34 protein-coding genes, 3 tRNA genes and 1 pseudogene (2 of these 38 cut by a window edge) are annotated in these 57671 nt (G+C 57.0%); 25 read left to right on the top strand and 13 right to left on the bottom strand.

Annotated elements, in window-relative coordinates:
• The 3 genes from J0G10_RS17390 to J0G10_RS17380 form a co-directional block, all read left to right on the top strand.
• A protein-coding gene (locus J0G10_RS17390; RefSeq protein ID WP_095047811.1) for an IclR family transcriptional regulator crosses the window boundary here: on the top strand, positions 1 to 681 show its 3' portion. It extends 84 nt beyond the left edge of the window; only the last 681 of its 765 coding nucleotides appear in the window; its start codon lies off the left edge, out of view; it ends in the stop codon at positions 679 to 681.
• A 39-nt stretch (positions 682 to 720) separates the two neighbouring features.
• Positions 721 to 1935 (top strand): amino acid deaminase, encoded by a 1215-nt coding sequence (locus J0G10_RS17385; protein ID WP_095126362.1) that lies wholly within the window; start codon positions 721 to 723, stop codon positions 1933 to 1935.
• 157 nt (positions 1936 to 2092) lie between these two features.
• A complete protein-coding gene (locus J0G10_RS17380) occupies positions 2093 to 3028 on the top strand; it encodes a sugar kinase (RefSeq protein ID WP_220556346.1) in 936 nt (311 codons plus the stop codon).
• 130 nt (positions 3029 to 3158) lie between these two features.
• On the opposite strand, the gene J0G10_RS17375 is transcribed toward J0G10_RS17380, so the two are convergent.
• The gene (locus J0G10_RS17375; RefSeq protein WP_007912322.1) at positions 3159 to 3434 is read right to left on the bottom strand and encodes a peptidylprolyl isomerase; all 276 of its coding nucleotides are present in this window, start codon (positions 3432 to 3434) and stop codon (positions 3159 to 3161) included.
• A gap of 51 nt (positions 3435 to 3485) precedes the next feature.
• Positions 3486 to 6023, bottom strand: a complete 2538-nt coding sequence (locus tag J0G10_RS17370; protein ID WP_220556345.1) for a PAS domain-containing hybrid sensor histidine kinase/response regulator — start codon at positions 6021 to 6023, stop codon at positions 3486 to 3488.
• A 113-nt stretch (positions 6024 to 6136) separates the two neighbouring features.
• On the opposite strand from J0G10_RS17370, the gene J0G10_RS17365 reads away from it, so the two are divergent.
• Together J0G10_RS17365 and J0G10_RS17360 are read left to right on the top strand one after the other, a co-directional pair.
• The gene (locus J0G10_RS17365) at positions 6137 to 7246 is read left to right on the top strand and encodes a PilT/PilU family type 4a pilus ATPase (protein ID WP_095047807.1); all 1110 of its coding nucleotides are present in this window, start codon (positions 6137 to 6139) and stop codon (positions 7244 to 7246) included.
• 127 nt (positions 7247 to 7373) lie between these two features.
• On the top strand, positions 7374 to 11141 hold the full coding sequence (locus J0G10_RS17360) for a hypothetical protein (protein ID WP_220556344.1): 3768 nt from the start codon (positions 7374 to 7376) through the stop codon (positions 11139 to 11141).
• A gap of 48 nt (positions 11142 to 11189) precedes the next feature.
• On the opposite strand, the gene J0G10_RS17355 is transcribed toward J0G10_RS17360, so the two are convergent.
• The 10 genes from J0G10_RS17355 to J0G10_RS17310 form a co-directional block, all read right to left on the bottom strand.
• Entirely contained in the window at positions 11190 to 13145 is a 1956-nt protein-coding gene (locus J0G10_RS17355; protein ID WP_220556343.1) for an acetoacetate--CoA ligase, read from the bottom strand.
• 151 nt (positions 13146 to 13296) lie between these two features.
• On the bottom strand, positions 13297 to 14070 hold the full coding sequence (gene hbdH / locus J0G10_RS17350; RefSeq protein WP_220556342.1) for a 3-hydroxybutyrate dehydrogenase: 774 nt from the start codon (positions 14068 to 14070) through the stop codon (positions 13297 to 13299).
• A 7-nt stretch (positions 14071 to 14077) separates the two neighbouring features.
• Positions 14078 to 15469 (bottom strand): GntP family permease, encoded by a 1392-nt coding sequence (locus tag J0G10_RS17345; RefSeq protein WP_007912313.1) that lies wholly within the window; start codon positions 15467 to 15469, stop codon positions 14078 to 14080.
• Between the two features lie 296 nt (positions 15470 to 15765).
• On the bottom strand, positions 15766 to 17172 hold the full coding sequence (locus J0G10_RS17340) for a sigma-54 interaction domain-containing protein (protein ID WP_220556341.1): 1407 nt from the start codon (positions 17170 to 17172) through the stop codon (positions 15766 to 15768).
• Positions 17173 to 17338: 166 nt separating this feature from the next.
• Complete coding sequence (locus J0G10_RS17335) at positions 17339 to 18913, bottom strand: ABC transporter ATP-binding protein (protein ID WP_095126358.1); 1575 nt, start codon at positions 18911 to 18913, stop codon at positions 17339 to 17341.
• Between the two features lie 9 nt (positions 18914 to 18922).
• Entirely contained in the window at positions 18923 to 19945 is a 1023-nt protein-coding gene (locus tag J0G10_RS17330) for an ABC transporter permease (RefSeq protein ID WP_095047801.1), read from the bottom strand.
• Complete coding sequence (locus J0G10_RS17325; RefSeq protein WP_034154280.1) at positions 19945 to 21006, bottom strand: microcin C ABC transporter permease YejB; 1062 nt, start codon at positions 21004 to 21006, stop codon at positions 19945 to 19947. Before J0G10_RS17325 ends, J0G10_RS17330 begins: the two co-directional genes overlap by 1 nt.
• A complete protein-coding gene (locus J0G10_RS17320) occupies positions 21006 to 22874 on the bottom strand; it encodes an extracellular solute-binding protein (RefSeq protein ID WP_093430974.1) in 1869 nt (622 codons plus the stop codon). The genes J0G10_RS17325 and J0G10_RS17320 overlap by 1 nt, the downstream gene beginning before the upstream one ends.
• Before the next feature lie 133 nt (positions 22875 to 23007).
• Positions 23008 to 23289, bottom strand: coding sequence for a peptidylprolyl isomerase (locus J0G10_RS17315; protein ID WP_007912303.1), 282 nt, complete (start codon positions 23287 to 23289; stop codon positions 23008 to 23010).
• Between the two features lie 98 nt (positions 23290 to 23387).
• Positions 23388 to 24257, bottom strand: coding sequence for a lipase family alpha/beta hydrolase (locus J0G10_RS17310; RefSeq protein ID WP_095048096.1), 870 nt, complete (start codon positions 24255 to 24257; stop codon positions 23388 to 23390).
• A 335-nt stretch (positions 24258 to 24592) separates the two neighbouring features.
• Here J0G10_RS17310 and J0G10_RS17305 point away from each other — a divergent pair, with 335 nt between their 5' ends.
• Entirely contained in the window at positions 24593 to 25672 is a 1080-nt protein-coding gene (locus J0G10_RS17305) for a hypothetical protein (RefSeq protein ID WP_095047800.1), read from the top strand.
• 54 nt (positions 25673 to 25726) lie between these two features.
• Here J0G10_RS17305 and J0G10_RS17300 read toward each other — a convergent pair whose 3' ends face one another.
• Positions 25727 to 26803: a 3-deoxy-7-phosphoheptulonate synthase gene (locus J0G10_RS17300; RefSeq protein WP_095047799.1), complete on the bottom strand. Its 1077-nt coding sequence runs from the start codon at positions 26801 to 26803 to the stop codon at positions 25727 to 25729.
• Between the two features lie 614 nt (positions 26804 to 27417).
• Here J0G10_RS17300 and J0G10_RS30020 point away from each other — a divergent pair.
• From J0G10_RS30020 to J0G10_RS17205, 19 genes and pseudogenes are all read left to right on the top strand, one after another.
• Positions 27418 to 27585 carry a hypothetical protein gene (locus tag J0G10_RS30020; protein ID WP_245397985.1) on the top strand — a complete coding sequence of 56 codons (168 nt, stop codon included), beginning with the start codon at positions 27418 to 27420 and terminating at the stop codon, positions 27583 to 27585.
• Positions 27585 to 28028, top strand: a complete 444-nt coding sequence (locus tag J0G10_RS17290; RefSeq protein ID WP_220556340.1) for a GNAT family N-acetyltransferase — start codon at positions 27585 to 27587, stop codon at positions 28026 to 28028. Before J0G10_RS30020 ends, J0G10_RS17290 begins: the two co-directional genes overlap by 1 nt.
• Positions 28029 to 28155: 127 nt before the next feature.
• The gene (gene gacA / locus J0G10_RS17285; protein WP_016984198.1) at positions 28156 to 28797 is read left to right on the top strand and encodes a response regulator transcription factor GacA; all 642 of its coding nucleotides are present in this window, start codon (positions 28156 to 28158) and stop codon (positions 28795 to 28797) included.
• A gap of 2 nt (positions 28798 to 28799) precedes the next feature.
• Positions 28800 to 30623, top strand: a complete 1824-nt coding sequence (gene uvrC / locus J0G10_RS17280; RefSeq protein WP_093430986.1) for an excinuclease ABC subunit UvrC — start codon at positions 28800 to 28802, stop codon at positions 30621 to 30623.
• Between the two features lie 32 nt (positions 30624 to 30655).
• Positions 30656 to 31216: a CDP-diacylglycerol--glycerol-3-phosphate 3-phosphatidyltransferase gene (gene pgsA, locus J0G10_RS17275; protein WP_007950102.1), complete on the top strand. Its 561-nt coding sequence runs from the start codon at positions 30656 to 30658 to the stop codon at positions 31214 to 31216.
• Positions 31217 to 31276: 60 nt separating this feature from the next.
• Positions 31277 to 31352: transfer RNA gene (locus J0G10_RS17270), tRNA-Gly, on the top strand.
• A gap of 47 nt (positions 31353 to 31399) precedes the next feature.
• Positions 31400 to 31473, top strand: a tRNA-Cys gene (locus J0G10_RS17265).
• 197 nt (positions 31474 to 31670) lie between these two features.
• Positions 31671 to 31757, top strand: a tRNA-Leu gene (locus J0G10_RS17260).
• A 172-nt stretch (positions 31758 to 31929) separates the two neighbouring features.
• A pseudogene (locus J0G10_RS17255) lies at positions 31930 to 33253 on the top strand (tyrosine-type recombinase/integrase).
• 1046 nt (positions 33254 to 34299) lie between these two features.
• Entirely contained in the window at positions 34300 to 35088 is a 789-nt protein-coding gene (locus tag J0G10_RS17250; RefSeq protein ID WP_220556339.1) for a hypothetical protein, read from the top strand.
• A gap of 43 nt (positions 35089 to 35131) precedes the next feature.
• Positions 35132 to 35842, top strand: a complete 711-nt coding sequence (locus J0G10_RS17245; protein ID WP_220556338.1) for a hypothetical protein — start codon at positions 35132 to 35134, stop codon at positions 35840 to 35842.
• A 114-nt stretch (positions 35843 to 35956) separates the two neighbouring features.
• A complete protein-coding gene (locus J0G10_RS17240; protein WP_220556337.1) occupies positions 35957 to 43078 on the top strand; it encodes a hypothetical protein in 7122 nt (2373 codons plus the stop codon).
• Positions 43079 to 43120: 42 nt separating this feature from the next.
• Positions 43121 to 49147, top strand: coding sequence for a hypothetical protein (locus tag J0G10_RS17235; protein ID WP_220556336.1), 6027 nt, complete (start codon positions 43121 to 43123; stop codon positions 49145 to 49147).
• Positions 49148 to 49642: 495 nt separating this feature from the next.
• The gene (locus J0G10_RS17230; RefSeq protein ID WP_220556335.1) at positions 49643 to 50743 is read left to right on the top strand and encodes a hypothetical protein; all 1101 of its coding nucleotides are present in this window, start codon (positions 49643 to 49645) and stop codon (positions 50741 to 50743) included.
• Entirely contained in the window at positions 50740 to 51282 is a 543-nt protein-coding gene (locus J0G10_RS17225; protein ID WP_220556334.1) for a hypothetical protein, read from the top strand. Before J0G10_RS17230 ends, J0G10_RS17225 begins: the two co-directional genes overlap by 4 nt.
• Positions 51283 to 51292: 10 nt before the next feature.
• Positions 51293 to 51733, top strand: a complete 441-nt coding sequence (locus tag J0G10_RS17220) for a hypothetical protein (RefSeq protein WP_220556333.1) — start codon at positions 51293 to 51295, stop codon at positions 51731 to 51733.
• A 12-nt stretch (positions 51734 to 51745) separates the two neighbouring features.
• On the top strand, positions 51746 to 55192 hold the full coding sequence (locus J0G10_RS17215; protein ID WP_220556332.1) for a DEAD/DEAH box helicase: 3447 nt from the start codon (positions 51746 to 51748) through the stop codon (positions 55190 to 55192).
• 88 nt (positions 55193 to 55280) lie between these two features.
• Complete coding sequence (locus tag J0G10_RS17210; protein ID WP_220556331.1) at positions 55281 to 56753, top strand: DUF262 domain-containing protein; 1473 nt, start codon at positions 55281 to 55283, stop codon at positions 56751 to 56753.
• On the top strand, positions 56753 to 57671 hold the 5' portion of the coding sequence (locus J0G10_RS17205; RefSeq protein ID WP_220556330.1) for a DUF262 domain-containing protein. It continues 1049 nt past the right edge of the window; the window shows 919 of its 1968 coding nt (coding positions 1–919); its start codon is at positions 56753 to 56755; its stop codon lies off the right edge, out of view. Before J0G10_RS17210 ends, J0G10_RS17205 begins: the two co-directional genes overlap by 1 nt.

Genomic DNA, 57671 nt, shown 5'->3' with positions numbered 1-57671 from the left:
CCGCTGCGCCCCAACGACATCGCCAACGGCATCGGCAGCCCGAAATCCACGGTTTACGAACTGGTCGCTTCATTACTCGAACGACGGATTCTGGAGCCGGTGGGCAAGGACGGTCATGTCTACCTGGGCCGGCAGTTATACTTCCTCGGTCAGGCACATTTGCGTCATTTCGACCTCAGCCGCGAGGCCGATCATGCCTTGCAGGAGATCGTCAGCCAGACCCGTGAAACCGCGCAGATGTGTCTGCTCAACGGGCGTAAATACACCGTGGCACTGATGAAGGAGGGCGAGCGGCATTTCCGCATTTCCTCCGACATCGGTGAAAACGCCCCCATCCCGTGGACCGCTTCCGGGCGCCTGCTGCTTGCGCATTTAAGCGATCAACAAATCATCGACCTGATCGACGAAAACGACTTCATCCTGCCCGACGGCGAGCGCCTGCCGCTGGAGCGTTTTCTGGCGGAAATCCGTCAGGCCGGCATCGATGGTTTCTTCTCCTTCGACAGTGTTGCCGACACCTTTACCCATTGCTTCGCCGCGCCGGTCAAAGACCCGCAAGGCGTGGCCATTTGCACCTTGTGCATCGTCGCGCCACGGGCCGATGCGAAAAACAATTACAACGACTATCGCCGGGTGCTGATCGAGAGCGCCAACAGCCTCGCCCGGCGCATCAACGAATAACGGCGGCTGGCTGCAGCCGCGAATGTGAGGAGTTCGACCATGACCACTGCCATCAATACTGCTGGAGAAAAGGGCGACGCTGCCATCGGCGCGCACCTGGTACGTGACGTCAGCCTGCCGGCGCTGGTGCTGCATCGTGCAGCGCTGGAGCACAACATCCACTGGATGCAGAAATTTGTCAGCGACAGCGGCGCGGAACTGGCGCCCCACGGCAAAACCAGCATGACCCCGGCACTGTTCAAGCGTCAGCTCGACGCCGGCGCGTGGGGCATCACCCTCGCCAGCGCGACCCAGACCCGGGCGGCTTATGCCCATGGCGTGCGTCGGGTGCTGATGGCCAACCAATTGGTCGGCACGCCGAACATGGCGTTGATTGCCGACCTGCTCGCCGATCCGTCATTCGATTTCTATTGCATGGTCGATCACCCGGACAACGTCGCTGATCTCGGCGCGTACTTCGCCTCGCGCGGGGTGAAGCTCAACGTGATGATCGAGTACGGCGTGGTCGGCGGGCGTTGCGGTTGCCGCAGCGAGCAGGAAGTCATTGAGCTGGCCAAGGCAATCAGCGCGCAACCGGCGCTGGCCCTGACCGGCATCGAAGGTTACGAAGGGGTGATCCACGGCGATCACGCCGTCAGCGGCATTCGTGAATTTGCCGCGTCGCTGGTGCGCCTGGCGGTGCAGTTGCAGGACAGCGGCGCATTCGCCATCGGCAAGCCGATCATCACCGCCTCGGGTTCGGCCTGGTATGACCTGATTGCCGAGTCGTTTGAAGCGCAAAACGCCGCTGGGCGTTTCCTCAGCGTGTTGCGCCCGGGCAGCTACGTGGCCCACGACCATGGCATCTACAAAGAGGCGCAGTGCTGCGTACTCGACCGTCGCAGCGATCTGCACGAAGGTTTGCGTCCGGCGCTGGAAGTCTGGGCGCACGTGCAGTCGCTGCCCGAGCCGGGTTTTGCGGTGATCGCGCTGGGCAAGCGTGATGTTGCGTTCGATGCCGGTTTGCCGGTGCCGTTGCTGCGCTACAAGGCGGGCGTAGTGCCGGCGCTGGGCGAGGATGTCGGTGCGTGCAAGGTCACGGCGGTGATGGATCAGCACGCGTTCATGACGGTGGCGCCGGGCGTTGAGTTGCGCGTGGGCGACATCATTTCCTTTGGTACGTCGCACCCGTGCCTGACGTTCGACAAGTGGCGTGTGGGGTTGTTGGTGGATGAGCAGTTGTCGGTGATCGAGAGCATGGAGACTTGTTTCTAAGGCTTCAGACCGAGTTGCGGCCAATCGCTGGCAAGCCAGCTCCCACAGGGTTCAGTGTTGATTACAAAATCTGTGAGCGACATGAATCCTTGTGGGAGCTGGCTTGCCAGCGATGAGGCCCGCCCAGACACCCGCGAATCAACAGAGACACCACAAGATGAACACCCTCAGCCCCCTGGGCCCGAACATTCCACGCATCGCCCTGATCGGCGAATGCATGATCGAACTGCAGCAACGCGCCGACGGTAGCCTGCAACAAAGCTTCGGCGGCGACACCCTGAACACGGCGGTGTATCTGTCCCGCGCCATGGGCGAGAAGGCGCAGGTCGATTACGTCACCGCACTGGGCGATGACAGTTTCAGCGACGCCATGTGCCAGATCTGGACCAGCGAAGGCATCGGCCTGGATCTGGTGCAACGTCTGCCGGGTCGCCTGCCGGGCCTGTATTGCATCCAGACCGATGCCAGCGGCGAGCGGCGTTTTCTCTACTGGCGCAACGAAGCGGCAGTTCGCGACTGTTTCACCACCCCGGCCGCCGAGCCGATTCTGGCGGCGTTGCCGGATTACGATGTGCTGTATTTCAGCGGCATTACCCTGGCTGTGCTCGGTGCGTTGGGCCGGGAAAAACTTATCCAGACTTTGATCGAAGCGCGGCAGCGGGATGCGCGCATCGTCTTCGATAACAACTACCGGCCACGCCTTTGGGCCTCGGTAGAAGACGCGCGGGCGGCTTATCGCAACGTATTGCCGTACGTTGATCTGGCGTTGTTGACGGTGGATGACGAACAGGCACTGTTCGGTTTTGCCGATTGCGCGGCAGTGTTTGCCGCTTATGCGCAGTTCGGCACGCCGGAAGTGGTGCTCAAGCGTGGCGCCGAAGCTTGTTTGATTCAGTGTGATGGTGAAGCGTTCGAAGTGCCGGCGCAGAAGGTCGAGAAGGTGGTGGACACCACGGCGGCGGGGGATTCGTTCAGTGCGGCGTATCTGGCCAGTCGATTGCTGGGCGGCAGTCCGGTGGAGGCTGCCGAGGCCGGGCATCTGCTGGCCAGCAAGGTGATTCAGGTGCCGGGGGCATTGATTCCCAGAACCTGAAATGCAACACCTGTAGGAGCTGCCGAAGGCTCGGGCCGCGATCGGACGATCTTTTGATCTTGATGTTAAAAAACAAGATCAAAAGATCGTAGCCTCGTTTCACTCGACAGCTCCTACAGGGCTGCAGTGTTTAATCGCGGTAAAACACCTGCACTAGGTGATAACCAAACTTGCTCTTGATCGGCCCATGCACGGTTCGCAGCGGCTTTTTGAAAATCACCGCATCAATCGCCCCGACCATCTGCCCCGGCCGCACTTCACCCAGATCGCCACCACGTTTGCCGGACGGGCAGGTCGAGAATTTCTTCGCCAGCACATCGAACGCTTCACCCTTGGCGATGCGTTGTTTGAGCTGTTCGGCCTCTTCGGCGGTTTTCACCAGAATGTGGCGGGCTTGGGCTTTCATCGTGCGATACCTGATAACGGGGTGACGGCGGGTCGCGGATTATGCCTCAAGTCACGGGGTTTGGCTGATCATCGTGTGGATCTTGCTGGCCAGCAGCTCAATGGCAAACGGTTTGGCAACCATGTCCATGCCGTCCTCAAGAAATCCCTGACGCTCGGCGGCTTTCTGCGCATAACCGGTCATGAACAACACCTTGAGGTCCGGCCGATGCTGGCGGGCGATCTCCGCCAGTTGCCGGCCGTTCATGCCTGGCAGGCCGACGTCGGTGACCAGCAGATCCACGCGTAGATCGGACTCCAGCAGGGGCAGGGCGGTCTTGGCATCTTCGGCTTCGTGGGCCTGATAACCCAACTCCCGGAGCAGATCGAGCACCAGCATGCGCACCGCTGGGTCATCCTCAACCACCATCACGGTTTCACCGGTCGCCGTCGCCGACGGTTGTTCAACGGCGACGATGGCCGGCCGTTCCGGTTCGACGCCATACAAGCGCGGCAGGTACAAGCGCACGCAAGTGCCCTGGCCCGGCAGGCTGTCGAGGCTGACATGACCACCCGACTGCTGGGCAAACCCATAAATCATCGACAGCCCCAGCCCGGTGCCCTGGCCGATGGGCTTGGTGGTGAAGAATGGATCGAAGGCCTTGGAACGCACCGAGGGCGTCATGCCGGTGCCGTTGTCGCTGACCGCCAGCATCAGGTAATCGCCGGCCTTGACCGGTTCGAGCGTGGTGATGTCGCTGCCGTCGAGGTAGACGTTGGCCGTTTCGATCACCAGTTCACCGCCATCGGGCATCGCATCACGTGCATTGATGACCAGGTTGAGCAAGGCGTTTTCTAGCTGACTGACGTCGGTACTGACCGGCCAAACGTTCTCGGCCAGACGCAGGGTCAGTTCGATCGGATCGCCCTTGGTACGGCGGATCAGATCTTCCAGCGAATGCACCAGTTCATTGGCGTCGAGGGTTTTGCGATCCAGCGACTGGCGCCGCGAGAACGCCAGCAATCGATGGGTCAGCGCTGCCGCACGGTTGGCCGATGACACGGCGGCTTCGGTAAAACGGCCAATTTCGTCAGCCCGGCCGTTGGCGATGTAGCGCTGCATCAAATCGAGGCTGCCGATAATGCCGGTGAGCATGTTGTTGAAGTCGTGGGCGATACCGCCGGTGAGCTGGCCGACAGCCTCCATCTTCTGCGCGTGGCGCAAGGCATCTTCGGCGCGCTCGCGTTCGAACATCTCGTTCTGCAAACGCTGGTTGGCCTGGGCCAACTGTTCGGTGCGGGCGCTGACCCGTTCTTCCAGGGTTTCGTTGAGATTGCGCAAGGCTTCTTCGGTTTTCTTGCGCTCGGTCTCATCGATCACAAAGATATAGAAACCACTGATCGCGCCGTCGGCGGCGTAACGCGGCAGGTAATTCATCAGCGCGTGGCGATTGCTGCCATCGCGGTGCGGGGTATACAGGCTGAATGAGCACGGTCTGCCGGCCAGCGCCTCGGCAATGTAGGGCAGGCGCAGGAAATACGCTTCTTCACCGATGACTTCGCGAATCGTGCGCCCGTAGAGTTCCTGTGGCGTGAGGCCGTACCAATCCAGATAGGCCGCGTTGTTGAGGCGAAAGCGCTCTTCACAGTCGACATAACTGATCAGGATCGGCATGGCGTTGATGATCAGTTGCAGTTCGGTCTGGCTCTGGCGCAACGCCTGTTCGGTGTGTTTGCGCTCGGTCAGGTCCAGCGCCGCGCCGAGAAAACGCATGGGCCGGCCATGATGATCCTTGTAGCAGCGCCCGCGGGCGAATACCCAGCGCACCTCGCCATCGCCTTGCTGCAAGCGATATTCCTCAGCGTATTCGGTGCCGTGGGTGATGCAGTGCTTGATGCTGCGCGCAATCATGGCGCGGTCTTCCGGGTGCACGCCTTGCAAGTAATCGCTGATCGGCAACCGACCGGCGAGGCTGGGGTCGACGCCATGCAATTGGGCGAAATGCGCATCGGCGATAAAGCGGTCTTCGCCGATGTCCCAATCCCAGGTGCCGACAGCATCGGTCGCAGCCAGGGCCAGTTGCAGGCGCTCCTCGGTTTCCCGTTGGGCTTTGAGGCTTTCTTCCGAGCGTCGCTGCAGTTCCAGAGCGATGCGGCGGCGTTCGTTGGTTTCGATCGCGGTGACGAGGATTCCGGCGACTTGCGCGGTCTCATCACGAATCGGGCTATAGGTCAGATCCAGCCAGAAGTCGGATTCTCTGCCGTCTCGTTGCAGGGTGAAGCGTCTTTCGCTGTAGGTGCGAACCTGGCCCTGTAGGACGGCGCTGTAAATAGGGTCGGTAAAGTCGCGAAGTTCCGGCCAGATCTGGTGCGCAGGCTGTCCGAAAGCGTGCGGATGCTTGTGGCCGGCAAGCAGGGCGAAACCGTTGTTGTAGATCTGCGTGAGCTGCGGCCCCCACAACAACAGCATCGGCATCGGCGAGTGAATCACGATGTCCACCGCGGTGCGCAGGCTCTGCGGCCAGTTGCCGGCAGCGCCCAGGGGGCTGCGGCTCCAGTCGGTACGGGCGATCAGTGCCTGTGCGTCGTCGGTGTTCGGTACAGCATTCATTACATCAATCCTGAGCGTGGTTCGTTGAGGCGACGTCTATCATTGTTGCAGTTGATCTGCGCCAGGCGCAGGCCGTTGTCTGTTCATTGAATGCTTCGCGGGTGCTTTTTGCCATGGAAATCGATGCGCTGTTGTCAATTTTGTCCAATAAAAACGGTTCGGACCTGTTCCTCTCCACGGGAGCACCGCCCAGTGCGCGCATTGACGGCGTGCTCACAGTGTTGAGCGAACGCCCGTTCAAAAACGGTGAAACCGCGGCCATCGGCGCCTCCCTGATGGACGCCGAGCAACGACGGGAGTTCGACCGGGATCTGGAAATGAACCTGGCGATTTCGCGAGCGGGCATCGGGCGTTTTCGCGTCAATATCTTTAAGCAGCGCAATGATGTATCGATCGTCATTCGCAATGTCAAACTCGACATCCCGCGTTTTGCCGATCTGAAATTGCCGGCAGTACTGCTTGACACCGTCATGCTCAAGCAGGGGTTGATCCTCTTTGTCGGGGCCACCGATTCGGGCAAGTCGACCTCGCTGGCCGCGCTGATCGACCACCGCAACCGCCATAGCAGCGGGCACATCATCACCATCGAGGACCCGATCGAGTACATCCATCGCCACCAGCGCTCGATCATCAATCAACGGGAAGTCGGGGTCGATACACGCAGCTTCCACGCGGCCCTGAAAAACACCCTGCGCCAGGCACCGGACGTGGTGCTGATCGGCGAAATCCGTGACCGCGAAACCATGGAACATGCCCTGGCGTTCGCCGATACCGGGCATCTGGTGCTCTCGACGTTGCACGCGCACAACGCCAATCAGGCACTGGACCGAATTATCAATATGTTCCCGGAAGAACGGCGACCGCAGTTGTTGCATACGCTGGGAAACAACCTGAAAGCATTTATCTCGCAACGCTTAGTCCGCACCGTCGATGGGCAACGCAGGGCAGCTGTCGAGGTGCTGTTGGGCACGCCAACCATCGCAGATCTGGTTCGGCGCGGACAGTTCGAGGAGCTGAAACCGATAATGGAAAAATCCACCGAACTGGGTATGCAGACATTTGATGCGGCGCTGTACGCATTAGTCGCTGAAGGTGCAATCAGTGCGCAGGAAGCTTTAAAGAATGCTGATTCGGTGAATAATTTGAAGTTGCGGATGAAACTTTCTGAAGAGGCAAATGCTGGTAACGATACAACGTCCGAAGAATGGGGGTTGATCGATTAATGTTTTCTTGATTGTTTGTGGGGGGCGGAAACAGTTATTCATGTTTTTTAGATGGATTGGTCGTATCAAAGAAAGTAGAACGTCATCGCGCTGAAGTTGTCAGCTAATTACTTGGTGAGGTTCTAGTGTGAATGATAAGGCCCGGAATAAAACGTTCTGGTCTTCGGCTGTTGCTCTTTCCGAATGGAAGAGCAGGGATGAAGCCGATGCCGTTGAGCGTCAATTGGTTTTGACTCAACTAGAGGCGGCGTTAAGCCAATACACGGATGATCAAAAGATCAATTGGTATGGGCATGAAGTAGAGTTGCAAGCCGGATCGTCGTTGTTCGAGATCTACAATCCCGGCAGCCTTTTGCTTAATGAGTTACTTGCTACCGGCCCGGTATTCGGTGCGATTGCCAGAGAAGGCGCAAGCGATCATGACGGACTTCTGCGCGTTACGCCCGACGGCAAGATGGAAGTCCGTGCGGTCAGGGGGTGGGTGGATCTGGTCGCGGCGCGGCACTTTGAATACAGTGTTCCGACACAATCTGCACTGACGTTGATTTCGGATATAGCAACAGTGGCCGGTGGTTATATATGGCCTGATAACGATATAACTCTCGATCAATGGTTTCGCTTTCATGACATAAACTTGCCGGACAACAAGGCGAAGGTCAGGAATTTGATCGATTTTTTCAAGTTTGATCCGCCAGTGCCAGAGCCGGGCAACTACTGGGAGTATTTTCAAACCGAAGATCCGGCATTTGTCGTATTAAGTGAGGAGCAGTTTTCAGCTATTCGTAATGCGACTGCCAAGTTGATGCCCAACAGAAAACTTCTCACGGCCCTCTACAATGTTACCGGTCGCGCCGCCGTCACACATGAGAGTGCGGCTCAACGGGTCATTGAACTCGTCAATCATCCGATTGCTCTTAATCTCGCCGGTGACTACCTGAAAGAACTGGGCTGGTTCGGTGTGAACGAGGGACAGCAGGCTTCCGATGACATTCTTCGGCAATTGCTGATGACGGCGATATTGCTCGACCTTGATCCATCGATTGGTCACGGCATACAACGTAATCGTGTGGTCGGACTTGATCTGTATGCGCCGAAAAATGTTGATCGTCACCCCTCGGTCATACTTGAGGCGCTGACGGCTGTGCTGCGAACCCGACAATGGCTTGAGGCTGGTCTGGAGCCGTTGGTTGCCCACTTGCTGTTGGCACGCAACGCACCCGAGTTTCTGGTCAGGGAGATTCCTTCGTCGGTTACCTTGGGTTCGATTGGATGGATCAATTTCTGTCGCGCCGTCATGCTGGTCGAGACACTGAAAACCGGTGCGACGCGTGGCATGACCTATGCGCAGGTCATGGCGTATGGCGAACTTGAACCGGTCAGTGAGTCGCAGAAACACAAGCGTGACCTGGCCATGATTGACCCAATCGTTGATTGGGCATTGATCAACCAGATTGTGACCGCCGCTGAACTTGAGCAGGCCGAGCAAACCACTACCCGACGTGCAATTGATGCATTCGAGCGCCACTCGGAAACGTTCGCTCAAATCGCCAAGGCATTTTCGACGCCGTTACCCGACAGAGCGAAGATTGCCCGATCCGCTTTGCAAGTCGCCGCGCCTGGTTGCGACAGCCTGGACGAAAAAGCACTGTCCGAGAAAGGCGGACAGCAAGTCATGTCGATGGTCGACTTGCATCAATCAGGTGATCTGGTCACTGGCCAGTGGGATAGACGTACCGTGCGCCTGGTCACTAACGGTGTCCTCAGGCCGGCCATCAACTACAACCCGTCCGGTGTCAGCCTTTACGCGCGTTACCCGAACTTGTTGAAGCTAGGATCCTGTGACGAGGAGATGGATCGTCAGTTGGCTGTGCATTTCAATGATTTGAACAGCGCCATGTTGTCTAGCGTGAAACTGGCTTTGGCGCAGATGCCAGAGGCGGATTTGCAAGTCTTCATGAATGCCGATATTCACTTCCTGACCGTACGCGAGTCCGCCATTTATTTTAAATCGCGCGGCCTGGGCGGGCCCCTGAAAATTGATCTTGACCAGGAAACAATGCAAAGCAGAGATGCCGCCACGGGACGTTTTGGCATTGTGATGTATGCGTCTCACGAGAATGCGGACATCTGCTACGAACTGTTCACATCGCGCGCAGAGACTCGAAAAAATGACGCCTTGGCGGCTTTCATCAAGCGAGAGCGAAAACTGCGACAACGTTCAAGAATGAGTGCCAGCGCGGATCTAACGTTTCCACTGAGCATCACCGCGACGCAACTCCTGCCGCTCGATGTAAAACGCTATACCCATGCGGCTGCCGAGGACTCTTCGCTCACCAGCAGCATGGCCATCATCGATAATTTTGGCATGCTCAACGCGCCGCAAGCATCGTCGACGCCAAAGTCAGGGTTCTATCAAAAATTCAACGACGCGAATATCGAACGTATCGCCACGTTTCTGGTTAAAAATCGACCTTATCTGAACAAGAGCGAACTGAGAGAACTGGTGCGCGTACCGACTCCGCTTGAACTTTCCAGGGAGGAGGGCGAGCGATTGCTGACTTATTTCATCGACCTGGTGGTGCCTTTCAAAAAATGCATCGAGGATATTGCCTCGGGTGAACATGACAAAGTCGTCGACGGAGTTTACGGATGTCTGATGGATGGCATCGGCCTGGTGGGCACGGTGGCAGGAGCCACCTCCAAAGTCTTGAGCATTTCGGCGAAGGCTATTTCAACCACATCCAGGGCGGCGCGTTTTACCCGATTGGCATTCACCTCGGCCGTTTCCCTTCTCAACCCGCTGGATGGGGTGCCCTCTGGCATTCAGGCGGGCGGAAAATTGGTGAATAAGGGCTTGTTGCGTTTTAGCAAAAACAGCCATGAACTGGTTGCCAGGGCCAACAGCCAATTGCACAAACTCAGTGGCCGTCGGCAGTCCTATGATTTGCTCGGTGCGTCGCAAAGTACCCATTTGGGGTTGGGTCACTGGCAACCTCGCGGCACGCCTGGCAACGTTGTTGCTGTTCTGGCGGCCCGCAGCGGCAACCAATGGTACGCCTTGAACCGGCGTGGCAAGTTGTGGGGTCAACCGCTGAGCGGCTTCGCCTATCAAACACCCTTGCAGTTGCCGTATTCAACCAAGACACTTCCCGCGAGCTACACGTGCAACTTCATCGAAACAAGTCTACCTCGCGCTCGGGCGAAGATTGACAACGCTATTGCTGTGATCAGCCGACATGAGTTCAAGCGAGACGGCGATCTGCTGATGAAGGCACTGTTCGGTAACACGTCGCAGGTAGCGACTGATCGACTGGTGAATTATCTGCGCTTGATTCGCTTTGATTTCGCTGGCTTCTCAGTGAGCAACACGCTTCTCGATGCAGTGAAGCATAACGAGACACTCGCTTCTTTTGATGTGAACAACTACAAGCGTTGGAAAAGTGCCAGCTCCAACGACGCATCGGGTATTGCGTTTATCGAGATTTATACTCAAAACCTGAACAAACACTTCGTCAATCTGGGCTTCAACCATGACGTGGTGGCCGATGACCTGATCCACGAACTGTTTCATGGCAGTGCGCAGACCGTGGATGTCGGCTACGCCACGGACACAGAGCATGCAAGCCACAGCGGGCAGCGACTGGATGTAGCGCAGCTGCTGAATCTTGCGTCCGGCAACCTCCCTGTCGCGGACTCGATCGCTGGCAATCATGCGGTATCCAAGGCCTTTGAGAATGCCGACTCGCTGGCAATTGCCACTTCGTTACTGAGTCAAATGGCTACGGACAAAACGACATTCGACCGCAACATGACGATCATTCGCAGGGCACTCGATGCCAGTGGCGGTAGAGCGATTGGTCAGCCGGTTGTGATTACGCTGAACAAACCCCTCTGACGCCATGCACCGTCGTCAACGCTTGCCGTAAGCGTATCAGCGCCGGGTTCAAACGCTCAGTTCCAGCCGATCCCGAAACTGCTCCAGCGCTTCGGGATTGGCCAACGCATCGGTGTTTTTCACCGGCCTGCCGTGCACCACCTCGCGCACTGCAAGTTCGACAATCTTGCCGCTGATGGTGCGCGGAATGTCCGTCACCGCAACGATCTTCGCCGGTACATGCCTTGGGGTGGTATTGGCGCGGATCTCCTGACGGATGCGTTGCTCCAATGCGTCATCCAGTGCCAGCCCTTCGCGCAACTTCACAAACAGCACAACCCGCACGTCATCCTGCCACTGCTGACCGATAGCGACGCTGTCCAGTACTTCGCTGACTTTCTCGACCTGCCGATAGATCTCCGCTGTGCCAATGCGCACGCCACCCGGGTTGAGCACTGCATCAGAGCGGCCATGGATCAGCATCCCGCCGTGAGGCCGTTGCTCGGCGTAATCGCCCTGTGCCCAGACCCCGGGAAACAGGCTGAAATACGATTGCCGCAATTTTGCGCCGTCCGGGTCATTCCACAGGCCAATCGGCATGGCCGGGAAATGCCGGGTGCAGACCAGTTCACCTTTTTCACCGAGCACCGGTTGGCCGGCGTCATTCCAGACTTCGACCGCCATGCCCAGGCTCTTGCCCATGATCTCGCCGCGCCGCACCGAGGACAGCGGATTGGCGTTGACGAAGCACGAAACGATATCAGTGCCGCCCGACATCGACGCCAGGCATACATCCGCTTTCAAGTCGCGATAGACGAAGTCATAGCTTTGCGGGGATAACGCTGAGCCCGTGCACAGCAGCGTCTTCAGGCTGCCCAGATCATGACTTTCCCGGGGCTTGGCGCCGCTGCTTTCCAGGGTGGCGAGAAACTTGGGGCTGGTGCCGAACACACTGATGCGCTCGTCGTCGATCAAGTCGAGCAAACGCTGGTTGTCCGGGTGAAACGGCGAGCCGTCGTACAGCACCACCGCGCTGCCGACCGCGAGCGCCGAGACCAGCCAGTTCCACATCATCCAGCCGCAGGTGGTGTAGTAGAAAAGTCGATCGCCGGGGCCGAGATCGCAATGCAGGCCGTGTTCCTTGACATGTTGCAGCAACACGCCGCCGGTGCTGTGGACGATGCATTTCGGCACGCCGGTGGTGCCGCTGGAATACAGCACGTACAGCGGATGATGGAACGGCATCGGGACAAAATCCGGTTCGCCGCCGACCTGATAAAAGTCATCCCACAAAGTCACTTCGGCGTGAGTCTTGTATGCCTCGACACGGGCCTGCGGCTGAGCGTAAGGCACGATGATCAACTGCTTCAGCGTTGGCAGTTGCTCAAGTATTCCGTTGATCTTGTCGGTCTGCTCGATGACTTTGCCGGCATAGCGATAACCGGCGCAGGTGAGCAGCACCTTGGGTTCGATCTGGCCGAAGCGATCGATCACCCCATGGGTGCCGAAATCCGGCGAGGAGCACGACCAGATTGCACCGAGGCTGGTGGTGGCGAGCATCGCCACCAGGGTCTCCCAGGTATTGGGCATGCAGGCGGCGACGCGATCGCCAAGACCAACACCGGCGGCGCGCAAACCGGCTTGAAATCCGGCGACATGCTCGGCGAGTTCGGCCCAGGTCAACTGCTCGCGTTGACCGTTCTCCGCCACGCTGATCACCGCCACGGCATCGTCACGCCGCCGCAGCAAGTGTTCGGCGAAGTTCAGCGTGGCGCCGGGAAACCACTCGGCGTCGGGCATCTTCGAGCCTTCGCGCAGCACGGCATCGGGTTGCGTGTGGAAGCGGATATCGAAGAAATCGACAATCGCCTGCCAGAATTCCGCGCGCTGCTCGACGCTCCATTGGTGCAGGGCAGGGTAATCGTCGAGTTTCAGTGAATGGCGTTGATTGACCGCACGACGGAAGTTGTCCATGCGCGACTGGGCGATACGGTTGGCGTCGGGTTGCCAGAGGATGTCGGACATTGTTTGCCTCTTGTTTTATTCATGCACAAGGTCGAGCGCACACATAGCACCTGTGGGAGCGAGCCTGCTCGCGATAGCGGTGTGCCAGAACGGTAAAATTTAACTGACACAAAGCTATCGCGAGCAGGCTCACTCCTACCGGGACGCAGCATTACTGCGCCAACCACCCACCATCAATATTCCACGCCGCGCCGCGCACCTGGCTGCCAGCCTCGCTGCACAAAAACAACACCAGTTCGCCCAGATGCTGCGGCGTCACGAATTCCAGCGATGGTTGCTTCTCGGCCAGCAAATCATGCTGCGCCTGCTGCGGATCGACCCCCTTGGCCGCACGGTCGTCGATCTGCTTCTGCACCAGTGGCGTGAGCACCCAGCCCGGGCAGATCGCGTTGCAGGTGACATTGCTGGTCGCGGTTTCCAGGCCGACCACTTTGGTCAAGCCGATAACGCCGTGCTTGGCGGCGACATACGCCGCTTTGCCGGTCGAGCCGACCTGGCCATGCACGGAGGCGATATTGATGATTCGCCCCCAGCCTTTGGCGCGCATTCCCGGCAAGCTCAGACGCGTGCTGTGAAACACCGAAGACAGGTTGATGGCAATGATTGAGTCCCAGCGCTCGACGGGAAAATCCTCCACGGCGGCGACGTGCTGGATGCCGGCGTTGTTGACCAGAATGTCGACACCGCCGAATTCGCGCTCGGCGTAATTGATCATGTCGGCGATCTGCGTCGGGTCACTGACATCGGCCGGATGATGGCCGACCTTGCCGCCGAACCGGGCGACTTCGGCGATGACTTTCGACGCATCGCCAAAACCATTGAGAATCAGATTCGCGCCAGCCTTGGCCAGGCTCAGTGCGATGCCCAGACCAATGCCGCTGGTGGAACCAGTCACCAGCGCGGTCTTGCCGGAAAGAGTCGTCATGAATACCTCACACAATGCCAGTGGCGTAGAAAGTGCCGATCACTACGAAAACCGCCAGGGTCTTGATCAGCGTAATACAGAAAATGTCTTTGTAGGCTTCGCGGTGGGTCAGGCCCGTCACCGCGAGCAAGGTGATGACCGCGCCGTTGTGCGGCAGGGTGTCCATGCCGCCACTGGCCATCGCGGCGACGCGGTGCAGCACTTCCAGCGGAATGTTCGCGGCGTGGGCCGCACTGATGAACTGCTCGGACATCGCCGCCAGCGCAATGCTCATGCCGCCCGACGCGGAGCCGGTGATACCGGCCAGAAGGGTCACGGTGATGGCTTCGTTGACCAGCGGATTGGGAATCTGTTTGAGCCAGTCCGCCAGCACCAAAAAGCCTGGCAGCGACGCGATCACCGCGCCGAAGCCATACTCCGAGGCGGTGTTCATCGCCGCTAGTAATGCGCCGCTCACGGCACTTTTGCTACCTTCGGCGAGCTTGCTGCGAATCGCCTGAAAGCCAAACGCCAGCACCATCAGAATGCCGACCAGCAAAGCCGCCTGCACGGCCCAGATCGCCGTCAATTTGGCGATCTCGGTGGTCACCGGTGCCGCCATGCCCGGCAGCGCGAGGCTGTGGGTCTTGCCGTACCACTGCGGAATCCATTGGGTGAAGAGCAGGTTCATGATGCCCACCGCCAGCAATGGCGACAGGGCAAGCCATGGGTTTGGCAGTTTCAGATCTTCAGCGGTTTCCGGCTCGTTGCGCAATTCAGTGCCGTAGCCTTCGCCAGCACGTTGCGCCTTGTTGCGTTGCCGCTGCAGAAACAGCATGCCGGCGCAGAACACGAAAATCGTGCCGATCACGCCCAGCCACGGCGCCGCCCATGCGGTGGTGTTGAAAAAGGTGCTGGGGATGATGTTCTGGATCTGCGGCGTGCCGGGCAGGGCGTCCATGGTGAACGAGAAAGCGCCGAGAGCGATGGTGGCCGGGATCAGCCGCTTGGGGATATTGCTCTGGCGGAACATCTCGGCAGCAAACGGATAGACCGCGAAGACCACCACGAACAGCGACACGCCGCCGTAAGTAAGCAGAGCGCAGACCAGCACGATCACCAGCATCGCTTGCTTGGTGCCGAGCAAGCGAATGGCCGCCGCGACAATCGAACGGGAGAAGCCCGACAGTTCGATCAACTTGCCGAACACGGCACCAAGCAGGAATACAGGGAAATACAGTTTGATGAAGCCGACCATTTTCTCCATGAACACCCCGGTGAACGCAGGGGCGACGGCGGAAGGGTCGGTGAGCAGAACTGCGCCGAGGGCGGCAATCGGGGCGAAGAGGATAACGCTGTAGCCACGGTAGGCGGCCAGCATCAGCAGCGCCAGGGCTGCCAAAGCAATGATCACACTCATGGTGTGTCTCTCCAGAATTGTTATTTTTGTGGGTAGAACGGGTGTGGGAGAGGCTATAGCGAGATCTGTGCCATATGTTTAAGCTGTTGAAATATATAGATATTATTGGTTGTGGCTGAAAGCTTTCAATGACTTTGTCTCGTTTTAGAGACTGAGTTAAGCCGAAAAGATCGCAGCCTTCGGCAGCTCCTACAGTGCGGACGCGAATTTCCCCTGTAGGAGCTGCCGAAGGCTGCGATCTTTTGATCTTCAAACAATCGATCTACAGAAAGAGATCATTGTCTCTATTTGGAGACTCAGGCAATCCCCAACGCCACCATCTTCTTGTACAACGTCGACCGCCCAAGCCCCAATCGTACCGCCGCTTCCGGCACGTTCCCCGCACATTTCGCAAGAGCTGCCTGAATCAACTGCCGATCAAACCGCTCCCGCGCCTGAGCAAAAGTCTCGTCAGCCAGCGTCTCCATCGTCGGCACCGAGGCACGCTCAACTGGCGTCAAGGTGCCAATCGCCGCACGAATATCCTGCTCAGTCAGCATCAAGTCATCACTGAGCAACGCCGCCCGTTCGAGCACATTACGCAGTTCGCGAATGTTCCCCGGCCAGGCATGCTGGCCGAGCAACGCCAGCGCATCCCGGTGCAGTTCGTGTTGGCTGCGCAGTTCTTCCAGAATCGCTTCACTGAGTGCCGGTAAATCATCAAGGCGTTCACGCAATGGCGGCACCTGAATCGGCAACACATTCAGGCGATAGTACAAATCGGCGCGGAACTCGCCGCGCTTGATCGCCGCTTGCAGATCGGTCGAGGTGGCAGCAATCACGCGCACGTCGCTCTGAATCACCTCGTTGGAGCCGACCGGTTCGAACTCCTTTTCCTGCAACACGCGCAGCAGTTTGCTCTGCAAGGGCAGCGGCATGTCGCCGATTTCGTCGAGGAATAACGTGCCGCCCTGAGCGATCTGCAACTTGCCGGTGCGACCCTTGCGGTCGGCGCCGGTGAACGCGCCCGGTGCCGTGCCGAAAAATTCCGCCTCTAGCAGTGCCTCGGGAATTGCCGCGCTGTTGATGCTGACGAACGCTTTGTGCGCCCGTGGCGAGGCGCTGTGAATGGCTTGAGCCAGCAACTCTTTACCAGTGCCGGTTTCGCCGAGCAGCAACACTGGCGACTCGGCGCTGGCACTGCGCCGGGCGCGGCGCTTGACTTCAAGGCTGGCAGCGCTGGTGCCGATGAAATGGGCGAAGTTGTATTTGGTTTGTCGGGCGCGCAGCAGAGAACGGGTCGAGGCCAGTTCTTCCTGCATGCTCAAGTAACGTTTGAGCATCGGTGACAACGTGCGCAACTCGTCGAACAGGGCAAAACCGATCGCGCCGATGACCGTGCCGGCGTCGTCGTGGATTGGTAGACGCATCACCACCAAAGGCTCTTTCGGCGTGTCCTGCATGTCCAGAAGAATAGGGCGACCGGTGCGCACGACTTCGCGCAACAGGCTGCCGGGAATTACGCTTTCACAGGGTTTGCCGATCGCGCCTGCAGCCGATTCAAGACCGAAACGCCGGGCGTAGCGCTCGTTCATCCAGACGATGTTGGCATCGCGGTCGACAATCACCGTGCCCTCGCTGGATTGCTCGATGATCTCGAACAGCGAACGGATCGCCAGGGTGCGCACCCGTTGGTAGTCCTTGAGGCTTTCGGTGGTGTTCATGGAGGCTGATCCTGATTGTGTATGGCCTGTGCCGGCCCCTTCGCGAGCAGGCTCGCTCCCACAGTAGATTGGGTCTTTCCCAAATTTTGTGTCCGGCGTGAACCTTGTGGGAGCGAGCTTGCTCGCGAAAGCCTCGACCCGGTTTCACGCCGAACACATATGACGCCTACCCCGGATGCGCCGCCGCCAACAGCTCTTTGGTGTACGGATGCTGCGGTGCAGCAAACACCTCATGGCTGGCGCCACGCTCGACCACTTTGCCGTCCTTGATCACGATCATGTCGTGGGCCAGCGCGCGCACCACCGCCAGGTCATGGCTGATGAACAGATAAGTCAGACCGTGTTTTTCCTGAAGCTGGCGGAGCAGCGCGACCACTTGTTTCTGTACCGTGCGATCCAGCGCCGACGTCGGCTCGTCGAGCAGGATCAGCGCCGGTTTCAGCACCAGAGCCCGCGCGATAGCGATGCGTTGGCGCTGGCCACCGGAGAATTCGTGGGGATAGCGATGGCGACTTTGCGGGTCGAGACCGACCTCTTTGAGTACGCGGATGACTTGTTCATCGCACTCGTCAGCGCTTGACTCGCAATGCACTTCCAGGCCTTCGCTGATGATCTGCGCGACTGACATGCGCGGGCTGAGGCTGCCGAACGGATCCTGAAACACCACCTGCATCTGTCGGCGCCATGGGCGCATTTGCTTCTGATTGAGACCGTCGAGTGCCTCGCCCTGAAAGCGGATACTGCCTTCGGAGTCGAGCAGACGCAGGATCGCCTGACCCAGCGTCGATTTGCCGGAGCCAGACTCGCCGACGATGCCCAGCGTCTTGCCACGCTGGATGCTTAGGCTGATGCCATCCACCGCACGCAGGTACTGCTTGCGCTGGAACAGACCGCCACCGACGACAAACTCAACCTTGAGATCGTCGACCTCCAGTACGTTTTCGCGCTCATCCCGAGGCAGTGCTTCGCCTTCGGGCTCGGCGTTGAGCAGCACGCAGCTATAAGGATGCTTCGGTTCGGTGAACAGGGTTTCGCAGGGCGCCTGCTCGACGATTTCCCCGGCCTTCATCACGCACACCCGTTGCGCGATGCTGCGCACCAGATTGAGGTCATGGCTGATCAGCAGCAGCGACATGCCCAGGCGCTGTTGCAGGGATTTGAGCAGCAGCAGGATCTTGCGCTGCACGGTCACGTCGAGCGCGGTGGTCGGTTCATCGGCGATCAACAGCTCCGGTTCGCAGGCCAGGGCCATGGCGATCATCACCCGTTGTCGTTGTCCGCCGGAGAGTTGATGCGGGTAAGCCTTGAGGCGTTCCTTGGGTTTCTGGATGCCCACCAGTCCGAGCAGTTCGAGGATCCGCGCCTGCGCCGCTTTACCGCCGAGGCCACGGTGCAGCAGCAGGGTTTCGCCGATCTGTTTTTCGATGGTGTGCAGCGGATTCAGCGAGGTCATCGGCTCCTGAAAAATCATGGCGATGCGGTTGCCACGCAGTTCGCGCAAGACTTTGGGATCGGCGCCGATCAGTTCCTGTCCGCGATAGCGAATGCTGCCAGTGGTTTGCGCTTCGCTTTCGGGCAGCAATTGCAGAATCGAATGGGCAGTCACCGATTTGCCCGAGCCCGACTCGCCAACCAGGGCCAGACACTCACCGGGGCGAATGTCCAGGCACAGGTCGCGCACCACGGTCTGGTCATGGAAGGCAACGTTGAGGTTACGGATTTCAATCAGGTTGTCAGTCATGGCCACGCTTCAGGATCGAGGGTCGAAGGCGTCACGTAACGCTTCGCCGATGAACACCAATAAAGAAAGAATCAGCGCCAGGGTGAAAAACGCCGTCAACCCGAGCCACGGTGCTTGCAGATTCTGTTTGCCCTGGCCGATCAACTCACCCAGCGAGGCGCTGCCGGCGGGCATGCCGAAACCGAGAAAATCCAGCGCGGTGAGGGTGGAAATCGCCCCGGTCAGAATGAACGGCAAGTAGCTCAATGTTGCATTCATGGCGTTGGGCAGAATGTGCCGGAAGATCACCTTGCGATCGCTCAGGCCCAGCGCGCGGGCGGCTTTGACGTACTCCAGATTACGTCCGCGCAGAAACTCGGCGCGCACCACATCCACCAGCGCCAGCCATGAGAACAGCGCCATGATCCCCAGCAGCCACCAGAAATTCGGCTCGACGAAACCAGAGAGGATGATCAGCAGGTACAACACTGGCAGCCCCGACCAGACTTCCAGCACGCGCTGCCCGAGCAAATCGACCCAGCCACCGTAGTAGCCCTGCAATGCCCCGGCGGCGATGCCGATCAGAGCGCTGACAAAGGTCAGCATCAAGGCAAACAGAATCGACACCCGCGCGCCGAATATCACTCGCGCCAGTACATCCCGCGATTGATCGTCTGTGCCTAACCAGTTGACTGACGTCGGCGGGCTCGGCGCCGGTTTGGTGAGGTCGTAGTTCGGTGTGTCGTCACTGAACGGAATCGGCGGGAACAGTAGCCAGCCGCCGTCCTTGCGAATCAGGTTCTGCACATAGTCGCTGCGATAATCGGCCTGGAATGGCAGTTGTCCGCCGAACTCCTGTTCGGTGTGGCGCTTGAACACCGGGAAGTACCACTGGTCCTGATAGCTGACGACCAGAGGCTTGTCATTGGCGATCAACTCACCACCCAGTGTCAGCACAAACAGGCCGATAAACAGCCATAACGACCACCAGCCACGGCGGTTTTTCTTGAAGCGCTCGAAGCGCCGACGCCCTAGAGGGGAGAGCTTGAACATCAGGCGTTCCTCGCGGCGAAGTCGATACGCGGGTCGACCAGCGTGTAGCACAGGTCACCCACCAGTTTTATCAGCAGGCCGAAGAGGGTAAAGATGAACAGCGAACCGAACACCACCGGATAATCCCGCGAAACTGCTGCTTCGTAACTCATGCGCCCAAGACCATCGAGGGAGAAGATCACTTCGATCAGCAAGGAGCCGGCGAAGAACACACTGATGAACGCCTGCGGGATGCCGGACACCACCAGCAGCATCGCGTTGCGGAACACATGGCCGTACAGCACGCGACGCTCGCTCAGGCCTTTGGCGCGAGCGGTCACCACATACTGGCGGGTGATTTCATTGAGAAACGAGTTCTTGGTCAGGATCGTCAGCGTGGCGAAACCTCCGATCACCAGTGCCGTCACCGGCAGCACCAAGTGCCAGAAGTAGTCGGCAATCTTGCCGAGGGTCGACAGCGATTCGAAGTTATCCGACACCAGGCCACGCACCGGAAACCAGTTCAATGACGTGCCGCCGGCAAACACCACGATCAAGAACATCGCAAACAGAAACGCCGGCATCGCGTAGCCGATGATGATCGCCGTGCTGCTCCAGATATCGAAATGACTGCCATGGTGCACGGCCTTGCGGATCCCCAGCGGGATCGACACCAGATAGGTGATCAGCGTCGCCCATAGCCCGAGGGAAATGGTCACGGGCATTTTTTCCAGGATCAGGTCGGTGACTGTCGCGCCACGGAAAAAGCTTTTGCCGAAATCCAGTTGTGCGTAGTTCTTCAGCATCAGCCACAGGCGCTCATGGGCCGGTTTGTCGAAGCCGTACTGTTTTTCGATGTCCTTGATCAGTTGCGGATCGAGGCCGCGACTGGCGCGGGAAGTACCGCTCATGGTTTCGCTGGCACCGCCGCCGACACTGGCGCCGCCGATCCCTTGCAGGTGGGCGATGGCCTGTTCCACCGGACCGCCGGGCGCGGCCTGGATAATCACGAAATTGACCAGCAGGATGATCACCAGCGTCGGGATGATCAGCAGCAGGCGCCGCAGTATGTAACCCCACATCAGTGCGGCCCTCCGGGTCTGCCACGGGCAATTTTTTCCGCGGTCATCTGCTGATTGGTCAGCGGTGTGCTGCTGATTTCCCACCAGCTCTCGATGGCTTCGTCATTGCTGGCTTGCACCGACGGTATGCCGAAGCGGTTCCACCACACGGTCGAGGTGCCCGGTGGATAGTAGTTGGGAATCCAGTAGTAATTCCATTGCAGCACCCGGTCCAAGGCGTGCGCGTAATGCAGCATGTCGGACTGGGTGGAGGCGCGGATCAGGCCGTTGATCAACGTATCCACGGCAGGATTTTTCAACACCATATAGTTGTTCGCGCCTGGGTCGTTGGCCGACGCGGAGGCGAAGTAATTGAGCAATTCGCCCCCCGGCGAGGTGCTGACCGGGTAGCCGGTGACGATCATGTCGTAGTCGCGGCTCATCAGGCGATTGACGTATTGCGAGGAGTCGATACGGCGAATGTTCAGATCGATGCCGATCTGTTTCAGCGTGCGCTTGTACGGCAGCAACAAGCGATCCATGCCGTTCTGGCTGACCAGGAAGGTGAAGCTCAGTGGTTCGCCCTGGGCGTTCACCAACTGATCGCCATCCGGTTTCCAGCCCGCCTGTTCGAGCAGTTCGAGGGCCTGCAACTGTTTGTCACGGATGACACCGCTGCCATCGGTTTTCGGCGCTTCGAAGACTTTAGTGAAAACCTCTTCGGGAACCTGGCCGCGCAGCGGTTCGAGGATTTTCAGTTCCTGCGCATCGGGCAGTTCGCTTGCCGCCAGTTGTGTGTTGGAAAAGTAGCTCTGCTGGCGGATATACATACCGCGCATCATCTGCCGGTTGCTCCACTCGAAATCCCAAAGCATGGCCAAGGCCTGGCGTACGCGGCGATCGGCGAACATGGGTTTCTGCAGGTTGAACACAAAACCCTGGGCTGACTGTGGCGCCTCGGTGGCCAGATGCGCCTTTTGCAGGCGTCCGTCGCTCAGTGCCGGGCTGTCATAGCCGATCGAGTAGCCAGTGGCCGAAAACTCGCGGTTGTAGTCATAGGCGCCACCGCGCAGCACTTGGCGGGCGACGTCGGTATCACCGAAGTACTCGATGCTGAAATGATCGAAATTGTACAAGCCACGACTGACCGGCAGATCCTTGCCCCACCAGTCGGCGTTGCGTTCAAACGTGATACTGCGCCCCGAATCGACCTTGCCGACTCGATACGGGCCGCTGCCCAAGGGGGCTTCATAACCGCCGCCGCCGGCGAAATCGCGGCTCTTCCACCAATGCTCGGGGAATACCGGCAGGGTCGCGATGTCCAGTGGCAGGGTGCGGTTTTCATTACTCTTGAAATCGAAGCGCACGGTTAGCGGCGCTTCGACTTCGACGCCTTTGACGTCGGCAAACTGGGTGCGATAACGCAGGCTGCCCTGGGTCATCAATAAATCGTAGGTGTAACGCACGTCTTCGGCGGTGATCGCTTTGCCGTCGGCGAAGCGTGCCTTGGGATTGATATAGAAGCGCAGCGACAGACCATCATCCGAGCGTTCCATCTTTTGCGCGACCAGACCGTAGACCGTGTAAGGCTCGTCGAGCGAACGCTGGGCCAGCGGCGAATAGAGCAAGCCATCGATCTGAGTGACGCCGATGCCTTTGTCTATATAAGGAAGGACATGGTCGAAGTGGCCGATCTCGATGGCCGAGCGGCGCATTGTCCCGCCCTTTGGCGCTTGCAGGTTGGTGTAGTCGAAATGACTGAAGCCGGCAGGATACTTGGCAGGCTCGCCATAAACGGTCAACGCGTGTTGCGGTGCAGCGTTTGCGCCGGTGGCGCCCGTCAACAGGGCGAGGGCGGTGAGCATCAATGTGGGGAAAACCAGTCGCATTGTCAGCCTTGGAACCGGGAAATCGATAAGCGCAAGTTGTACGCGAGAGGCGCGTCAGTCGCCAGCCGTATATGTAACTGAAACACAACGGCCCACCAGAAGGCGGGCCGTTGGCGAGCAATCAGGCGACGGATCAGTCCTGACGGCTGGTGACTTCCAGCAGGTGATAACCGAACTGGGTTTTTACCGGACCTTGCACGACGTTGATTGGCGCGCTGAAGACCACGGTGTCGAATTCCTTGACCATCTGGCCAGGACCGAACGAACCCAGATCACCGCCCTGACGGCTCGATGGGCAGGTGGAGTTGGCCTTGGCGACTTCGGCGAAATCAGCGCCGCCTTCGATCTGGGCCTTGAGTTCGTTGCACTTGTCTTCGCTGGAAACCAGGATGTGGCGGGCAGTGGCTTTAGCCATGGGGAAACTCTCCAATCTATTTCAGTAAAAGTGTGGAGCCTACCGGATTCAGTGGGCGAATTCTCGGCAAAGTTCCGTTCGGTTGTCCGTGGCTTTGATCAGAGATTCGCGGCTCGCAGACGTTCAGCATGTTCGACGTACAGCTCAATCGGGTCGGGCAGTGCGGTTGCCGTGCTGGCCGTGCGGCGCAGGCTGCCCAGATGATCCAGCGGGTAGTCGGAGCGGATCACTTGCCCCAAGTGAGAACTGAAGCGGCCAACGAAGCCGTCATTCTGCTGCGTTTCGGTCATGAAGTACTGCGATAACGCGTGGCAAATGCTTTGGGTTGGATCGAGTGTCGACGGGCTGTTGGCCGGCAGGACGCCGCTCCATGAGTAATAGCGTACGCCGTTGACCTGTTCCGGGCCTTGTCCGCCCCAAGTGCTGGGCAATCCCTGCGGAAACTTGTCGTTGAACTCGCCTACGCCTTCGGTCGTCAGTGCATTGAGCGCCGCCAGTGCGTTCTGCGGCAAGGTGACACTGCCACTGAGCAACGATAGAAAATCGGCAAATAGCGTCGCTACATTTTGGGCGACGACCTCCGGCAGCCGCCCGGGTATCAGGGCCTTACGCAGAAAGTCGGCCAGTTCCGAACCGTGATTCGGGCCGCTGACGGAGGTTACGGAAGCGACGGCGTGTGGCGCGAGCGCCGCAGCGTATCGAGCAGCCAGTGCTCCCTGACTGTGTCCTATGAGGTTGACTTTGTCTGCACCTGTGCCTCGCAAGACACGATCAATCTGTGCAAGTAATTGTTCACCCCTGGTTTCGTTTTTATGGGTGGCAGACAGGTGCGGAACAAACACTCGGCTGCCGGCCGTTTTCAGAGCGTCCTTTACGTCATGGAACAGCTCGAAGTGACCGATGCGCTCGAATCCGAACAGGCCATGTACCAACAGGACGGGATAGCGAGTTGAAGCATTCCGTTGCATGTTCTTACCTTTTTCGCAGAAGTTCATCGGGGAATCCGGAGGCCACTCTAAAACACTCATCCAGCCGAAGAAGTAAGAAGGGGCTTCTCTTGGCCGTTGAATCTGGACTAGTGGCTGTACGAATTTTCAGATACTTATGAAATCCGAATCGGAAGTTGAGGACATCTTTCGCTCGGTTGATGGCGTTTTTGCGTAGTTTGCCTACCCGGTGGGAGGCCTTTGCCGGATGTTCGCGGCGGATGAGGCTGACATCGAAAGTGTGCGCAATAGCGTTCAATGTTGGCTGTCGACGCCGCCCATGAAAGCGGCGTTCTTTCCAAGGAATGGAGCCACTAATGCACACGCACGAAGTCGAGTTTTGCTACCGGATGCGCCACCCCGCCAGCCCCTGTGTTTCGAACGAACTGCTGCCAGCGGCAACCGTTGATAGTCTGAAGGGGACGGTGCTTGATCCATCACTGGGCAAGGTCGTTGTCCGTATTGCTCCTTATGCAAACATGAGCTGCGGCGATCAGTTGCTCTTGAGTTGGGACGGTCTGGACATAGAGGGCTTTGCTTATCAGCATGAAATGGTTCGCTATGTCAGCGAAGCCCAGGTCGGCAAAGACATCGTTTTCGTGATCAAAGGCCTGCATATCGCTGCACTGGATGGCGGTTCGCTGGCGGTCTACTGGAAACTGTTCAGTGCGCGCTCGGCTGAACCGGCGGTGTCTGCCCGTGTGCATTTGTCCGTGGGTGATGTGCGGCCACAATTGCTTGCGCCGATTGTCGAGGGTGCGGTCGGAGGGACGCTGGATCCGGCGCGGGTGCCGGACGGCACGCTTATTGTGCTCCAGCCTTATGCCCGAATGGCGGCGGGGGATCGAGTCACGTTGCTGTGGGGCGCTGACGCATTGTCCGCAACGTTCAGCGACAGTTTGAAGGTCGAAGCCTTTGCTGTCGCAGACGTACTGTCATTCTGGGTTGAAGGGGCGCACATCGCTGCTCATCTCGGCGGCGAGGTAGTGGTGCGCTATCAGGTCGAGCAGGCGGGCGGAGTCATTCGCGAGTCCGAGGCGGCAAGAATTCTCGTTACCCCGTTCCTGCGGGGAGAGCTTGAGGCTCCCGATGTACTTGAAGCTGAAGACGGCGTGCTGTTGAAAGAGGACTCCGTCGATGGCGTCACCGTCGTGATCGGTAATGCCCGGACGCAGGAAGGCGAGTTGGTCTATCTCAAGTGCGACGGGGAACTGTTCAATCATCGGGATGACCGTGAAATCACTCGGGAGACGGCGGGGAAGCCGCTGATCTTCATTGTGCCGCACCGATTCTGGCGTGAGCACCATGGCACGACCGTGCGGGTGGCCTACACGGTTGAACGTCTGGACGATGTCAGTCAGACGTCTGCGGCCACACAGGTGCGAGTGGAGGGGTAACGCGGCGTGACCAGCCCTGCGGTTTGCAATAAATCCGCGGGGCTGGCCGGATAATCAGCCTTTTGCCTGGGCACTGAGACGTTGAGATGCGTCCAGCAGCAAACGCTCCGTTGCGCTGAAACCGAGGCAGCCATCGGTAATCGAAACCCCGTAACGCAGGGATTCGCTCAGCGGTTGGCAGCCCTCGAACAGGTGAGACTCGATCATCATGCCGATCAGAGAACGGTCACCTTGCAGGCGTTGCTCAAGCACTTCGTTGAAGACGCCAGGCTGGCGTAGCGGGTCCTTGCCACTATTGGCGTGGCTGCAATCGACCATGATCCGGCTCGGAATCTTCAGGCGATCCAGGTCGGCATGGATTTTGGTCACGCTCTCGCGATCATGGTTCGGCCCTTTATGGCCGCCGCGCAGAACCAGATGGGTGTCGGGGTTGCCTGGCGTTTGAATGATGGCCGGATGGCCCTGACTATCGACGCCGAAATGCCGGTGCGGATGGGCTGCCGAACGCATGGCGTCAACCGCAATGGCGGCACCGCCGTCGGTGCCGTTCTTGAAGCCGACGGGCATGCCCAATCCACTGGCCATCTCCCGATGGATCTGCGATTCAGTGGTACGCGCGCCAATGGCCACCCAGCTCAACAAGTCATCGAAGTAACCGGCAGCCATGGGTTGCAGCAACTCAGTGGCCACCGGCAGGCCGAGGCGGATCATTTCCAGCATCAGCTCACGCGAAAGCGTAAGGCCGCCAGCCATGTCATCACTGCCATCCAGATGCGGGTCGTAGGCCAGACCTTTCCAGCCGACCGTGGTGCGCGGTTTTTCGACATAAGCTCGCATCACCAACAGCATTTCGCCGCTGACTTCCTCAGCCAGTCGAGCGAGCTTGCCAGCGTATTCGAGTGCGGATTGCGGATCATGGATAGAGCAGGGCCCGACGATGACCAGCAGGCGCTGATCCTGGCCGTTGAGAATGGCGCGAACTGCCTGACGGTGGGCGGTGACTTGCTGACTCAAGGCATTGCTCAGGGGCAATTGCTGTTTGAGTTGCAACGAGCTGGGCAGACGCAGAGTCAATGCTTCGTTGGCAGGATTCAGGGTGGACAGCGGCAGAGCAGAAACGGACGAGTTCATATTCGGTCTTCCTGGGCTGGCGGCGGGTTCTCCCGCTCGCTCGGCCCTACTGGGGTGTTCGACAATTGGCCGTATTGGCTACGTGGGTGTGCTTGCCACCTGTAGGTGACCGATCGGAGGCGGCAGGCTGTCCCGAGCGGAAGCTGGTAAATCGCCAGGCGTTAAAGCTGTCGTAACGGTAATAAGTGGCGTAGTTCATTTCGTGAATCCTCAAAGTGTCTGGTGTGTTGCTGAAAAGTTTGGGGCTGAAAAAACAAAACCCCCGGTCGGGAGGCCGACCGGGGGTTGAGAATTCTCTGGTAGGCGACCCGTTGTTATGGGCGCCGTTTGGGTATCAGGCGCGCCAGTGGCTAAACCAATACCCAAAATAAAAGCTGACCGGAGCGCAAACGTCATTCACCCGGGCAGCCGCAACCGAGCGCAAGGCGCTGGCAGTACGAAGCTGTGAGAGGGCGTTGAACATGGTCTGTCTCCAATGAATGGGCCGAGCTTACTAGAGGCCGATACGCCTCAGCAATCAGAAATTGCTATCGCGTAATCAACGAAACATCTATTGCTAGCGTCGCGCTGGAGTTGTGACATTCTGCACTTCGCTTGATGACCAAGGATGAACCGTGTCGACACAAAACATTGCTGCTGCCCATTCTCTGCTCATTGCCGGTGAGTTTTTACACTGTCGCTTTATCGAGGCCGCAGCGGCCGGGGCAGGTGATCTGTTGGTCATGGCCGAGCGCGTCGTGGGTGCATGGCTGGGGCGAATTGTTCCTGTTGTGCAAGCCTGATGACATTCCACTTACGATTGGCGGTTCCAGAAGATCTGGCGTTTGCCCGTGATCTTACCTGTCAGAACATGCTGCGCTACTACATTCGCCATGACCTGCTATGGCAGGACGAAGCGTTCGACGTGGCGTGGTTGGGGCGGCAAAACTGGCTGATAGTGAAGGGTGATGTGCCAGTGGGCTTTCTCAGTCTCAGTCGGGATATACGCGCGCTGTACATTCGTGAACTGCAGATTGCTGAAACGTATCAGGGGCAGGGTGCTGGTTCTTGGGCGATCGATCAGGTTATCGACATGGTCCGCAAAGAAAGACGCCCGGCTCTACGCCTGACCGTATTTGAAAATAATCCGGCGAGAAACTTGTATGAGAGAAAAGGACTACAGGTTCAGGGCGCGGACGAGTGTTTTCTGCGAATGCAGCTTGATATCGGTACACATGTGCTCTGAAACCCACGGCCGGCAAGCCTTCAATGATGAATTGAAACTTTTTAAATGACGCTTTCCGCTAGGTCTGCGTGGCACTTTTTGCTAAGGTGTCCGGCATCCCAATATGACCATATCGCGAGGTGTCTGCTTGATTAGGGTGCTAGTGGTCGATGACCATGATCTCGTTCGTACAGGCATTACACGTATGCTGGCCGATATCGATGGCTTGCAGGTGGTTGGCCAGGCCGAATCCGGGGAAGAGTCCCTGATCAAGGCCCGAGAGTTGAAGCCCGATGTGGTGCTGATGGACGTCAAGATGCCTGGCATCGGCGGCCTGGAAGCCACGCGCAAACTGTTGCGCAGTCATCCGGATATCAAGGTGGTCGCGGTCACGGTGTGTGAGGAGGATCCTTTCCCGACACGCTTGTTGCAGGCCGGTGCTGCGGGTTATCTGACCAAGGGCGCGGGTTTGCCGGAAATGGTTCAGGCGATTCGCCTGGTATTTGCCGGCCAACGCTATATCAGTCCGCAGATTGCCCAGCAATTGGCGATCAAATCCTTCCAGCCCTCCAACGACTCTCCCTTCGATGCCTTGTCCGAGCGCGAAATTCAGATCGCCTTGATGATTGTCGGCTGTCAGAAGGTACAGATCATTTCCGACAAATTGTGCCTGTCGCCAAAAACCGTGAACACCTATCGCTATCGTATTTTCGAGAAGCTTTCGATCAGCAGCGATGTCGAGTTGACCCTGTTGGCGGTTCGTCACGGCATGGTTGATGCCAGCCTCTGACCATGACTGAAACATTCGATTCCGGCGCGTTTCTGTCGACAGTCAGTGGACGCCCAGGCGTCTATCGCATGTTCGACAGCGATGCACGCCTGTTGTACGTGGGCAAGGCCAAGAACCTGAAAAAACGCCTGGCCAGCTACTTTCGCAAAACCGGCCTGGCGCCGAAGACTGCCGCGTTGGTGGGGCGCATTGCGCAGGTCGAAACGACCATCACCGCCAATGAAACCGAAGCGCTGCTGCTTGAGCAGACGCTGATCAAGGAGTGGCGGCCGCCGTACAATATCCTTCTGCGCGACGACAAATCCTATCCCTATGTTTTTCTGTCCGACGGCCAGTTTCCGCGCCTGAGCATTCATCGCGGGGCCAAAAAGGCCAAGGGCAAGTACTTCGGCCCCTATCCGAGTGCCGGCGCCATACGTGAAAGCCTGAGTCTGCTGCAAAAGACCTTCTTCGTTCGGCAGTGTGAAGACAGCTACTACAAGAACCGTACCCGCCCATGTCTGCAGTATCAGATCAAGCGCTGCAAGGCGCCTTGCGTGGGGCTGGTCGAGCCTGACGTGTATGCCGAAGACGTGCGCCACTCGGTCATGTTTCTTGAGGGGCGCAGTCACGCGCTGACCAACGAGCTGTCCACGGCGATGGAGGAGGCGGCGATCAACCTGGAGTTCGAACGAGCCGCCGAGTTGCGTGACCAGATCGCGCTGCTGCGCAGGGTTCAGGATCAACAAAGCATGGAAGGCGGCACAGGGGACATCGATGTCATCGCGGCATTCGTCAACCCGGGTGGCGCCTGCGTGCACTTGATCAGTGTGCGTGGCGGACGCGTGTTGGGCAGCAAGAATTTCTTTCCGCAAGTCGGCATCGAAGAGGACGTGTCGGAAGTCATGGCCGCGTTTCTTGGCCAGTATTTCATCAGCAGCCCTGAGCGCGATTTGCCGAGTGAGCTGATCGTCAACGTGGTGCATGAAGATTTTCCAACGTTGATCGAAGCGATCCATGAATTGCGTGGTCGCGAGCTTGCCATCAGTCATCGGGTGCGCGGTACGCGGGCACGCTGGCAGCAACTGGCCGTCACCAACGCCGAGCAGGCATTGGGTGCACGCCTGGCCAACCGCCAACACACCGCCGCGCGCTTTGAAGCCTTGGCCGAAGTGTTGAATCTGGATGAACCGCCGCAGCGCCTGGAATGCTACGACATCAGCCATTCCAGCGGTGAGGCGACGGTTGCTTCCTGTGTGGTCTTTGGCCCGGAAGGCGCGATCAAGTCGGACTACCGGCGCTATAACATCGAAGGGGTCACGGCGGGTGACGACTATGCCGCCATGCATCAGGCCTTGACGCGACGCTTCAGCAAACTCAAGGAAGGCGAGGGCAAGTTGCCAGACATCTTGCTGGTGGACGGTGGCAAGGGCCAGCTGTCGATGGCTCGCGATGTTCTCAACGAGTTGGCCGTACCAGATCTGATTCTGCTCGGTGTCGCCAAAGGCGCTACTCGCAAGGCGGGCTTCGAAACGTTGTATCTAAATGATGCAGCGCATGAGTTCACCTTGCGTGGCGACTCGCCGGCGCTGCACTTGATTCAACAGATTCGCGATGAGGCGCACCGCTTCGCGATTACCGGACACCGCGCACGCCGTGGCAAAACCCGCCGTACGTCAACGCTGGAAGGCGTTGCCGGCGTTGGGCCGACCCGACGTCGCGACTTGTTGAAACATTTTGGTGGATTGCAGGAGCTGACTCGTGCAAGCATCGAAGAGATCGCCAAAGCCCCGGGGATCAGTAAAAAGCTCGCAGAGTCGATTTATGCGAACCTGCATAGCGAGTAGAATGCCCCTTCACCTCGTAGCCAGTTGTGCCGATGAATATCCCTAATCTGATTACCGTTCTACGCGTCCTGCTCATTCCGATCTTCATTTTGCTGTTCTATCTGCCTTATCAGTGGAGTTACATGGCCTCCGCCTCGGTGTTTGCCTTTGCGGCAGCGACGGATTGGCTGGACGGTTATCTGGCTCGCCGTCTGGAGCAAAGCACTCCGTTCGGGGCGTTTCTCGATCCGGTAGCCGACAAGCTCATGGTTGCGGTGGCACTGGTGCTGCTCGTTCAAGAACACGGCAATCTTTGGCTCACTCTGCCGGCTGCTGTCATCATCGGTCGCGAGATTGTGGTGTCGGCATTGCGTGAATGGATGGCCGAACTCGGCGCCCGTGCCCACGTAGCCGTTTCAAATCTGGGCAAGTGGAAAACCGCGGCGCAGATGCTTGCGCTGGTCATTCTGTTGGCCAACCCGAAGGACTTCAGTTTCTGGGTTATCTTGGGTTATGCCTTGCTGATGGTCTCTGCCGGCCTGACCTTGTGGTCGATGGTGCAGTACCTGCGCGCCGCTTGGCCGCACCTGAAGACTGATGTTGAAAAGAAATAAAACTTTTTTGAATCAAAGGGTTGACGGAGCTTCTTAATTCTATAGAATGCGCATCACCAAGCGGGAATAGCTCAGTTGGTAGAGCACGACCTTGCCAAGGTCGGGGTCGCGAGTTCGAGTCTCGTTTCCCGCTCCAAGTTTGTACAGTGTTTGTTGTTGTGCTACTGACAGCAGATACTTTGAGGCCGAGTAGCAAAATGGTTATGCAGTGGATTGCAAATCCACCTACGCCGGTTCGATTCCGACCTCGGCCTCCACTATAAACAAGCTCCGTAGATCCATGATTTACGGAGCTTTTTTATTTGCACTGCGCTGCAAGATTTAGTCTTGAATAACGGCCATTGCAAACTTGCTTCACCGGGAAGTGATGTATATATTTCCCGCACTGCTGTTCAAGGCTTGATCCTGTCAGGATCGCGACTGTGCAGCAGAAGATAAGCAGCGCCGCGCTACCGCCCGAATGGCGAAACTGGTAGACGCATGGGACTTAAAATCCCCCGCTCGTAAGGGCGTGCCGGTTCGATTCCGGCTTCGGGCACCATCTTGCATTCCACTGAACGCTGTTAAGTTCTTTGGAAGCCTTGAAAAACCTGCCTTCTGGCGGGTTTTTTCGTTTTAGCATTCCGTCGGATTCTTGTCCATTCTTCTGGAATCCGGTCATTTAGAGGGTAAAGTTAGGGGAAGTTTTTGGTTCGATTAAGGATAGTACCCTTATGTCGCGCACAACTGCTCCGCTTACTGACGCTGCTTGCCGTTTAGCCAAGCCAACAGACCGTCCCTACAAGCTTTTCGACGGCGACGGTCTCTATCTCCTAATCCAACCCAATGGCCGTAAAGGCTGGCGTCTCAGGTACGTAAAGCCTGACGGGCGGGAGGGGTTGACCTCCCTCGGCAGCTATCCTGTGGTTGGCCTTGCCGATGCGCGCCAGAAGCGTTTAGATGCGAAGCGGATGCTCGCAGACGGCATTGATCCCGTTGAGAACAAGCGTAAAGCCAAAACGGAAGATGCTGTCAACGGCCGTACCTTTGAAAGCGTTGCGTTGGACTGGCACAAGAACATGTCGGCCAGATGGACACGCGACCATTCCAAGAATGTGTTGAACCGTCTGAATAACTATGTTTTCCCGTTTATCGGTGCCCGCGCGATTGCTGATCTCGATACTTATGATCTGATGCAACCTTTGGAGGCGATCAGAAAACGAGGAACGATTGACGTCGCCTTAAGGGTACAAAGATACCTGCAAAGTATTATGCGTGAGGCAAAACGCCTTCGTCTTATTCCGATAAACCCTGCGTACGATCTTCAGGGCTTGATCAAAGCGCCGCGAGTCTCCCATCGGCCTGCATTGCCCCTATCACGCCTGCCTGAATTGCTGGCACGAATCAATGCCTACAAGGGCCGAGAGCTGACCCGGCTAACGCTCATGCTGTCGCTGCACGTGTTTTGTTCGCTCGAGTGAATTACGTTTCGCTCGCTGGTGTGAGTTCGACCTCAAGCGTGGCGTATGGGAGATCCCGGATACTCGGCCGGAGCTGGAGGACGTACGCCATTCAACGCGGGGGACGAAAATGGCGGGCGATGTTCATCTTGTGCCTTTATCGCCGCAAGTTGTGGCCGTGCTTGAACAGATCCATACCCTCACTGGCACATTCGAGCTGGTATTTGCCGGTGATGCTAGGGCCTGGAAGCCGATGTCAGAAAACACCGTGAACAAAGCGTTGCGCACGATGGGGTACGAAACCAAGACCGAGATCTGTGGTCACGGCTTCCGCTCAATGGCCTGTAGCGCACTGGTTGAGTCAGGGCTGTGGTCAGAGACGGCTATTGAAAGACAGATGAGCCATCGAGAGCGGAACAGCGTTCGTGCCGCCTACATTCACAAGGCAGAGTTCATTGAAGAGCGCAGGCTGATCATGAACTGGTGGAGCCGGTACCTTGAGGCCAATCTTCAGGAGCATGTCACCCCTCACGAGTTTGCGAATCAGGCCGGCGAGAATGTCAATCGGTTAAAAGTAAAACGTGGCGCAATGAAGTAGGCGTGCGGCGAATGCTTCGTTAGGGGGGTTAAAGGTTGTTCGCCCTCAATCTGGAAAGTTTCGCTGTTCCCTCGTGTGCCGTGCTCCGGGGCTCAAGCTGAGGTGTTAACTTCGAGCGGTGGCAAAGGATGTTACCGTTACAGTTGAGTGCTTCTGATGGGCGTTTGTTGTTCTTAGAGTTGCCACTGGAGGGCTGGACTTCACATGCCACCTGAGGCATCGGGAGAAACTCGAAAAATGACGGTCAGCATCTGATTTCTACGGGCTAATGATCACGATATGCTGCCCTTGAGTCGGATTTTTTATTGCGCAGGAGAACACCATTTGGCAAGACATCTCAGCTTCGAAGCAAAAATGAAGCGCGTGGGTTGAATGCGCCAGCATCCAGCCCTGCCGCCGGTACTGCCGATTGTCTCTGTAAGTCCAGCTATGGTTCTTGCTCCGCGCACAAAGCGCTGCGAGTCTAGAGTCTGTTATTTACAGTCAAACTCTTGCTTTCCAAAGAACATTTCACCAGGGCTCTGGGTGGGCGTTACAGGCTGTTAAATCGGAAATCTGCCTCCAGTTTTGCCCCCACTTGCACGGGTACACGAGCGATCGCAAATGGGGATTCTGATCTAACTCCAGTATGGCGCATGGTGGCGTTTAGAATAACCCCACTTTCAAGCTGCGGGTTGACGCGTAGTCAGAGGCTGACTCGACGCAGCTACTGGCTGGGTGGATTACACCACCCCCGCTGGTGATCGCTTCCTTCATCACAACATCGCAGTTTTTGACCATAAAGTTTTCCTGCGAGCATGCTCATGAAGTCACTTTCCGCGATGAAGGACGGCGCTTGCACGTCGGCAGCTGTGGCTGGAGCCATCGAGCCCCTCTGGACACCGCCGACGAGGAACATGTCGTCTATCAAGATGCTAGGAGGGATAAAGGCGTAGTGCCATGAAAAAGCCACAGCAATTTGGCGGGTAGTAGCTACAGTCAGTAGGCCAACCCTTAAACCTTCGGGGATAACGTTCGCGGCGGGCGTCGCCAAGAACGATAGGGATATGAAGACGCTGCATTATTTCAGAGGAAACACCATGCCCTATCAATGCACCTCTTTGATTGATACGCAAATTGTTGGATATAACGTGGCAGACTGCTTGGCGCTTGGGCAGTTCGATGCTGCGCTGGCCAAGGAAGCGTCTAGAAGTGCATCGATGCCCCAGACCGAACTCGATTCAGAAGTCATCACGATCATAGCTGCTTTGGACCGTCGCCAAATTGCTGTGAGCAAGGCGTCAGAGGCTGTCGCGAAGGGTAACAAGAAGTTGGCTCTTGAGGCGATTGGCGTCACCGTCGACCTTACTGTCGAGACTTGCGTCCTCACACGTAATCCGGTCTGTATCGGCTCTGCGTATGGAGCGAAAATACTTTACGAAACTGCAGAGTTCGGGATCCAGTTGTATGACGCAAGGACGCCGCAGGAAAAGGCTGAAGCGGTTTTTGCGTTTGGGAAAGGGCGCGTAGCGTTGTTCAAGGGGGTCATTGGGGCAGTTGCTCCAAAGACGCCGGCACAGTCTGCAGCACGTGCGATGAGTGCGGCAGTAAGAGCTGCCCGAACCCTTTCAAGCGCTACCTCCACTGTGGCACAAGCCAAATCCGATCTTGAAGCCGCAGTCGGCGAGTTGGAGAAAATGAAGACACTCTTTGACCCGGTGTTAGTCAATGCTGATTCCTATCGTAAATACCGAGCCTCGGCCTTCGAGGCGCGACGCTTTCTCCTCCAGTTATTGAATGCGGGATTTGCGGGGCAGGGGTGCAGAGTAGATACGATCCCGTTACCCATATCCTGAATGAAAGACCAGCGAGCGGATCTCTTTTCGATGGAGAGAACTGATGACCGATCTCAATGTTTTGATTCCGTTGCTGGTGGGCGCCTTTGTGGTTGCCGCTGTCCTGGAGTCTGCCCTCAGTACGTTGTTTCAATGGCGTCTGTACCTGGAGTTTTTCAATAAGCGCGCCGTAAAGACACTCATCATGATTGCAGTCGGCTATGCCGTCGTCAGACAGTTTGATTACGACATATTTAACAAAATTGTCTCAATGGCCGGCGGTCAAAGTAACGCTGGATCGTTATCCAGGTTTCTATCTGCTTGTGTCCTGGCAGGGGGAAGTTCGGCCATCTATCAGCTTCTCAAGACATTAGGATTACGACCGCCAGTTGAGGCTGTACAAGACAAGCCGAAACCTGCAAGTGGCAGCGCATGGGTTTCGATCAGGATCATTCGAAATCAGGCCGTGGGAGATGTGAGGGTTCATCTTGAGGAAATAGCCGCTCCTCCGCCTCATATGAGTCCGCCGATTAGTGGTGTTATCGGTGGGACTCCTCATCTGTGGTCGCGTTTGAAGAATGTGTTTTTTGCTGATCCGATGCGTTTGCCGTCTTCCGGTGGTAGCACTCTGGAAACCAGCAAAATTTATCGCATTGTGGCGAGCGGGAGCATTAGGCAGGCGAACCCTAATGACCCGTTGTTGCCGTTTGAACATGAGATTTATGTAGGCCGCTTTGCTGAGCGCGCTATCGTAGATTTCGTGGTTGCAATTTGAACAATAGATCCTTGTCATCGTGGTCGCGCGCGATGTGCTGTCAAAGAACTTAGTCCGGTAATTGATTGGTTGTATCAATCGACCTTCCTTTCGAGCTGCTAAGGAGAAGACAACATGCGCGTTCCGACGGATCAAATCGCATTTCTGGCCATTGCCCAGTCTCCCAAAGACAAGCGTCGCAGAATCGCGGTTTTTGTCGGTGTACGTGCCGCAGATCCTGGCGAATCGCCGCCTTGGAGAGTCCGATTCGTTGACGCAGAGCGGATTGAAAAATTTTTCAGCGCAGTTGAAGCTGGATCAATTTTTGATCTGGAACAGGATGCCGGGTTGATTGACGATTGGGTGACGTCTTCGCGCAGCATCTGCACTTCGGATGGTGATGGAAATGATTCGGAGGCCGTTGTCGGGCCAGCCACCGGCGCTATGAAGAATTGCAGTTTCTGGCTGGACGGGATTATTCGCGTTCATTTCTTTCAGGGGGACCGTCTACTTGATTCGTCTGTCGTTCCCAAGCCACTCGTCCATCTGGATGTAGCAGGCTCGGTGGTTAATCTCGGCGGCGACGTACTCGATGCGAATTGGGCGGTGTCTCGTGTACGTCTGGATGCAGTCTCGGCGTGGATCAAGCAGGACGGCAGTTTCAACCTCGATTCCGAGCTCAAAGAGTTTCGCCTGATCTGCCACATACCCCTTGCACTCGGCGTTCACAAACCACCGGAGCCGCTTGAATACAAGTCAAAACGCTACGACACGCGCGCACTTCTTGTTGCACATGCGGTTCGCGACAGACAGAAAGCAGGGCGGCTATGGCTTGACGGCGAGGAAACAAAAAGCGCGCGCTTCCGTATTCTTGATCTCGGCTTTTCCGATTTAAACGGCGTGACCCCCCAGACATTGCTCAGCACTGACCGCATCAAGAGTACGGCAAAAGATCGCACCTTCGATGACCTTGTCGGAAATAATCAAGCTTACTTTACTGCGCCTGCTGCCAGTTCTGACGCGCCTGCGTTCAGTCACATTCCACTGTTCTGTGCAGACCCTCCCGATCGTCTGAAGTCAGCGCGAAGACAAATCGGTTTTCGCAAGGTCATGAACGCCTCAAACAATGACTCTTTGCAGCTAATACTACGTGCCGAACTGGATTTCGAGATTGTCAGTCGCGGTGTCTGGACCGCCTTGTGGGAGGGGTTCGCCAAAGCAGTGACGGGGCTTGATGTGCCCAAAAGTCTTGAGACCCGTCGCAGTTTCTCGCTGGCGCAGGAACAATACCTCAATTCACTGAAACTTGAATGCAACCCACCCGACATCATCCACTGGCTGTTTACGGCACGGTTCGATCAGGATGCGACTGCCGATCTCCCCCTGTCGCAATCTATCGAGGGCGCGCTGGTCGATCTGCTAGGCGAGATGCGCGCCAGTCTCGATAAACCGCTTCGACTCCTTCGACCACTGTCGGGCGCAACGACAGTGCCTGATATATCCGTATTGCGGGGCGACGTCATGCCATGGCACGTGGTCGGAGACCTTAGCGAGCAACCCCACCGCCGGCGGGTACATAACGAAGCATATCCGCCGATCTCTTGGCCGGATGCCAGAGATCCGGACCGCAGCATCATCCTCAGGTCCTTTCAACCGCGCTTGTCCCAAGATCTCTGGAGCATCAAACCGCAGAAGTGTTCGCGCCGAGCCAAAGTGGAACTGGCTGCTATCAGAACCAAGAAAGGGCGGGCCCTCATGCTGGATGGAAATTCAAGTATGACGCTGCAAGCCCAGCGACCCGAGAAGGATCAATGGGCTCTTCAGCCCTCATCGTCGGAAGAAGGGCTGATCTTCGAATTGAGCGCCATGACGGCAGATATCCTGCAGACGTTGCGAATCGGTAGTTTAGAGTTCGATCTTCAAAAGTTGGCAGATATCACTTACGTTGCACGTCTCAGGAGTTTTACTAAAGGCACTGCCGGGCTTGATAGCGCCGGCGGCATGGAACTCATCTTGCGACTTCTGGCCGCAACGGTCACTCCGGCGGATCAGGACCCGCTGCCATCCATGCAACGAGGGGGCAAGGGGACAAAGGATGACTCTTCGCTGGAGCGTGAGCCCTTGCTGTTGGCCTTTAACCGTCATCAAGATCAGACCAGCCCGTTGCTACTCACCGCAACAGAAGTCTTTGACGCGCAAACCGATCAGACAGTCGAATGGAAGGTCGAGACGACACCCGGCGATCATTCGTTCAATCCCGTGACTTTGCTTGTGCTTGATCCGGCACCCTTTCGGGTCGTCGTTGCGCAATCGGTGTTCAGGTATTCGGACGAAGGCGGGGTGATCGCCGATTACAGACGCCAGGACGATGGTAACGTCGCGTGGCGAGTGGTCGACCCCCTTGAAACCGTCAATATCATGCTTGGCCCACAGATTCTGGGCGAAGCCATGGAAAAGAGCGCGCAAAGTACTACCGGTACTCAACCACAGGATATCGGCCAGGATCAACCTGCCGCGGCACGTTTTGGCTCGTTGACCCGCATTGCCCTCGATCAGACCAATCGGTCCACCAACACCCGTGAGCCTGGGTGGAATATTCGTCGGCTACTCAACCGGGTGAGTGATGCGGCGCCCGGTGCAATGATTCGTGATCTGCGGCTCGAGCTTGCTTACGGCATGGTCACACGGCTGATTCCGACGAAGGATATTTGGCTGGCCGAGATGAGTGGCATCATCGGAGCCCCACCCAGGAAACTCACCGATTCGTCCAGTCCACATGACAAAGCGATCGTGGACTACGGCAATGACATTCTTGCTGCGCCAAACTATCGATTGGCTGTCGACAAAGTATGGAGTGCCAAGCCCGAAGCCGACTTTGAAACGACAGACGGCCTGACCTTTGCACTGCGCACGAAAATTGACGGTGCCGGGCCGGAGACGCCTTTTCGTTTCCCTGTCAGCGAAGGTTATGATTCGACGGACGATGATGACCCCTCGCTCAACAACACGTTCGCCGCTCCTCTGGCCGAGGACGACCTGGCATTCTCCGGGGGGATCCCGTGGGCGTTTCCGAGCGCGAATATTCTGAAGGAGGTTTACCTCAATCCTCTCTCGCACAGTGGTCGACTCGGCGCGGTTCATCTGTCAGCACTGGGAGGTTGGGGTCGCCAGAGGGCTGAGTTTGCCGACGGAAAATCCATCATCGAAACCGAGACCGACATGGGGCGGATGAGCTTCTACAAGCTTGAACGCCTCGGTCGGATAGGTGGGCTCGGGCATCGAGCCAAACATGTCATTGTTTTTCGCCGAACGGTGGTGCCGTCTGCGCAATTTTACAATCGCTCTCCCATCGGCCTTAAGCAGGATGAACATGCGGGGCGGCCCATTCTGCGCAAGGTCGAGGAATATGTAGAGATTCTCCAGCCGGAGCGACGTTATCCGGAGAATGGCACTGCCGTTCGCGAAGCAGGCTGTCTGGTCGGCGCTCGTTTCACGAGCCGGCGGATGCTTGTCGACTCCGATTGGGGCGGTGATGTGCGAAACGAAGGCTGGGTCGTTCCGCTTTGGCAGAAGACATTTGCCGTGCCTTCGCCCGCGTCTGGGGCCGACAGTGACAGTCCCGCCAGCCTCTACCCCAAGCCTGTCGTTCATCTGTTAATGCCGGGTGAGGACAACGCTGAAGTCGCCATTGAAATCGCTACCCCGGAACGGCTGGTGTTCTATACCTCGACGCTCAGGAATGAGACCTCCGAAAATGTCGACCAGTGGCATGCGGTGGAGAGCGTTGATTTTTGTGATGCTCCCGCTCCGACGGTCAGCGAGGGAAAATGGTCCGGTGCAACGGACCGAAGCAAGTACCTGCATGACGGTATGTTGCCGTCCGCGCCCCGCGAAGCGAAGGGACATGAAGCCATGACGCTCGAACTGGTCGATGCCCGAGTCCCCGTCAGGCTGACGGCAGGTCGCACGGAGGATGGGCCTGCTTCGACGCTGAAAAATATCACCCTGTCGAGGGCGCGGCCCCGCCAGTCGACAACACCTGATCCAGCGCTGCCAAAGGATACGGATAGCGAAGAGCACGCGCGTCTGGCGGGTGAGCAGGCGGCGATGCTTGCGGCAACCATCCGTGGTCGTCTTGATCGCATGTTCGGCATGGTGGCGGGGCGGTTTGAGAGTCTGTGGCGAGAAGGTATGACTTCCAGGGAGCGTCTCATCGCCGCAGTCAACGCTTGTCGTGCTGCACTGATTACCGATCTCAAAACGTTGCATGAAGAGATTGGCGATAACGTTAGGGAACTGACAGACAACATTTCCCGGGCCAAGGTGGATCAGCACACACTTACCCTCAAACTGAGCGAAGACATTCAGCAAAAACTTGAAGCAGAGCACCAACGGCTGCTCGGTCAATGTGAGTCGATTTTTCGCCATGAAATGGATCAACTTCAGGCAAGCGCTCAGAATCTGAAACAGATACGGTCTGAAATAGATGGAGTGAGTACAGCGCTGAAAGACGTCAAGGTGGGACAGCCTGTCGAAAACGCGAAAAAGGTACTGACGGAGTGGATAAGCAAAGCTGAAACCCTAAGTAAAAAAATAAGCCTTATCCCCACCGCGCTGCCGGAGGCCTATGCGGTTCTGGAGGTCAATGGCGAGGGTATCGATCGAGCGCTTGGCATTCAGGCGAAGATTGAGAGTTTGCGTGAAGAAATTCTGAGAGAGATCACAATATTCAAGTCAGCGTTGAGCGAAGTTGGTTCGTCGATTGATAACTGGCAGGAGCCTCTTGATGAACCCGCTCTCAATGACTTCAAGCATAAAATTCGCTCCTCGCTCGGTGTCCAGCAAGAGACCATTGAGCGCATCCAGTCTGGCCTGAAAAACCTCGCCAAATCGGATGGCATCGTCATGGCGATGCAATCGATGGCACGTCAAGCTTCCACCCTGTGTGATGCCCTCGAAAATCAGCTTGTGAATTTTAGCGTTCAAATCGAGGCGGTTTCATATCCGGTCGGCCCTGATGTGAAAAAAGCGCTGCAAAGTCTATGCAAAACCATGGATACCCGGACGCAAACCCTGAGCAATATCCTTAAGACAAATTTGGCCAACGCCGCCAACGATTTGTATCGCGCTTGCAGCCAATTACTCGGTGAATTGAAAGGGGAGCAATGGAGCCGCGATCTGATTACGACGGTGGCCGTTTTAGCCAAATCACTCGCCAAGGCACTTCAAACAATACGCAGTAGTGCGCAGGCCTTGCTCGACGCGACAGGCAATGTGACTGTCGAAATAGAAGCGCTGGCGCATACATTCGCCAACACCGTGCTGAGCGAATTTCAACACGCTATCGACACAGTGCCGAGCCGAATCATTGAGGCTAGAGAACGAGCAGAACTCGCCCTCAGTACGAACATCGCCCCACTAAACAAGAATGTGATAACTGCCATCGATGAAGCTTTAAAACCCGCCAAAGCCCTGTTCGACAGAACCGCCACAGCATGCACTGAACCGGCGAACGGCTGGAATAAATGGGCCGACCAACTTAAAAGTCAGATTGCCGATATTTCGGAGTCCGAGACCCACGCGGCGTTGGAGATAGAGCGGCGCATCAATCAGTTCGCGGACGACCTAATCAAGGCCATCCGGGCCGACGATACTCTTGAGGCTATCCGTGAAAAAATTGCTGACGCGGTAAACGACCAGGTCGAGCGCATTCGCAAGGGGGTCGATGGTGTGCTGGGTGACGTCAATACACAACTCGCACGGACGCTGGGTGTTCAACCCGGTGAACTGGTTAACGGTGTTCGGACTGCTGTCGAAGACGCGCGTTATCTCTATCAGGAAGGCGACAACGTTCTGCGTCTGTTAAGGGCCGTGGGTGATCCACCGAAGACGGATGGCTTGGGCCTCAACCGGCCTGAGGTCGCCTATGTGTTCGACGCCTTGAAACCAATCGTCGACATGACCCCTGCCATTGCTTTCGCCAACAAGGTCAATGATACCGTGGCGGCAGCGGGGGAGGCGGGGCGTGCACTGGGTGATCTTGCCGAAGCCTTCGGACTTCGAAATCCCGTGGAAGGGCTGGGCAGTGATTTCATTCCCGAAAGTCTCAAGGGCTTGTCGATCTCGAAACTGTTTCCCTCAATGGGAGGCCTCGATCTTGAAGGTTTGCTCAAGGATGCGGTCTTCCCTGATCTTGCCACGCAGAAGGGACAAGGTGTTCCGATAACCCGAGGCTTCGATAAGAACACTAAGGAAGCGTGGCTACAGGCCGATATCGACGTCAAACTCGACAAGTCGACCGCCATTCTCGATTTCGGACCGGTCAGCCTGATGCTCGACAAGGGGCACTTTACGGCCATGACGCGAGTATCCAGGGGGCTGGGGGGTGAAACAGCCACTGTGACCAATGGGCAAATCAAGGGTGACTGGCGTCTAGTGACCGGTGGCATGGAAGTGATCACTTTCGAACAGACCCCTCTGCTGTTCGACAAGTCGGGGAGAATCGATTTCAAAATCGCAACCGAACGGGTCCGGTTGGCTCCCAGTCTGGAGTTTCTCACTAATCTCATGGCAAAGGCCAAGCAGGCCGTACCCTCGGGTGTCGAACCCATTATGCGTGATGGAGCGCCGGCGGGTCTTGTCGCGCGCCTGGCCATGGCGTTGCCGCCCATCCAGACCGGTGTATTTGGAATCACCGACCTTACATTTGGTGCGAGTTTCGCAGTCATTGCAGTACCCGAATTCGAGATTCAAACCTCGCTGGATATCGGTTCGCGCGACGCGCCGTTCACGCTGGCTGTCTGGTTACTGAACGGCGGTGGCTACATCTCCCAGCATCTCTCCTACAGGCCCATGGCAAAACCGACACCCGTCCTTTCTTACACGCTTGATGTCTCGATCTGCGCGGGGGTGGGGATCGGTTTTGGCTTCGGTGTCGTTTCCGGAGGGGTCTGGCTACAAGTGGGTTGCAGCATCGCGCTGACCTGGACAACCGGCTGTGGCGGCAATGTCACCACCCTCACTGCATTCATGCTTGCACGTGGCAGCGTAGACGTCGCGGGGCTGGTCACGGCCGGCATCATGCTGCGGCTTGAGCTGTCCTACGACGGCAGCGAGATGATTGCGCGTGGAACACTGCGCTTGAGTTTTCGGATCAGTTGCTTTTACACCCTAAAGGTCAATCAGGCCGCTGAGTATCACATTGCAGGTGAGCGACGCGCTGAGCAAGCCTCTGACTACGCCGCCTCGTTTGGTTGATCGGCGCTATCAAGATGAAGTCGATATCAGGGAGTTGATGACATGGCAATGATCACGTTGAAAATCCAGGCAGACCGCGTCAAAGCGACTCAGGATCAACAGGAGGCATGGATCGCAGTCAAACTCTGCGCGGAGTTCACCGATATCCAGGCGTCGGAATTGGAGTTGGGGGCGCACACTCATCGTCAGTTGCTCCCTTGGCATTGGACAACTTTAGATCCGTCGGATGAGCATTGGACTCCGCACAGTAAAGATGCCTGGCAAGCCTGGCTTGTCGTTGGTAGTGGCGTTCAAGCCATTCAGATCAAAGACGCCGTTTCAAAGCCAGCTCCAGTCATCCCGAGCAACTTTCTCGCGCTTCTTGATAAAGCTGCCGATGCGATCGCGATTGACCAGGGCCTCATACGCCCGGAAAGCCTGGTACTTGCACCTCTCGGAGCTGAAGCGGACATGAGAGGAACCGTGCCCGGATTTGTCGAGCGCCTCTCGGCAATGCCTCATCCGGTGCCTTGCAATGCGAAGGTTCATGCTCTTCTCGCCGTCGACCTCCCGATAGAACTGGATGACGAAGCGATCTTCATTGTCGCGCCTCGCGTCAACGTGGCAGGAAACCTTTTTGATCGCCCGGTTAGCTCGCCCAAATTAGTGGAGGGCCAATGGACTTTCGACTATAGCCTACAGGGGCGTGCAATCTGCCAGGCGAGCTTGCCCAAAAAGCGTCTTGTCCATGATGGTCCCAGCGGGCGGATCATTAATCTTTATGAGCAGTTGGTTGCCATACAAACCGACCACGATCAGTCGCTGCCGAGCGCTGATCGTGTGGCGGCGCTGCCACAGGCACTCGCCGATGCGATGGATCCGCTGGCCCGGATTATTTCGGTGCTGCCGCGCGCCATGGCTGAATGGCTTGCGGCTGATCACGATCAGGTCAGGCACAAAGAACGATTAAAAAGTCTGGAAGACGATCTTGCAGCGCCAACCTCCACCCTCTGCCGGGCTCTTGACTTTATCGGCTTGCAGGTACTTGCCCAGCGCTACGATGCAGTGGGACGCTTCGAGGTTCCGCTGATCCAGCATCTGGAAGGGCTTAGCGCCAACTCCCGCGATGCGGCCCTTCTTTTGAAAGATCATCTTGCGCGATTACCTGCGGGAGATGCGAATGCAAAGTATCCCGCCGCTGTGCGTTCAGATCACGACTATCTTGAAAAACTGCTTGAAGGCTTTTCGATTTTTACCCCTTCCTCATTGCGTGTTGCCGCAGGACTTTCGGTCGACGTGCAGGGCACTCAGCCATTCAACGCACTGGATAGCCTCAAGCGACTGTGGGCTTCTCCCGGGCCTGAGCAAACAGGTACCGTCCGCGGTTTGCGCGATTTCACACTCGCGCCGACTGAACCGGCGGATGCACAGCATTCGATTCGTGTCGAGCGTGTTTTTCGCAACCCGCCGTCGATTATAGATCCCGGGCAAGGTTCATCCGATGTCGAGCGCGTGCTCAAGGACATTGCATTCGAGTCGGTGCGAAGCAGTATGAGCATGGCGTATGCCGCACCCTTCATAGAGGGACTGGTCAGTGGTCGCACCCACTGGGGCGATGTCGACCCGGCGGGCTCGATGACGCCATTGGCGGAGAGATTTGAAGTTTCCATGCGCTCCTTGCTGCTGAACAAGGGAAACGCCAGCGATCCGAATGGCCTTTACCTAACGCTGGCGACCCAAGCGAAAACAGCGTCGGAGGATTTTCAACCGAAGCTTGGCACGTTGGCACCCGAGCTTGGCACGTTGATTGATACGCTGATGGAGTTCGCCGGTCTGGAAGCGATCAAGATCGCCAGGAAGTTGGGGTCCACTTCCGAACCATTCGATCGCATAACGCCTTTGCCCTTGCCTCTGACCCTGCAGGTCGATCAGTTTCGCACCTTTTCCCGGCATCTTGACGACTGGACTCGAATGGCGGGCTACGGTCTCATTCTGGGCAGGGAAGACGAGGCGGGCGATGTAAATCCGGTCTCACTCAATCGATCAACGCTAACGTTCGGAGGGCAGCCCCTTCCTCCAGTTGCGACGGGGGGGGAACTCCAGGTACGCAATGGGTCTGCTCTCCACGATGGCGGTTTTTTGATCGTCCGTCCTGATGCGCAGGCAAACGCTGTTAACTGGGTTGACCCCAATCCTTACCCGTTGAGCGATCAGATCGGGGTCAGCGACGCTGTCGCGGAGTACGCGAATTCCTGGTTAACGGCTCCCATGCCAGGTGAAGCGCTAATTGATCAAGGCACAGCGGCGGGCGTTGCTGCGGCCCGATTTCTGGCTGGCGCTCCTCCACCTGCCAGCGACCTCCCTGCACTGAGTTTTGGGTATCGTTACAAAGGTCTTGGGCACCTGCCGTTAAATGGCGCCGTTCTGGCACATTGCGTGCGCCACAAAGACAACCCGTATCTGCTCGATATTCAGGCTGATCGCCTACAACTGCTGGATTTCGGTCTCTACCTCCGGACGGTGGGCATCGGCGGCCCCACGATCATCCGTGAAACCGCAACACCGCTGCCCGGTGGAGTGGCTTTGTTGGCCGATGAGCTCCCACTGCGAGCTTCACCCGTCAAGCCTGGACAGGGAGGTATTCGTTGCAACTACGATCATGAGAATGGCGAGAGTCTTACCGACTGGCCGGGAACCTCGACGACGGAGACGCCGGGCTTGAGGTTCGAGTGGGTCGTGACGCAGGGCCCAGTCGAGCTCGCGGTCACTGTTTCGCAAAACGTTCGAAGCGACGATAAATTGGTACTTCACGCAAAAGCCGCTGGAGCACAGTCGGCCATTTGGTTTCGACTTGATGTTTTTCGAGATGGATCTGCAACCCTGTCGCAGCGTGATTGCGGCACTGCCGCTGAAGATGAGCTGGGCAACGAGGTCCCCTGGACCAGCGCTCCATCCATCGAAGGCAAACCCTGGGAAGGCGACGGCGTTTATCTCACGCTGGTCCCGGACCAAATCGGCTTCGCCATTGAGATGGCGGGTATCACGGGATTGTTGCGAAAGGCCGACGGCTCGATCAGGGCGTTGACGAAAACCCCCCAGGCGGTAGCGGGGCAGCGCACGCCGTCAGCAGCCATCCTCCTCAATGGTCTTGGCACCGTTGCTTCGAATGGAATCGTGCCCACTAGCGCCTCTCTTCGGATCAAGGGCCCATGGACCAACCGGCATTGTTGGGAGCGATGGACGAATGTTGCGCTGTTCGCGAAAGATAAGCAGGGCTTGGCACTCAAGCCGCTTGTGATCAAGACGCTCAATCGTCTGCAGGAGGAAAATCCGCCCAGTGGTTCCCGGGTCGAAGAGGGTGTGATGCCGGACCCCGCCGTCGGCGGATTATATGTCGAGTTATGGGAGGTGTTTCCCAAACGTGAGCAGGTGGACGTGTTTTTCCTGCCAGCCTTATCCGAAAACTTGATGAGTCCTGAAATTCAGGTCCGACTATCAACCAATAGCGCGGGCGCTGCAGCCGCACTGAAACGACTTGCCGAAGACCGACTCGAAGCCGTTTGCCCTGCCGGTAAGGTGTTGGAACTTCGTACTCGAGCGGCAATCGATCCCGATGCGCGGGCCTTCGGCGGCTTTGTTCCCAACGGTAAGCGTTTGGGTAAAGCCGTTCTCGAAACCTTGTCGCGCGAGAAGATCAAGGGCAAAGATTGGCTCATGGGGCCGGCGGCTGTCCAGCCCATCGAAGTTGCTACCGAGCTGATGCCCGAGTTGATGTCGCAGATGTGGTCGTCTGCCAAACTGCTGAAATTGCGTTCGGAAAATGAGCGGCGCGTTGTCGACCTGACATTGGCTCCAGGGCTGTTTGGCAATGAGGGCAGGCAACGTTTGCGTTATTGCGCATCCGTCAGTTTGCTGCCGCAACGATGGTCCTGGCGCGGCCGCCCCCTGCCACCCACTCCAAACGATGCCTGGATCGGTCGAAGGGATACGGATACGGGGCTTGCCGCAACCGGCACTTTAGCTGCGGTCCATGCGCTGGCGGTGAGCGCAAATGCCTCATCGAAAACTGGCCGGGGGGCTGTTGCCGTTTCGCGAGATCTGGACTGGCGTGGAGGATGGAATCTGTGGCGATTCGGTGTGAGGCTGACGAGCCGTTATGCAGCGCTTTTCTCCGTTAATGCCCAATCCTCACTGGATTTACACTTACTCAAGAGTGACATGTGGTTGAAATTCCCGGTTCAGGACGAGAACAATGGTCGCGAAATCGCTAAACCTGCCCTTGCACTGATTCTTCCGCTGACCGAGCAAGACATGGACGAGGGGGTTGTACCACCTATCATGGCTATCTTTAACGGGGCCATGCATCAAAATGGCCATTTCGGCGATCGGTTAGCGGTTTCGGTTGAAACAGTTCGCCACCCTTATCCCTATCTTGAACGGGATTCAGGCGTTTTTGAGGTACAAAAGAACCTAAATAGAGAGCTCGTTGCTTTGGATGATCTCGTTGTCAAAAGAACGGAATGTGAGCAGAGGCTTGAGGCATCGGATGCTTTGCCTGATGGAGCCCCACAAAAGCTATCCGAGTCGGAGCGTGGATCCCTGGAAACAGAAATTGTCGATTTGAATCAAGAGGTGGTGAAACGAGAGGTCACCGTTGCGCAACTTCGGGCAGAAATTCAGGCTCGCACACGAGAGATCGAAGATCATCTTGCCAGCCATCCGACAGCCGCATTCAAGTACCTTCCAGAAGCAGGTCCTGATCCAGTCCGCACCGGTGCCTCCCATGATGGTTCTGCTGTTCCTTTGAGGCTGGATGGTCCCATCGGGTTCGGTTTTGATGTTGGTTTCGAGGCCGGAAGGTTTAATCATTCGGCGATGCTTGTCAGCCCGGATCGAAGCAACCTTTCGCCCTGGTCGATGCTCAAAATCAAATTCCGGAGGATGGAGGATCCGCAAGGGCTCAAGAATGTTAAACCGGCCCTCGCTGGCCCCTGGGCGATTAAAGGGCATTGGTTGAACGATCCAGGCTTGATCCACGAAGGGCTCATCTTCACGCAAGTGCTCAAGCGTGAAGAGATAACGTTGAAACTCGGCTTTCCGATCAAAGTGCCCAATCCCAACGGGCCAGGGCGATCCATCTGTATCGGGATAAATTGGGTAGCGAGCACTTTGACGATTGGCGCCTCTGTGCTGGCCCCCGACATCGCGTCGGCGTCGCAGCCGAACGCGGCATTCTGGAAAACGGATGATGCGGGTGACGAAGTTACGCTGCGGCTCATCGTTTCGCAAAAACCAAAGCCTACCCAGGGGGCCCAGTACCGTCCTGCCGGTGAGGTGGTCGTGGAGTTGCTGATTGGCGACACGCCACAGATCGAACACACGGGCTACCCGTGGTTGACGCTGTTCACACTCCCGTTCGAAGCACAGGAAGAGATTGATATCGATCAGAGCGGTCAGATCATCCTCGACGGCACTAATGAATTACCCGTTCCTGTCCGCCTTTCCGACTACGCGAATGCTGTCTGGTGCCAAGTCAGCGTCGCCAGTTCGCGCTTCGATGTCAGGCCGAGCATCGCCGAGCCGACATCGAGGGAGTGGAAATCGATGTCCGTGGATTCTTTGCTCTTGACGTCTGAAGGCACTGCAAACCATTGGCACGACCTCTGTTTGTTTGACAAGCAGCTCAAGTGCTCACTTGTCCTGCGGCCTGGAATCGAGGACACGCGGTCCGAGGTTGAGGAGATCTGCATCGCGATTCTTTCGACAGAGGTTCATGACATCTCGGGACGGCTAAAAGAGGAACAGTTTCTGGCAGCGCAGATCGAGACGGTTACGCTTCCTGGAAACAAATCGGTCTCACGCCTCGGGCACATCTTGTGGCACTCCAGTCTGGATGAACCTGTCCCCACCGATTTTTCAAATGGTCGGGTGCGGTTTGTGAGGACACTGATTCGACGTGGAACAGTCTTGCCGTCGCTCGAAAAGCTGTTTGAAGAGCCTATGAGCGACTTGGTAAACATGAATCCCGCCGATGCACGAGGGATGATGCTTAGCCTTTCAAAGCCTGCTTGCTGGAAGTTTCACCGTTAGTGAGGAAACCGGTCCATATTGTTTCAATGATTTAGCCCGAACTTTTTAGATTGGGCTTTTTCATTGTACGCCAAGCATGGAGCATAGCGCGCAGCGCAACCAGCTTGGTAGTGGTGGAAACGCTTGCTTGATGAGATAGACCGTCTATGGGACTGGCGCCGCTCATCGTACAAAGGATCTTCGAAACCGAAGAACATTTTGATAGGACTCTAGGGCGGTGGTTTCAGTTATAAAAAACTAATGATGCCCCCAGTTTTGCACCCGCTCGCACCTGGTGTGCGAGCGAACGCGAAGGGTGGTTCCTGATATAGTTCCAGTATGGTACCGGGTGGTTTTTAGTATAATTTCACATTGGAGTTAAAGGCTGCCACGCGTCATTCAGGCACGCCTAGCGCCCTCCACCCTAAAGAATCGCCTGCTTCAGACGATAACCTGGCATGCACTTACGTCGAGCCCTCCGGCTTGTGAAGAATCTGCACTCAATGGATTGTGAATTTGATTCGAATCGACAAGTCCGTAACCTTTCTACTGCCCTTTGATCGGTACAGCCTGACACTTTCGCATCGCTTGCTGGACAGCATGGGGGGCGTATCGCGTTTTTTGTTGAGGGCCATCGAACAGCAGCTTTCACTCGCCGCGTTGATCGATATCACGGCGTTGAGCGAAGCAGTGCTGCTCAACCAGTTGGCGTACCTGCAGGCTCACCATTATCTGCAGGTAGAAGAGAGCGATGATGGCCTGCTTTTGTGGCTGACACCGCGAGGCGCATCCATCGTGCAAGTTGAACGCTTGCTTGAGGGCTCGCGCATCAGTATCTGGATGGATGCTTTCACGCTCTCTGGCCATGCGGCGCACATGATGATGCTCGACGACTGCGCGACGTTGGCACCTCCCATGCCAGACAGTGATGCTCCCTCGGCCGTTGTCGTCAATGTGCCTCGCCGAGCAGGGCGGGCAGGACGAACTCGACTATTCGATGATGCAAACCGCCTGAGGAGCTTGCTTGAGCAGAGCGGGCTGAAGCAACTTCTCGAACATTGCTGGGGAGCCGATTGCGAATTGATCGCCAGTGAGTTCGAGCACTGGGCGTTCGAGCTTGGTAAAGACGAGGATGAGCAAGCCGAACTGCAGGTGCCCGTCGAATACGCTGCGGGGGAACTGCTGTTGCGTTTGAATACATCCGGCAATCAATGCAAACCAAGTGCGTTGCCCCTACTGACCCTGCCGGTGATTGAGATCACTCATTCCTTTAATCAGGTTGCGCATTTCCCATGGTCAGTCGACGTGCCGCCTACGTGTGTTCAGCGGATTGAGTTGGTCAGTTCAGGTGTCTTGACCCTGTTTTCGGAAAATGCAGTGGCCGAGGCCGAGGATGCCCGGCATTCCAAACTACCCATGATCCCTGAAACAGCCGTCCCGGCAGCGCTTGGCACATTGTCCGTGCGGCCAGGCATCTCGATGCAGGCCAGCGTCAGAACCCCGCGGCTTTTGTGCTCCATGGATGAGGTGCAATTTAGCCGTCATCTGCAGTGCACTCCTGATGCAATGGTCCTGTCCCATAACCTCATGACGTCCGAAACGGCGGAACTGGCATGATCACTGTCAACGTATTCGCGACCTTGTTCGACTGGGACGATAAAACCACGGAGCGGGTCAAGCGAGCCAGCGGCGCGACGCGGACCCTGTACACGATAGCGCGCACAGGAAAAGCAGCTGCAAGCCCGCTGATTTTCGTCGAGGCAGGGCTGGCATTTCTGGATGCCTTGGGTGCTTATGCGGATTATCGTCAGGCCAAAAGCAAAACACAGGCGCTGGAGGCCGAAGGTGAAACACTGCGCCGTGAACTCAAGGAACTCGAGAAGCAATTTCGGATACAGGCCAAGACGCGAGACTTGAAGTTCAGTGCGCAGATGGACGCATTGCGCAATCAACTGGAGGAGCGTGACGTGAAACTGAGCATCGGGGTTGCAAACCTGGAGAAACTGGGCAGGCATATCAAGCGACTGGGTGATCATGTGACCCAACAGCGGCTGGCATCGGCGCCTGATTGCGTACCTTTGTTGAAGTTGGAACGCACCTATTATCAACTGGTTGACGCACAGCTCAGTACAGCACTCACGCTTGTAGACGAGTAAGGAGCCCACGATGAAAAAGGCAAAGCCGCAAAAGACTGCATCCAACGAGAAGGCAGGCGACAGCGAGAAGGTCACCTTGAAAAAACTCGACCAGACTACGGCTATTGTCAAATCCGGCATTACCACGGTCGGCAAGCTTGCCGATTGGGGTAAGCAAGTTACGGCGAGCAAAGCCTCGATTGAAGCCAGCAGGGCGCGCGTACGCGACGCCGAGGAGAAGACACAGCAAGTGGCATGGGGCGCTATGCAGAAGATGAGTGAAACCGAGCGCCTGCGTCATAAAGACGCCAATGAGCACACTCAGGCAATGGCCAGGCTGCAGATGGAGCATGAGCAGATGGTCACTCTCGACCAGGAGCGGGGGCGTGTTCTCGACAAAATCCTGGAGGAACCCACCAGTCTTGATCAACTGGCGCACAGCTTCCGCGCGCTCATTCCGCCCAAGCCATGAGATGAACGACCTATGTACCAATACGTTGCCGCTGGCCTGTTCGTACTAGGAGCAACGGCTGTCGCCTGGCTCCTGGATAGCGAAACCGACGAAGAGCGCGAGTTGCATGAGGAGTTGGAACGGCGTAACGCCCGAGCGCGCAGTGACTATCAGGCTGCCAGCAAGGCAGACGCCAGAGAACAGGCGCGCGCGCACGAAAGGGCTGCGCTTGGGTTGAAGGCTGAGTATCAAGAGTACTGCTTCAAGTTCCGATCCCGCCTCCAGGGTCCAGCCCAAGAGTTCGACGCGTTGGCGCAACGGTTGGCCAGCGACTTGGCTGATGTGTCTATCAGCCCCTACAGGCGTAACGCATTGCGCCTGCTGAGCGGTCGCCTGCAAGACACACAAAATCGCCTGTCTGGCTTTTTCGCGTACTGCGAGTGGTACTTGCGCACCCTGGAAAAACTCGCCCAGCGGCAACAGTTCAGTGACCTGATGAGCATGGCGCAGCCGCAGTCCCGGCTGCCTGAGGACTGGTTCTACAGCGGTAAGGTGGTCTTAGCATCAGTCGCGGAAATAGATCAGGCCTTCAACGTATATCGCCAGAGGCTCGAATTGCGTGAGGAGAAACAGGCTGACGTTTGGACTGACACGCAACAGCGCTCGCTGATGATGCAGTACCCCGATCAGAGCGCTGTGCCGGTGCAGATGATAGGCAACGCGAAACGGCCGGACTTCTTCAAAGCCTGCGTGTTTCGTGGCGCCTTGCACGCCGAACACATACTTGAAAACGTGCCGTGCACAGCCTTCATAGAAAAAGCACGAGTATCGTCACAGCATGGCGACGGTTACACCGTGCGATGTTTTCCAAGCTTCTGTTCCATCGACAAACAGCAGGCCGCGAACACCGGTATCGTCGCATTCCTGCCGCGCAGCGAGTCTAGCTTCCCCGGCAAGATTTACCCTCGTGGCGAGCGTATTGAGGTTTACGTTCACTACTATGATCTGTTGTTGAGCAAGGACCAGATGACTGTGACACAGCACCCGGAGTCACTTCGTTACGGCGAACAAAGTACGGCGCCAGTGTTCATCCACGTGGACACGGCTGTATACGACCTCGAAGGCCTGGAGCGTGAGAGCGCCGGCGCAGAGTGGCAGCTAAGGAGTACGGTTGAAGTCGATGGCGTGCTGATCGTCGCTCTGCAACTCGGCGCGTGGCAGGTCGAGGCCAAGGTCAGCGCCAAGCAGGCTCAATTGGAGATTTTGAGCGTGACACGCACCGGTTTCGACAGCGTTGAGTTGGATACTTTGCCCTGCCCGGTGCGGTTGATCGACTTGAAATTCAAGGATAGCGTGTTCTGCGATGTCTTGCAGTTCGAAGCTTTTATCACTTTTTGCCGACAGCAGTCGCTGTTTGCTGGTGATGGCCTGGCACGCAAGCGGGCTGGTCAGTTCTTTGAACGGTGGAATGCGGTAACTGATTACCTGTTGGCTGAAACCGGGCATGTTGTTTTCAGTTTGAGTGACGTTACCGAGTTGGATGAACGGAGCCTGGAATGCTCCTGCAACTCAAGTCTGGACGGCGGCCTGACGAAGCTGATCGAAAAGGCACGGAATACGCCACGGTTGTTCATAGAGGAGCTGTTCCTAAGTGCCAATGGCGAACAGCGCTGGTTGCAGGTCGCCGAGTTGCACGGGGTGCCAGAGGTCGTTGTTTCAAAGCGTTATGAGATCGAGCATAAAGGCCTGAAACGGCCGGCCCCCAATAGTGGTTACCTCGGTCTGCAGCCGTCTCAGTACCGGATCCGATTCCCTAACCGGGGGGAACTGGCAAACCTGGGAAGGCAAAAGGTCGCACTCCAGGGGTTCTTGGGGGGGAGACTGGTAAACCGCGACCTGCAGCAGATCCTGTTGATGCCGGACCGGTATGCTCCGAAACCGGATCCCTTCTGGAGTGAACGGATTGCAGATGGCTTGAAGTGGCGAGATCCCAATTGGCAGGAGCCTGGCAAAGCGATGGCAGCCAAGAAGGTTATTGAGGCAGCCCTCATCGAGTCCAATTTGTACTTGGTCCAGGGCCCCCCAGGTACAGGCAAAACCACCTGCATCGTCGAATTGTTGCACCAGTTGTTTTGCGCAAAGCCAGACTCCAAGGTCTTGGTAGTTTCGCAGCAGAACGCAGCGGTGGATAACGCTCTGGATCGTTTCCTGGAGCAGTTTCCGGGCTTCAGTTCCAATGTGCTGCGCATAGGTAACGATGCTGACAAGGTTCAAGTGGAAATACAGCCGCGCATGACCGAGAGCGTGCTGATGGAGTACTTGCGTGCGCGCCAGCAGGACTACAGCTTGGCCAGCCTCGAAAACCCTGTCAAAGCCGATTGGATCGAAGCCTGGATGGATAGCATCTACCATCCCTCGGATCAGGGCCGATCAAAATTCGATGACGAACTGGCTGAACTTGTTGTCCAGGATCACGGTTTGATCGGCGCCACGTGCGTGGGGCTATCATCGCGGCGTTACGGCATGGATCGGCTCACGTTCGACATCTGCATCGTGGATGAAGGGGGAAGGGCAACGGTTCCCGAACTGCTCATTCCGCTGATGCGCAGCCGTAAGGCAATCATTATCGGCGATCACTTCCAGCTTCCTCCGAGCATCGGCCGTGCCTTGCAGGAGGCCGATGCAAAGACGGCCTTGCCGTTTCTCGAAGAGACATTCCTCAAAACCAGCTTTTTCGAGCAGCTGTATGAGAACCTCCCAGCGGCCTGCTTCGGCAGGCTTGTGGAACAGTTCCGCATGGTAGAGCCGATTGGGGACCTGGTGGCGAATCTGTTCTACACCACAGATAACGTGAGGGGGCTGCACAACGGAAAGGTGCATAAGCGCGAGCATTTCCTGGATGGGGAGCAGTGTCTCCGCTGGGTGGATGTTCCTCATGGCAAGGAAGGAAGCGAGGGCGACGGAGGTACCAGCTTGTTCAATGACGGGGAAGCCAAGGCGATAATTGACTTTCTGACAACGTCCGCACAAAAACTGGCTGCACGCCAAGGGGATGCACCTGACAGTTTTCAACGCAAGACCGTCGCAATCATTACCCCTTACGGCGCTCAAAAACGCCTAATCAACAAACTGTTCTCTGCACTTAAAAAGAACTTGGCTGTTATCGACCAAGTGTTCGAAGTAAAGATCGATACGGTGGACAGCTTCCAAGGCAGCGAGGCGGATATCGTGCTGTATTCGACGGTTCGGACACAGGGGGGAATTCGTTTCCTGTTGGACCGGCAACGCCTGAATGTCGCGTGCTCCCGGGCGCGGGAGAATCTAACGTTCTTCGGCCACGCTCAGTTTCTGCGCAGGCAGGAACGCGGTAAGAACGCGTTGTTCAGTTTGATCATAGATCGTAGTGCGAGGGCCACGGCATTCAATCGTGCTTTGGCCAAGGTGGAGAAGAAAAAAGAGTCTATTGCTTCGCGCGGGTAGGCGACTGCACGCATTTTGACAATGTCGGGGGGAGCTGTCAGGACTGACTACAGTTAGCCGCCATCGAACACATTACAAGGATCGTCATATGAACCAAGCCGTGAGCGAATGGCAATTTGCCCCACATCTGTCGCTTGATGTGGAGGGCATAACCGTTGCTTCCACGACCCTGGACAATGTGTTCAACGCCAGGAAGATTCCGTCCAGCGACGGCAGCTGTATTTTCGGCAACCTGCATTTGCCTGAATATCAACGGCCCTATCGTTGGAACGAAGAGCAACTGGCGCGGCTGCTCGATGATTTGCGAGCTTTCTTCAGCACGGGTGCGCCGGCCCACGACTTCTACCTTGGCAGCATCATCCTGCACCAGCAAGGTGGTAACGCACGTCAGCGGGGCTTGCTGAACATCATCGATGGCCAGCAGCGCATTACCAGCTTGGCGTTGCTTCATTACCTGCAGAAGGGTGACAAAGGCGCACCTGAGTTGAAATTCAACTCTCCAGAAAGCTATCGGCGTATTCAGCTCAATCTTCGATGGCTAGAGCAGCAAAAACTGCCGCAGATAGATTTCACCCGCATCAACGTGACTCTGGTCGTCACACGGCGAGAAGACGATGCCTACCGCTTCTTCGAAACCCAAAACACTTCCGGTGTTCGCCTGAGCGGTGCGGACATCATCAAGGCTTATCATCTGCGCAGCGTGATTCCTGTTGCGCAGAATGATTTCGCCAGGACCTGGGAGCGCCTCGGCGATCTCAAGCCCCTAGTCGCTACGCTCATGAAATCCCGGCATTGGCAAACCCTGCGCTGGCGAAACGTTGCCAGTGATCGTGACCCGATACTCGAGCGCAAGCAGATCGTCACGGAGCTCGCTGAGCGGACGCTGGCGAATACCGCCGATATTACCTATCGGCCCTTGCAGGTGCATCGCGATGCCTGCGGCAAGGAAGCGCATATCGTCCAAGCGGGGTATGCCATGCGTCAGCCCCTGGGCACGGGGGTAAACACCATGCGCTACGTCGAATACTTCCAGGGCCTTCGCCGGGCGTTGCTCGACGTCGGCAAACCGCCGCTCAAGGACTCGTTCGGCTTCTACTACAAACGGTTGTCTCAGGATGCATGCGGCAGCGTGTTCCTGAGCAGGGCATATGACTGCGCTTTGCTGATGTACGCCAGCCAGTTCGGTACTGCCCAACTGCTCGAAGCCAGTCTCTGGATGTTCCGGATGATCTTTTCGCTGCGCCTGATCAAAGAAGTCAGCGTACGGGAAGACGGCGTCCAGGCACACATCAGGGAAAATCCGCTGATGGACTGGATCGCCAGTAGCCATACCCATGAGGAGCTACTTCGGTACTTGCGGACCTACACCTACAACACCACCGAGGCAGGACTCGATAAGCACAGTATCAAGAAGCGCTTCGTAGAGTCGGTATCCATCACGCTTCACCTGGATCTGGCTTGGCCGGATACGACCCGGGTGGCTGCTGGGTACGATGCCGCGTTGTGTGACGCCATCGAACGAATCAGCCTCGCTGACATTGCCCGCCAAGGAGGCAAATGATGAACGCTCAGGTCCAGTCAAATGTGCAGACTGCCGCCACGCTATGCCAGCAAGGCATATCGCTGACCATTCCCTGTTACCAGCGCCCCTATGTATGGCCCAGTGACGATGTGGAGGCACTGCTGGAGCAGATCATCCTGGCGAGCGAGCCCGATGCGGACGGTCAACCCGCGCAATCACATTACTTTATCGGCACGGTGCTGACCAGCGAAGTAGTTCCGGGCTCGACCTCTGATGCAGGCATGGCCTACGAACTCATCGATGGCCAGCAACGAATGACGACATTGATGGTGCTGGCGCTTGCGTTCTATGCGTTGATGCCATCATCGCCGCTGCGGTCGCTTGTGATCTTGGGCAATGCGCCGAGACTCACATTCAATATTCGTGAAGAAGTTCAGTCACGGTTGAGCGCCTGGGCGGGTTTGACGGCGGACATCGAGCCGGACGAAAAGGAGATTTCGAACCCCTATCTCATACACTTGATTGCTGCCCGAAAGGTCGCATGCGACAGACTCAAGAGGTTGCAGGCCGTGGGCGGCGAGCGAGCCCTTGAACGCGTCGGGGACTATCTGTTCAACCAGGTGACCTGGGTCAACAATGTCATGCCCGCGGGCATGGACCTGAACAAACTGTTCGCGACGCTGAACACCAGCGGGGTCCAGCTTGAGCAGACCGATATCCTCAAGGCACGCTTGATGAAGCGTATCAAGCAGCACCGTGCCACTTACGAAGGCATCTGGCAGGCGTGCGAAGATATGGGGAATTACTTCGAGAAAAACCTACGTGATGTCTTCGCTGGTGCCAGTTGGGGGGGCTTGAAATTCAACGATCTCACGGATCACTCCTTTGAGCACTTTTCCCTTGATCGCCCCGTAGCTGGTTACGCGAAAGGCCGCACGATCAGCGAAATACGTTCGA

Origin of the sequence: Pseudomonas germanica, from assembly GCF_019614655.1 — a bacterium.
Lineage (GTDB): Bacteria > Pseudomonadota > Gammaproteobacteria > Pseudomonadales > Pseudomonadaceae > Aquipseudomonas > Aquipseudomonas neuropathica.
The sequence above is the reverse complement of the archived record's forward strand: the minus strand, read 5'-3'. Positions and strand labels throughout refer to the sequence as shown.

Excerpts from the sequence above, each read along its gene's own strand:
- J0G10_RS17385 (WP_095126362.1), top strand. The coding sequence starts at position 721 with ATGACCACTGCCATCAATACTGCTGGAGAAAAGGGCGACGCTGCCATC.
- J0G10_RS17380 (WP_220556346.1), top strand. The coding sequence starts at position 2,093 with ATGAACACCCTCAGCCCCCTGGGCCCGAACATTCCACGCATCGCCCTG.
- J0G10_RS17375 (WP_007912322.1), bottom strand. The coding sequence starts at position 3,434 with ATGAAAGCCCAAGCCCGCCACATTCTGGTGAAAACCGCCGAAGAGGCC.
- J0G10_RS17370 (WP_220556345.1), bottom strand. The coding sequence starts at position 6,023 with ATGAATGCTGTACCGAACACCGACGACGCACAGGCACTGATCGCCCGT.
- J0G10_RS17365 (WP_095047807.1), top strand. The coding sequence starts at position 6,137 with ATGGAAATCGATGCGCTGTTGTCAATTTTGTCCAATAAAAACGGTTCG.
- J0G10_RS17355 (WP_220556343.1), bottom strand. The coding sequence starts at position 13,145 with ATGTCCGACATCCTCTGGCAACCCGACGCCAACCGTATCGCCCAGTCG.
- hbdH (WP_220556342.1), bottom strand. The coding sequence starts at position 14,070 with ATGACGACTCTTTCCGGCAAGACCGCGCTGGTGACTGGTTCCACCAGC.
- J0G10_RS17345 (WP_007912313.1), bottom strand. The coding sequence starts at position 15,469 with ATGAGTGTGATCATTGCTTTGGCAGCCCTGGCGCTGCTGATGCTGGCC.
- J0G10_RS17340 (WP_220556341.1), bottom strand. The coding sequence starts at position 17,172 with ATGAACACCACCGAAAGCCTCAAGGACTACCAACGGGTGCGCACCCTG.
- J0G10_RS17335 (WP_095126358.1), bottom strand. The coding sequence starts at position 18,913 with ATGACTGACAACCTGATTGAAATCCGTAACCTCAACGTTGCCTTCCAT.
- J0G10_RS17330 (WP_095047801.1), bottom strand. The coding sequence starts at position 19,945 with ATGTTCAAGCTCTCCCCTCTAGGGCGTCGGCGCTTCGAGCGCTTCAAG.
- J0G10_RS17325 (WP_034154280.1), bottom strand. The coding sequence starts at position 21,006 with ATGTGGGGTTACATACTGCGGCGCCTGCTGCTGATCATCCCGACGCTG.
- J0G10_RS17320 (WP_093430974.1), bottom strand. The coding sequence starts at position 22,874 with ATGCGACTGGTTTTCCCCACATTGATGCTCACCGCCCTCGCCCTGTTG.
- J0G10_RS17315 (WP_007912303.1), bottom strand. The coding sequence starts at position 23,289 with ATGGCTAAAGCCACTGCCCGCCACATCCTGGTTTCCAGCGAAGACAAG.
- J0G10_RS17310 (WP_095048096.1), bottom strand. The coding sequence starts at position 24,257 with ATGCAACGGAATGCTTCAACTCGCTATCCCGTCCTGTTGGTACATGGC.
- J0G10_RS17305 (WP_095047800.1), top strand. The coding sequence starts at position 24,593 with ATGCACACGCACGAAGTCGAGTTTTGCTACCGGATGCGCCACCCCGCC.
- J0G10_RS17300 (WP_095047799.1), bottom strand. The coding sequence starts at position 26,803 with ATGAACTCGTCCGTTTCTGCTCTGCCGCTGTCCACCCTGAATCCTGCC.
- J0G10_RS17290 (WP_220556340.1), top strand. The coding sequence starts at position 27,585 with ATGACATTCCACTTACGATTGGCGGTTCCAGAAGATCTGGCGTTTGCC.
- uvrC (WP_093430986.1), top strand. The coding sequence starts at position 28,800 with ATGACTGAAACATTCGATTCCGGCGCGTTTCTGTCGACAGTCAGTGGA.
- pgsA (WP_007950102.1), top strand. The coding sequence starts at position 30,656 with ATGAATATCCCTAATCTGATTACCGTTCTACGCGTCCTGCTCATTCCG.
- J0G10_RS17250 (WP_220556339.1), top strand. The coding sequence starts at position 34,300 with ATGAAGACGCTGCATTATTTCAGAGGAAACACCATGCCCTATCAATGC.
- J0G10_RS17245 (WP_220556338.1), top strand. The coding sequence starts at position 35,132 with ATGACCGATCTCAATGTTTTGATTCCGTTGCTGGTGGGCGCCTTTGTG.
- J0G10_RS17240 (WP_220556337.1), top strand. The coding sequence starts at position 35,957 with ATGCGCGTTCCGACGGATCAAATCGCATTTCTGGCCATTGCCCAGTCT.
- J0G10_RS17235 (WP_220556336.1), top strand. The coding sequence starts at position 43,121 with ATGGCAATGATCACGTTGAAAATCCAGGCAGACCGCGTCAAAGCGACT.
- J0G10_RS17225 (WP_220556334.1), top strand. The coding sequence starts at position 50,740 with ATGATCACTGTCAACGTATTCGCGACCTTGTTCGACTGGGACGATAAA.
- J0G10_RS17220 (WP_220556333.1), top strand. The coding sequence starts at position 51,293 with ATGAAAAAGGCAAAGCCGCAAAAGACTGCATCCAACGAGAAGGCAGGC.
- J0G10_RS17215 (WP_220556332.1), top strand. The coding sequence starts at position 51,746 with ATGTACCAATACGTTGCCGCTGGCCTGTTCGTACTAGGAGCAACGGCT.
- J0G10_RS17210 (WP_220556331.1), top strand. The coding sequence starts at position 55,281 with ATGAACCAAGCCGTGAGCGAATGGCAATTTGCCCCACATCTGTCGCTT.